We start from the raw sequence: 54,840 nt of genomic DNA, 5'->3' as shown, positions 1-54,840 counted from the left end.
GCGGTTTAACTGACGGGATCTAAGTCCCATGGGCAGGGACGTTCTACCCTGGCTACTGTTATAATAAGACCATATAAAAAAAGGTCAACCAGAAATATCTAGAATTCTGGTCAACCTTATAATACGAACGGGCAGGATATTATCAAAAATCCAATTATATTATCAAAACCGGTTTTTAGCCGTTATGGGGGCCACCGGCAGCGAGCTGGATCGATAAAATGGTAGAAGGGGAAAGTGGGTCAAGGTACCTGTCCCCCCGACCCGCCCCCGCAACTCGGCCGCACACCCCATCCCGATCCCGCAACCCGCTGCAACAATCACGCCCCAATCCCCCAAAACAACCCAAACAAAATTTTTTGAAAATTCTATTGCGCATCGATTTTTTCTGGGCTATAATAACATCAACGAAAGCGCTTTCGATGAAGAGGGGACAACGATGGTTACGATTTATGATTTGGCGAAGAAAACTGGGGTTTCCAGTACGACGGTATCCAAGGCTCTTAATAATTACGCGGATGTGAGTCCGAAGACGAAGCAGAAGATCCTCGATGCGGCGGCGGAGATGGGTTATCTCCCGAATGCGCATGCACAGTCGCTGTCGACGAAGAAGTCGTGGACGATCGGTGTGATGTTCGCCGAGGATAATGAGGTGGGGATGAAGCATCCTTTCTTCAATGCGATCATTGAGAGTTTCCGCAAGTACGTGGAGCGTGAAGGCTATGATTTGATCTTTGCCTCACGGAATCTGCGCAAGCGGGATACGAGTTATCTGGAACACTTCTTATACCGCGCCGTTGACGGGATTGTGGTCATTTGTTCAGACCCGAACGACCCTCAGGTGCAGGAGATGATCAACAGTCATGTACCGATCGTGGTGATCGACATGACGAAGCAGAATTGCAGTGTCGTCTACTCCGATAATATCGAGGGCGGCAGGCTTGCCGTGAATTATCTTCATTCACTGGGTCATACGAAGATCGCCCATATCTCAGGGGATCCGGGCATCGATGCCGGTGCACAGCGGATCAAAGGATTCAAGAAGGGCATGAAGGAAGCGGGCCTTCCGATACGGAAGGAATTCGTGGTGAACGGAGGATTTTTCTCCATCGAGGAAGGAAAGAAAGCAATGAATACGCTACTTTCGCTCCAGGACCTGCCGACGGCTGTATTCGTATCCGGTGACCATATGGCAATCGGGGCGATGGAAGCGATCAAGGAAAAAGGTCTCAGGATTCCCGAGGACATTTCGATCATCGGCTATGATGATATTGACATGGCATCCTACGTGACACCGAAACTGACGACCGTCAGGCAGGACACCGACAAGATCGGTGAACGGGCCGGCGGAATGCTGATCAAGCAGATGGATTTGAAGAAGAAGTTGAAGACGACGGACATCATCCCGGTGGAGCTCATCATCAGGGAGTCCTGTACATCAATTAAATAGTGCCTGGACTCCAGGCACGAAAAAATTTTTTAGGTGATTTCGAAACCGGTTTCGGAAAGAGTTTCCAGCTGTTGATTTCCGTGTAAGACCTTACCGTTTTACAGGGAAATCAACAGCGGCATCCATGAATTTTTTACAGGTTTTACCGAAACCGATTTCGACCACATAGATCCATAACGGACAAAGGGGGATAAACATGAAGAAGTTTCTAGCATTATTTTTGACAGCGGTCCTGCTTGCAGGGGTGCTTGCCGGCTGTTCGGGAAGCTCGGAGTCATCAGGAGGCAAGAAAGACAAAGATGTTGATTTGAAGATCTGGTCATTCACGGATGAGTTGAAGAAGCCGATCACGAAGTTTGAAGAGAAGAATGGGGTCAAAGTGGAACTGACAATCGTTCCGATCGCGGATTATCCGACGAAATTGAAGCCAGTTCTTGAAAGCGGTGTCGGTGCTCCTGACGTGTTCACAGGGGAGATTGCATTCCTTAAACAATGGGTGGATGCAGGATACTGGGAAAACCTTTCAGAGGATCCGTACAATGTTGAAGAAATCAAGGATAAATATGTACCGTATGTATTCGATTTAGGAAAAGACAAAGATGGAAATGTAAGAGCCCTTTCTTGGCAGACAACGCCTGGCGGGATCTTCTATAGAAGAAGCATTGCAAAAGAAGTGCTTGGGACCGACGATCCGACTGAAGTCGGCAATATGATGGCTTCTATGGACGGCGTGTTCGAAGTAGCTGAAAAGATGAAGGAAAAAGGTTACAGCATGTTCCCGGATGAAGGTGCGATGCGCTGGTTCTCACAAGGCGACAATCCACAGCCGTGGGTGAACGACAAAGGCGAATTGCAGCTGACAGACCAAAAGAAAGAGTTCATGGATCATGCGAAGACCCTTCGCGAGAACAGCTATACGGCTCTTGCTGCCGAGTGGTCTCCATCATGGTTCGAAGGCATGGATAAGCCGATCAAAGTGAAGCAGGACGGAAAAGAAAAAGAAACTCAGGTATTCTCATATGTCCTTCCGACATGGGGACTTCACAGCGTATTGAAGACAAACGTGAAAGAAACGAACGGCGACTGGGCCGTGACAAGCGGACCGAGCCCGTACTTCTGGGGCGGAACGTGGTTAGGTGTTTACAACAAATCAGAGAACAAAGAACTTGCGTATGATTTTGTGAAAATGATGACACAGGACGATGAATTCCTGACAGAGTGGGCGAAGGAAACAGGAGATGTCCTTGCTTACAATCCGGTAACGAACGCAATCAAGGATGACTTCAGCAGTGAATTCCTTGGCGGACAGAACAACTACCAGTTCTTCCTGGAGCAGGCGAAAGAAATCGAGCCTGGCATCGTCACGAAATATGACCAGCAGCTTGATACGTTCTACGGAAATGCTGTTCAGCAATATGTAGACGGCAAGAAGTCCAAAGAAGATGCAATCAAAGAATTCTATCAAAAAGCACAGAACGCGTATCCTGACTTGAAGGTACCGAAGAACTAAATTTAGTAGAAAGAATGCGTCGAGGGGAAATGCTGCGGGGGCGGCCGGTGAACATTCAGCGGCCGTATCCGGCACGTCCTCATGGCGCATGACCATACAAAAAAAGGCAGGCGGCCGAAGTCTTGGCCGCCTGCAAAATCCAAGATAACGAAGGGGGCTCGGGGAATGAAAAACGTCAATAAATACGGCTATTTCTTCATTGCGCCGTTCTGGATCATCTTTTTGATCTTCAGTATTTATCCCGTGGCACTTACATTCTATTACAGCTTCACAAACTATACAGGAAGCGGCGTCGCGGAAGTCGTCGGCCTCGCCAACTATAAACGGTTATTCACGGATACTTATTTTGTGGAAGCCTTTTTTAACACATGGAAGATCTGGGGAGTCAACTTCATCCTGCAGATCGGATTGGCTCTCATCCTGGCATTGATCTTTTCTGATATGAGAATGAAGTTGAGGGGACTCGCCTTCTTCAGATCGATTTTCTATCTGCCAAATTTGATCACCATCAGCTCGGTCGCCCTGCTGTTCGGTATTTTACTAGATTGGCAGCACGGCTCATTAAATATGATACTTCTAAAAATTGGTCTTATATCAGAACCGATAAACTGGCTTAACGAGCCTGCCACCGCCCAGCTTTCCGTCTCGCTCATCCTGACATGGATGTGGTTCGGCCACTCATTCATCGTCGTGATGGCGGGGGTGTCGGGCATTTCGAAAGATTACTATGAAGCGGCATTGATCGACGGGGCCAACCGCTGGCAGACGTTCACGAAGATCACGCTTCCGCTCTTGAAGCCGATCCTTCTCTACATTATGATCACGTCGCTGATCGGGGGTCTCCAATTGTTCGACCTGCCGATGCTCCTGACCGACGGAATCGGTTCGCCGGACGGCTCGCTGAACACGATGGTGCTGTATTTATACAACCAGGCATTCAAGTATAACAATTACGGCTATGCTTCTGCAGTCGCGTACGGATTGTTCGTCATCACCCTGATCTTCTCGGCGATGGTGTTCAAAGGGATGTACCGAAATGAACGCAAGCAGACAAGGCAGGTGTAGGAAAGATGTTAGGAAAAACAGCAGTCGAAAACGAAGTGCAGTTCGAAGAAGAGGTGAAGGACCCGAACCCGGGGACCCTCCCTCAGGAAACAAAGGAAAAAAAGAAGGGCCGCACCGTCAAAAGCATCATCTACATCGTGCTGTCCGTGATGGCGGTCGTCTGTTTCATCCCGTTCCTGATGATGCTCGTCAACGCGACGAGATCGAATGAGGCGATCCTGTCGGGATTCACGCTGATCCCGGGCACCGCCCTCATGGAAAACTACCGGACGATGATGGAATACGTCAACATCTGGGCCGGTTTCAAGAACAGCCTGATCATCTCCGTGCTCGTGACGGTCCTGTCGGGATACTTCTCGGCGCTGACCGCGTACGGATTCGCCTTTTACACATTCAAGGGGAAGAACTTCCTGTTCGTCTTCATGCTCGTCATGATGATGGTGCCAGGACAGCTCGGACTCATCGGATTCTACGAACTGAGTAAAAACCTGGGTATCCTGGATACTTACATCCCATTGATCGTGCCGACGATCGCCAGTCCGTTCGTCGTGTTCTTCCTGCGACAGTATATCCAGACGACGCTGCATCCCAGCCTGATCGAAGCGGCAAGGATCGACGGCGCAAGCGAGTTCAAGATTTTCCACACAGTGGCGATTCCGATCATGATGCCGGCGATTGCGACGATGTCGATCTTCACCTTCATCGGTTCATGGAACAACTACATCATGCCGCTCGTCATCCTGTTCTCGCCTGAGAAATACACACTGCCTGTATTGATGGGTTTCCTAAAAGGATCACAGGTGGCACAGAATCTCGGAAGCATGTACCTGGGAATCGCGATTTCAGTCGTACCAATCATGATCGCATTCCTGTTCCTATCAAAATATATCGTCAACAGCATCTCTGCTGGATCAGTCAAAGAATAAAGGGGACGGTTGCGGCCGGTCAAATATCCGATTCTTTTGGAAGCGTCCGGCCGGGCTCACTCGCTTCAATCTGGAAAAATGGGGACGGTGCATGTGTATTAGGCACCGCCCCTGTTTTTCCCTGCATACACAAACAGGAAGTGCGGAGACGGTTCTCATGCTTCGGAAGCAGCAGAACCGTCCCCTTGCTTCCATACACAAACATAAAGGGGAGAAGACATAATGAAATTCGATAAACAGTTTACGTTCGGAACGGCAACATCCTCCTATCAAATCGAAGGGGCGGCAGCGGAAGGCGGCAGGACACCGTCCATCTGGGATATGTTCTGCGACATCCCGGGCAGGGTCCACAAGCAGCATAACGGCGACGTTGCCTGCGACCATTATCACCGGTTCGAGGAAGACATCCAGCACATCAAGAGACTCGGTGTCGATACATACCGATTCTCAATTGCATGGCCGCGGATTTTTCCTGAGAAAGGCAAGTTTAATAGAGAAGGCATGGATTTTTATAAAAAATTGGCCTCGCGCCTCACGGAAGAAGGCATCAAGCCTGCAGTCACGCTTTATCACTGGGATCTGCCAATGTGGGCCCATGAAGAAGGCGGCTGGGTGAACCGCGAGTCTGTGGACTGGTTCCTTGAATATGCGCGCGCCTGCTTCACGGAGCTTGACGGTATCGTCGATTCCTGGATCACGCATAATGAACCGTGGTGTGCCGGGTTCCTCGGCTACCATCAGGGTGTGCACGCACCGGGGCACACAAATATGGACGAAGCGGTGAAAGCCGTCCACCATATGCTCGTGTCCCACGGGAAAGCCGTCGAAATGTTGAAAAAAGAATTTGCATCCGAGACGGAAATCGGTATCACGCTGAATCTGTCACCGGTTTATCCAAAGACGGATTCCGTCAACGATGCGCTGGCTGCCAATAATGCGGACGGCTACTCCAACCGCTGGTTCCTTGATCCTGTATTTAAAGGCGAGTATCCGAAGGACATGATGAATCTATTTTCAAAATACGTGCACTCCTATGATTTCATCAACGAAGGCGACATGGAGGCCATTTCGGTCGAGTGCGACTTCTTCGGCATCAACTACTACAGCCGCGGAATCGTCGAGTTCAGTGCAGCGACTGACTTTTTACACAGAGGAGCTTATTCCGATTATGAAAAAACCGGCATGGGCTGGGATATCGCGCCGAATGAATTCAAGGACCTCATCCGCCGCCTGAGAGCGGAATACACGCAGCTTCCGATCATCATCACGGAAAACGGCGCGGCATACGATGATGTTGTTGAAAACGGACGCGTCCATGATAAAGAGCGCACCGACTATGTCGAGAAGCATCTTCAAGCGGTTTCCGACCTGAACGGAGAAGGCATGAACATCTCAGGCTACTATCTGTGGTCATTGATGGATAACTTCGAATGGAGCTTTGGCTACGACAAGCGCTTCGGTATCCTTTACGTTGATTTCGACACGCAGGAGCGGATCTGGAAAGACAGCGCCTACCGCTACGCGGAAATCATCCGTGATCATAAGAAGAGCCATAATCTTCAAGCGGAGGTCGCGCAATGAGATTCAAGAGTGCAGAAGTGATCCTTACTGCCAAAGAAACAGGGGACCGGCTTTCTAAAAAGGAGCCGGTTTCCTTTTCGACTGGCCTGGATGCGGCAGGTACCCATATCGAACTTGATCCGGGGCTGAAATTTCAGGAGATGATCGGGTTCGGCGGAGCGTTCACGGAAGCGGCTGCGTACAGTTTGTCACTGGTGAGTCCTGAGAAAAGGGCCGAAGTGATCAAGCGTTACTTCGATCCGGTTGAGGGGCTTGGCTACCGTCTCGGACGCACCCATATCAACAGCTGTGACTTTTCGCTGGGGAATTATTCGTATGTGGAAGAAGGGGACGCGTCGCTCGAGTGCTTTACGATCGAACGTGAACGCAAGCTTGTCCTTCCTTTGATTCATGATGCGGTGAAGGCTGCGGGCAGGGAGCTGTCGATCGTGGCGTCCCCCTGGAGCCCTCCGCCGTGGATGAAATCTAACGGTGAAATGAACAACGGCGGCAAGTTGCTGCCGGAGTTTGAAGGAGTTTGGGCAGAGTACTATTCGAAGTATATCGATGCCATGGAAAAAGAAGGCGTCGCAATCTGGGGCATCACGATCCAGAATGAACCCGAAGCGAAGCAGGTCTGGGATTCATGCCTGTACACCGGGGAAGAAGAACGCGATTTTATCAAGAACCATCTCGGGCCGTCGTTGGAGCGGAACGGGCACGGCGATGTAAAGGTGATCATCTGGGATCACAACCGTGACATCATTTTTGAACGTGCAAGTGCGGTGCTGTCGGATCCGGAAGCAGCGAAGTATGTGTGGGGGACCGGCAACCACTGGTATGTGTCGGAGGAATTCGAGAATCTTTCGAAGGTTCACGATGCGTTCCCCGATAAGCATCTGATTTTCACAGAAGGATGCATTGAAGGCGGCGTCCAGGTCGGTGCCTGGCACACCGGCGAGCGGTATGCGAGGAATATCATTGGCGATCTGAACAACCATCTCGAAGCGTGGATCGACTGGAATCTCGTCCTGAACGAAGAAGGCGGACCGAACCACGTCGGCAACTACTGCGACGCGCCGGTCATCGTGGACACTGTGAAGGATGAGGTGCATTATAACAGTTCGTTCTATTATATTGGGCATTTCAGTAAGTTCATTGAGCCTGGTGCCCGCCGGATCTGGAGCGGAGTATCTTCCGACCGGGTTTCAGCCACGGCGTTTGAAAATCCGGACGGCCGGGTTGCAGTCATTGTGATGAATGCCGGTGATGATAAGGAAGACGTTTCGATGGCGGTCAGCGGCTCGGATGAAGCGGTTAGGTTGGAACTTCCGGGTCATTCGATCGGGACGTTTGTGTTGAGTTGATTTTTTGGTTTGGGTTGGGGCAGTCCTTTTTGCGGGGGCTGCTTTTTTTGTGTGGCGGGCAGGTGAACCGGGGCCGGGATGCCGGATGTGGCTGGGTCGCGGGGACAGGTACAGTGGCTCATTTTTGGGAGGGACAGGACCTCGAGCCATGGGACAGGTACCGCGGCTCTTTTTTAAAAGGAGAATGGGGGCGAAAGGGTGGCGCCAGTTTAGAATGATTATCATGAGATCATATATTTCGAATTAGGATCATAAATCCTGAAAACGGCGCGTATTTTTTGTCGAATGGATCATAAATTCCAGAAATGGATCGTATTCCGCTTCCGGCTCACGTTCAACTGAATTTGAGCCTGGAAAATGAACCTATTCTTGTCCTTTTCACTGTTTTTAGCTGGAAAACTCAGTCTAACTGAAGTGTTTTAGCTTAAAAAGAGCAAATTTATCTCTTATAGACTGAGTAAAAGGCTTATTCCCAGTTAACCAGGAACAAGCTGCCGGTGAATGACAGCCTAATCTTTTTTATAAGGGTTAACTTTCATTCAAATCAGACAGCAGCATTCCGTAAATAATGCTGTCTGTCCATTCTTCTTTGTTCCAATAATTCTTGATGAAATGAGCTTCTTTCCTCATCCCTATACGTTCACACAACTTTTGGGAGGATGTGTTTCTGGCATCAAGCTGGGCCTGGATCCGATGCACATGAAATTCGTCAAATAACTTCTTAACTAAATTACCCACCGCTTCTGATGCGTAGCCTCTTCCCGAGATTTCACTTGAAAAGCTGTAACCGACCTCCACCGTATCTTTCATATCTGTATACCAAACTGATAAATCGCCAATGACTTTGGTCTCGTGGACCACGGCCAAACTTAGCATCGTCTCTTTTGAGAGTGAACTATTTTTCACCTTTTTGTTGAATTTCTCCTGCCTATCTTCAGAAGTCCACCGATCATGCAGGAGATATCTGCACGTATCGTCATCCTTATAAATATCAAATACATCTTGTAAGTCCGTGCTCCTAAACGGCCGGATGAAGAGTCTATCGGTTCTGAATTCCATGAAACATCCCCCTTAATAGATTACGTTCATCAGTATATACGGTTTTTACGATGAAATTGTTTCAAAGTAAACGTTCCGGCTGTCAACGTAAATTACATATTTTAACAATACTGACACAATCTTATGTCTGTATTTCTAAAAAAAGTAAATCTTCCTATACTTTTAATTCCTAAAAACGTACATTTAAAATAGGTAAAAAGATACACGGAACCTACATATCAAAGGGGGAATCACATGGATACCCAAATGATCATATCCATCATCATTCTCATCACATTGGCGGAAGCCGGGGCCGTCATCCTGTTTGTAAAATACAGGAGAGGGGACATGGAAACGAATCCGTTCGTGACGATTTTGAAGAAAGAGTGGGTGGTTTTCTATCATGCTTTGTTCAAGTGGAAGATAAGGGATAGCAAAGAGGACCGGACTTACGCATATCATAAAGGCTCAAACTATTTCTGGCTGTTCATCGCCCTCATTCATGAACAGGTAATCGAAGCCTTCGCTTTTCATTACTACCTGAAAGAAGTGGACCCCCTCCGCGCAAACATCCTCGTTGTTCTCCACATTTACACGATTCTCTACATGCTGGGAGATTATAATCTTGTCCGCAACTCTCCCATCCGGATAAAAGGAAACCATATTTTGATGAAAATCGGGGAGAGAAGGTCGCTTCGCTTTCACATCGGGGACGTCGCTGCCATCCAGCCTGCCCGGACCCAGTACCGGAATAACGGAGGCATCATCCATGAAAAGAATGTCTTTCACGTCACGGCGCTGCCGAGGGTGCTGACCCGGATTTTCGGGATGATTGATGAATTGAGGTACGAAGTAATTTTTAAAGAACCAATATATGCCCGGGGCTATTTCGGGCAGAAGCAAGAAGTACATAAAGCCTTAATTTATATGGAACAACCTGAGACGCTCATAAAGGATTTACAAGAAAAAGCCGCGGGTTATGATGAAAATGAAGAAGCTGAAGAAGAGAGGCTGACAGCTGCGGCTACAGAAGGGAAAAGACCGGCGCTGATTAACTGGAAGGTGTATTTCACACTTCTTTTCCTTAATTTGTTGGGCGCGCTGGCCATCGCACCTTACGCGATGGCCCGGGAAAATCTCCATGAAGTCATGGGGCTGGGCAAGCTGTCCTTCACCCTGTTCTATGTGGTCCAGGTTCTTCTGGAAGCGGGCCTCCTTTTATTCATTGCCCTGTGGCTTGCTAAAAAAGTAAAGCTGGGAGCTCCTGTCATTGATGCAATTTTCAATAGAAGCAAGCCGCTTCATTCTTTTAAAAAGAAGGGGATTCAATCTGCAGTGTTTGGCGTCCTGGCGGGTGTGTCCATCAGCGTTTTCAGCCTCATTGTTTCAAAACCGCTCGGCGTGGACAATTCCTCTTTGAATGAGCCGTCCTGGTGGCTGGGCATGCTTGGTTCATTCGGAGCGGCAGTGAATGAAGAGTCGATATTCAGGTTGTTTCTCATCACGTTGATTCTTTGGCTGTTCCTGAAATTCACGAAAGGGACTGTCACGAAACCGAAGATATGGACAGCAATTGTCCTTTCATCCCTGGTCTTCGGGATAATGCATTTCAGCGTGGCGGCATCCAGCCTTGATATGACGTTGGGAGTTGTACTCAGCATGCTTGTCATAAACGGGATCGGCGGGCTGGTGTTTGGAGCGCTGTTTGTGTTTATGGGGATCGAGTTTGCGATGATTGCTCATTTTACGGCAGATCTTGTGATTCATGTGGCGGGGCCGCGGGTGGTGGAGTGAAGCTGAACAATGGCTGGGGTTATTTTATAAAAAAAGTCAGGGAATGATTTCCCTGACGCACCGTTTACCCTTTATTCGATTCAATCCATTTCTTAATATCTTTTAATTCAATTCCTTCTTTATATAGCTGATCCGGGTCTAAACCCAGCTCTCCCGGCCATGTGACGGTTTTCACTTTCTCATCGACAGATACTTGTTTGAAGAATGCAGGATCTCTGAGCTGTTCAAGAACTCCATCCATATGCGGCTTAATATCAACGAATTTTTTTGATCCGTTTGAAAAATCTACAAGCAGCCATCCGTCCATCTCTGGAATGACGGTGGCTTTTTTTATTTGAATCATGGAAACGCCTCCTATTATATCGATAAATTTCAAACACAGTCTGTATCATTATACGCGGATTGAGCGTCGGGTCAAGGAACCTGTCCCCCCGACCCGCCCCGCGCCGGAGATCCGCCGGAAAGAGGGTGCAACCGTGGAGCCGTTCACCCCGCCTTACCAAAGATGAAGTCAATCCTCCTTCAACACCCCGATCAGTTCCCGGATGACGCTGCCGGCCGGGGAGTCTGCCGGGCAGACGGCGAAGAATGGCCGGTGGATGACATATGGGTCGAGGGGGAGGAGCTTTCCGGCTGCTACTTCGTCTTTGACCATGGAGCTTGAAAGGAAGGCGATGCCGAGACCCCTCAGTGCAAGCTGTTTGATGAGGTGGTGGCTGCCGGCTTCGATGATTTCGGCCGGTGTGATTTGTTCGGATTTGATGAACTGGTCGGCGTAGTCGCGAGTCCCCGATCCTTTTTCCCGGAGGATGAGGGGGGAGGTGTGCAGGTTCATGCCCCTGTTCGCGAAGAAACGCAGTTCGTCGCGGCTGATGACTTCGGTCTGGAACGGCTCGATCCCTTTTGTTCCTTCCACGATAGCAAGGTCGAGTTCCTGATTTTCAAGGAGTTCGACGATGCGGTCATGGTTGTGGATCTCTATTTTCAGCCGGACATGCGGATGGAGCATTTTGATCTTTTTTATAAAATCAGGGAGCAGGGCCGCGCTCACGGTGTGGGTCGATCCGATCTTCAGCATCACCTCTTCGCGTTCTTCGCCTGCATGCTCCATCGATTTCCAGAGCTCGATCATCTTCTGGCCGTCGGCGAATACCTTCTCCCCGGCAGGTGTCAGGGTGAAGGGTACGCGGGTGGAGCTTCTGTCGATGAGTTTCACACCGAGTGACTCTTCCAGCTTCTTCACGTGAATGCTGACGGTCGGCTGCGACATATTCAGGAACTCGCTCGTTTTCGTGAAATGCTGAAAATGGGCAAGCGTGACAAACGTGCGGATCCAGGTCAGTTCCATAAAAAACACCTCCATTACAAAACGTAATCATACCTATTGTTATTATTTATTATTATTATAGCCAATCCCGCGATATAATAATAGTGAAGGAGTGACGAACGTTATGGAATGGATATTATTTATACTCGGGGGCGCGTCGATCGGGGTGATTTCCGGTTTCTTCGGGATCGGGGGAGGCATTGTGCTGACTCCGGCATTATTGATTCTCGGCTATGAACCGAGCCAGGCGATCATGCTGTCGCTGATGCTGACACTAGGTTCGACGATCACGGGAAGTTTGTCTCATTTCAGGCTGAACAATGTGAATGTAAAACTGGCCATGATTCTCGGCGGATTCGGTGTAATCGGTTCGGTGGTGACCGCGCCGTTTGTAAAATGGCTGGATTCCCTCAACGGGGCCGCGACCGTCATTTCGGTTGCCTATATCGCCATTTTAAGCTGGTTTTCGTACCAGTTTTTCAGTAAGCGGGATAACGACTCGAAAGCTAAGGGGAAAGGCGCAGTACCTGTGATCGGATTTTTTACAGGCGTGATTTCTTCCTTGATGGGGGTCAGCGGCGGTTTCGTCATGACACCTTTACTGACGAAATGGATCAAGCTCGATCTGAACAAGGCGATCGGAACGAGCATCTCGGCCGCGTCGATCATCGTGATATCAGGCATCGGATCGTATATGTTCACAGGCGAGACGCTGGATTTCAGGCACGGCATCGTCCTGATCATCGGGGCACTGCTCGGGACACCGCTCGGATCCGTGCAATTGGAGCGGTTCAAGGTGGCCAAAGTCAAGCAAATGCTGTCGTATATGTACATGATTGTCGCGGTGAGCGTACTCTTCAAAATGCTCTCGCTTTCAGCCGTATCATTCGGCCTCATCCTCCTGTCCGTGATTGTCTTCTTCGGAATCCTCATTCATTCCGTGCAGCAGGCCAAGCGTGAGGAGAAGATGGAGCAGATGATGTAGCTGGCCGGGGTGCCGGTTCCCGGCCCGTTTTCGGTTGAGACTCCGTCGCACCGTTCCAGATGAATAAACAATAAAAGAGGCAGGATCCGGCACACCGGAGACTGCCTCTTTTATTATTCCCCTAAAATGAGTCACCGTACCTGTCCCTCCGGCTCTCCCCGCCCTTTCAAAATGGGCCGCCGTACCTGTCCCCCCGGCTCACTCCAGATCCAAACTCTCTGACTTTTGTTTAACTCCTCCTTTTTGCGTGAAAACAAGAGGTGTGGATAAAACTATATCAGTAAAAAATTTTACTTAAACGGGAGGAATCATTAATGAGTTCAAATAAAACAGCAATTATTACAGGAGCGAGCAGCGGGATCGGACAGGCGACGGCGAAGGAGCTGGCTTCGAAGGGAATTACCGTAATGCTTGCGGCTAGACGCGAAGAGCGCCTGAAGGAACTGCAGCAGGAAATCCAAGACAGCGGGGGCAAGGCTTTTTATCAGGTGACGGATGTAACGAACGTCGAAGAGATGGAGCAGCTTGCGAAGAAGACGAAGGAGGAGTGCGGAAGCATCGATATCCTCGTCAATAACGCGGGTCTCATGCCGCTTTCGTATATGAATAAGCTGAAGATCAAGGAATGGGATCAGATGGTGGACGTAAACATCAAGGGCGTCCTTTACGGGATCGCGGCCGTGCTTCCGTATATGGAAGAACAGAAATCAGGGCACATCATCAATATTTCTTCCGTCGCTGGCCACAAGGTCATGCCGGGCAGCTCAGTATACAGCGGGACAAAATATGCAGTCCGTGCAATCACCGAGGGACTGCGTCAGGAAATGAACACATCCCATAACATCCGCACGACGATTATCTGTCCTGGTGCGGTGGCGACGGAACTGACGGAAACAATCACGGACGAAGATGTCATCGAAGGGTTCAAACAGCAGGAAATGAAGCCGCTCGACAGTGAAAACATCGCGAAATCCATCTCATATGCAGTCGAACAGCCTGAACATGTCGACGTGAACGAAATCATCGTGCGTCCGACACAGCAGGGAATGTAGGAGGGATCATCATGAAGACCGATTTTACAAAACTATTCATCAATGGTGAATGGACAGACGGAAACAGCGACAGTACCATCAACAACCGAAACCCATACGACGGGTCAGATTTAGGAACGATCAAGGCCGCCAGCAAGGAGGATCTGGACCACGCCTACCAATCTGCCCAGAAGGCACAGCAGGAATGGGCGAAGGAGCTTCCTCAGGTAAAGCGGGACGTAATGGAAAAAGCGGTCCGCATTGTGGAGGAAAATCAGGAGACGATCATCGACTGGCTCATCAAGGAATCCGGCAGCACCTACATGAAAGCGGCCGGCGAGGTGAAGGTGTCGATCCTCAGCATGAAGGAAGCGGCCACCTATCCATATCGTATGGAAGGAAAGATCCTGCCGTCGCAGGTCCCAGGAAAAGAAAACCGGGTCTACCGCGAGCCGCTCGGTGTCGTCGGCATCATCAGCCCTTGGAATTTCCCGTTACATCTTGCGGTGCGATCGATCGCGACGGCACTCGCGACCGGAAACGGCGTCGTGGTCAAGCCGGCCACTCATACACCGGTGACGGGCGGACTGTTGTTCGCGAGCATTTTTGAAGAAGCGGGTCTGCCGAAAGGGTTATTGAACGTCGTCGTCGGACGCGGTTCCGAAATCGGGGACGATATCGTCACCCACCCAATCCCGCGCCTGATTTCGTTCACCGGATCCACCGAGGTCGGCCGCAGGATCGGCGAACTGGCTGGTAAGAATCTAAAGAAAACAGCCCTCGAACTCGGCGGCAACAACGTTTTCATCGTACTTGACGATGCCGATATCGACCAGGCCGTGGAATCGGCCCTGTTCGGCAAATTCTATCATCAGGGTCAGATCTGCATGTCGATCAACCGCATCATGGTCCATAAGGATATCCACGACAAATTCGTCGATGCGTTCGTATCGCGGGTGAAGGAACTCAAAACCGGCAACCCGGCTGAAAAAGCAACCCACATCGGGCCGCTGATCGATGAAGATCAGGCCGAACGCATCCTGAAGGACATCGATGCCAGTAAGGAACAGGGTGCAGAAGTTATCCTCGGCGGAGACGCTAAAGACAATCTGCTGTCCCCGACCGTGATGACGGGCGTGACCAACAACATGCCGATTGCGAAAAATGAAATCTTCGGTCCGGTCGCAGCCATCATTGCCTTCGACGATGATGAAGAAGCGGTCCGCCTTGCCAATGAACACCCATACGGCCTAAGCGGAGCGGTTCATTCCTCATCGATTGAAAGAGGAACGAACATCGCCCACCGCATTCAGACCGGCATGATCCACGTCAACGACGAATCCGTCAATGACGAGCCGCATATGCCGTTCGGCGGGGAAAAAGACTCAGGACTCGGCCGCTTCAACGGCGAATGGGCACTTGAAGAATTCACAACCGTCAAATGGATCGGCGTACAGCACAAGCGCAGGGACTATGGTCCATTCATAGAGAAGAGATAAATAGAAGAGGGCTGATCCCGCGGCAATGGTTTTGCCGGGGATCAGCCCTTTTTATGTTTGATTTAATTATAATAGACAAATTGATCTTTTACAGGTGAAGGTTGGGTGGATACCGGCTGAATCGCAGCCGGGACCCGGTTTTAACCGTCATTCACTCTTTTTTGTCAAATAAATATGCAGGGAAGAGAGCAAAATGATGATTCCGTTCAAGATATAGAGGGCTGTGAAAAATACAGCCAATATACCGGCCCCCCAGCCGCCTTCGTCAAATATAAGGACGAAAAACAAGGTTCCAAAAAAGATGAGCGGGGTCAGCACCAGAAAGATGACACCTGCCGACAATCTTCTTTTAATACTGCCTGCCGATTTCTTGAATGCGTAGTAGTTAAACAGTACGAACACGAAAATCTCCAGTACAATGGTTAAAAACAAACCAAGGCCATCCGACATTCACGTTTCTCCTTTGTATGGAAATGAATTACAATTTCATTCTATCATATAAAAGAGTATGTGAATGGATCGTGATGTTGATAACCATTTTTCCATAGTGAATGACGCCATACCCCGCACAAAAGGAAATCTTGCGCTTTATCGCGGGTCCCCCGCATCCATAATTTCTTTCCACTCACTGCCGCCGTCCTTGGACTGATAAATGTCATTTTTATAGGTCACAAACGTCAACTCGGCTGAGTCATCAGGATTGACGGCGATATACATGATCGGGTTGTCTGTTTTCAAAGAAGGCAGCCGATACTCGGTTTCTTCCAATGTGTCCAGGTCGAATTCCACAAGCTTGATGCTTTCGCCGTCGATGACGGAATAGATACCCTTTTGTTCAGTAAAGGCGATACTGGTGGAGGGTTTTCCCTCGGTGACGGGAGTGAAGGTGTCTCCTCCGTCTTTAGAAAGGTAGACGCCTGCCTGGCTGCTGACGCCGACAAGGTTCTGATCGGTCGGGTGGGCGGCCATGCTGACAAGGATGTCTGGTTCAACGCCTTTCATGTCCAGCTTGTCCCAGGTTTCGCCTTCGTCACTTGACGAGTAGAAGCCGGCTTCAAGTTCTGAGTTCGGCGCTTCATTCAGGACGTAAAGCTTGCCGGATTCATAGCCTGCAGTGAGGTAGTGAAAGTCCGTTTCGCCGTAGAAAGCGAGCTTTTCCAGGGTTTTACCGAGATCTTTGCTCTTCACCAGTCCAAGCGGGTTCTTAAGGTCGGATCCGGGTTCGGGATGACCGCTTGAGTAGAAGCCGTTTTTGTATGGTGCAAAACCCATGTAATCGTGTTTATTGCTGTTCGATTCTGTCCATTCATTGTCTTCGTATTTAAAAAGGCCATTGTGTGTGGCGATGAAGAAGGACTCGCCGCTGCCGGGATATCCGGATCCATGCAAGTGTTCGACGTTTTCAGCTTCCGGACTGACAAACTTGTATTCATCTTCCCCGGAAGACGAACAGCCTGTCAAGAATAACCCTGCTGCGAGTATGATGCCTGCTGGTTTTTTGAAAATCATATGGTTTCTCCTTTACATTCGTTTATTACACCTTCCACTGATACCCGATCCCCCAGACAGTCGCCAGATGATCGTCGATAGGGAATGCAGCAGACCGCAGTTTATCCCGCAGGTTGCGGATGTGCGAATCGACGGTGCGGATTTCGGTTTCGAAACTGCTGTCCCAGACCATCACGAGGAGCTGCTGGCGTGTGAAGACCCGTTCCGGTCTTTTCATAAGGGCTTCGAGCAGTTTGAATTCCTTCATGGTCAGGGTGATCTGTTTTTCCCCGTGCTTCAGGGTATAGGACTGATAGTCCAGCGAAAATCCGCCTCTGGTGAGGAGGTGGGAATCAGCCGTTTGGAATTCATTCCTGTGCCTTCTCAGGACGGCTTTGATCTTGGCCAGCAGCACGTCTTCGTCGAAGGGTTTGGTGAGATAGTCATCGGCGCCGAGTTCGAGTCCTTTGATGAGGTCGGCTTTCGTGTCCCTGGCGGTGAGCATGATGATCGGGAGTGTCTGGAAACTCCTGATTTTTTCGCAGGTTTCCCAACCGGACATCTCCGGCATCATGATGTCGAGGAGCACGAGGTCGAATTCCTGCTTCTTAATGCGCTGGATCGCTTCGTGGCCGTTGTTCACCTTGACGCAGGAGTATCCGTGCGGTTTCAGAAAAAGTTCGATCAGGTTCAGCATCCTCGCTTCGTCGTCTACGATCAGTATGTTGGTCATGGGGTGTCCTCCTTCATCGGCATGGTAATGTGTACGGTAGTTCCTTTTCCTGGTGTGCTCTCGACAGAGATGTCCCCCTTGTGAGCTTCCACCAATTCTTTGACGATGGATAATCCGAGGCCCGATCCCCCGAGCTCCCTGGACCGTGATTTTTCCACCCGGTACAACCTTTTGAAGATGTTCGGGATCTCGGCCTGGTCGATGCCGATGCCTTCATCTTTCAGGGTGAAGATGACGCGGTCGCCATTGCGGGTGACGGTTAATGTAACGGTTGTATCCTCTTCAGAATATTTCCTTGCATTATCCAGGAGGTTCAGGAAAATCTGCTCAAGGCGGATCGGGTCGGCCGTGATGGTCAGGTTTGCTCTGCATTCAAATTCCAGCCGCATGTTTTTGGCCAGGAATGCGGGGTCCACTTTCGAATGGAGCCCCTTCAGGAAAGGGCACAGCTCAACTTCTTCTTTTAAAATAGTAAAAGCATTCTCATCGAGTTTTGCCAGCTCAAACAGATTCTCGACAAGCTTGACGATGGTTCCGGTTTCCTCGCCGATGATCTTCAGATATTCTCCTCTTTCCCGGTCACTGATTCCTTCCCTCAGGGCGACAGTTGTATAGCCCTGAACATACGTGAGCGGCGTCCTCAGTTCATGGGAACTGCTCGCTAAAAATTCGGCCCGTTCCGATTTCAATGTCTGCAGGTCCTGTGACAGCTTCCCGATGGCATTCGATAGCTGCCCAAGTTCGTCATTGCCTGCAGGCGGGAGACCGACATTGTAATTTCCCCTGCTGATCGTTTCGGTGGCGGTCTTCATTTTGACAAGCGGCCGGGTCAGTATTTTAGAAAGGATAAAGTGGAGGACGAGCATCAGGATGAGACTGAGGCCGCCCGCAATCAGAAAGTGGGAATTCAGCTTCTTGACCAGTGCCCTTAAAGGGCCGGTTTCTTTGAACATAAAGATGTACCCTGTCTGGCTGTCCGTATCGAAGGATGAGACAGAGGCGATATAATCGCTGTTCCGGTAATCGTCCTCGAGCAGCCTGCTGCCCGGGTAAGAAGCTCCCGCAGCTCTTTCTTTAATCCTTTGCATCTGAGGGGTGACCCTGTCCGATGCAATGATTGGATTCATCTCTTGATCCGTGACCACCACAACCGTATCCGTCTTCGATTCCATGAGCGCGATATGCTGCAGCGTTTGCGGGGAGTAGTTGTCCTGCAGCACATCGCGGTGGCTTTCGCCTCTGGACTGAATAGCCGCCATCTCTTCCTCGATCCGGCTGTTCACGATATTTTCATGAAGGAAAAATAAAATAAAGACGACAAGTGCAAACACGGCAGCCGTGAAATATAATGTCAGTTTCGTAGAAATTTTCATCTTCAACCCTCGATTCTGTCCTATCTTTTATCATAAACAACCTTTTTGAAAAAAGTTTGCAGACCCGCCTACATATATTTTGCAAAATTACGGGGTAGAATCTTTAGTGATACCACTAAAGGAGGAAACATCATGATAAAGAAACTTCTATTCGCCGCTATGATCATTCTCGTTTTGGGTGCTTGTTCTAATAATAACGAAGATGATATGGGAAACAAAGAATCAGGCAATGACGAGATGAAGATGGAAGAGAATGAAAAAATGGACGAGATGGACCACGGGGAGATGAATCACTCCGGTTCGGGTGAAGTGCCGGAAGGTCTTGAAACGGCAGCGGATCCAGTGCATCCGGTGGGAAGCAAAGCGATGATAAATGCGGATCATATGCCTGGGATGAAGGGTGCCGAGGCAACGATTTCAGGAGCATTTGACACCGTGGTATACACCGTTACATATACCCCGACAACGGGTGGAAAGGAAGTCAAAAATCATAAGTGGGTCATTCACGAAGAACTGAAGGATGCAGGTGAAGAGCCTTATAAAAAGGGCGATAAAGTCATACTGGAAGCCGATCATATGAAAGGCATGAAGGGTGCGGAAGCGGTGATCGAGTCTGCTCGGGAAACGACCGTCTATATGGTGGATTACATGCCGAAAGACGGCGGGGAAGAAGTGAAGAATCATAAATGGGTGACGGAGAGCGAATTGTCGACGGTGGAATAAAATTTTGGTGATGGGGGGCCGTTCCGGTTTTGTAGTGCCGGGGCGGCTTTTTGTTTGTTTGGGAAGGGTATGGCTTGGTTGGCGGATGAGGTCTGTCCCAGGTATGAGAGTGGAGTCCGCTCCTCGATACGTTAAAGCACTAACGCAATGAGGGACGGGCCTTGATCTGGGGCGGCATCTTGGCTGGTGGAAGGGCTGGGAATGTGGTTTTGATAATATATTTCTGTTTTTGATAATAAAAGGGCCGTTTTTGATAATATATTTGGATTTTTGATAATAAAGTAGTCGGTTTCGGTTTTGATAATATGTGTGTTGCTGCCTGTTAAAAAGTGACAACTAAAGCGGCATTATAAGGTCAAGTTACACGGCCCCTCCAGGAATATCAGGAGACGACCCTTCTTTTCAATGAAATCCATCGCTTTTCAGCTTAAAAATAGAAAAATTATCACTTTTTCAGTATGTTTCTGTCATGCTGAGAGACACACTGTTGAGAAAAAGATTTCTTTAGACAAAATCGCATGGTTTTTATGAAAATTTTACTTTGAAGGCCGATTTTCAGCACGTTTACTATGCTACTTTTAACCCGGTGTTTCCCAATACCGGATGGGCAGGGAAAAAGGGAATTTCTCCGAATTTAGTAAGTATATCAAATGAGGAGGTTTCCCTATGAAACTTAAAAAAATTCTAACTGCTACACTCGCATTATCGATCACGGTCGCTCCTGCTATTGGAATGGCGAAAGTTCCGGCCGATTTGAGTGCTCATGGTCATAGTCATGAGCATGCAGCACAGGCGTCAACTTATGTAGATTCACTGCCGAAAGCGAAGGAGTACGCTCCGGATAAGGGGCCGGCAAAGATCGAGAAGTCTACTAGTGTTGTAGAGTTGAATGAAAAAGGGAAAGTGGTCAACAAGACGGTAACGAAGAGTAATCTGCCGAAAGATACAAGCAAAAAAGCAAAAGCCCAGGCGACAAGAACCGTAACGGTGCTGGCGGTGGCCGATGAAGAATACCGCGCTGCATACGGCGATTGGCAAAGCCGCGTACAACAGATCGTCGAGAACGCGGATAACGCGTTCACCCGTGACCACGGCATCGACTTCCAGGTGAAGGCAGTCGGTAACTGGACCTCCCAAGGAGGAAACAGCTCACAGATTCTTTCAGATCTAAGCAGGGACTGGTCCGGCTACAATTATGACTTTGTTGTAGGATTCACCAGGGATGTGAATTTCGAAGCAGGCGGAATCGCATATGTTTACTCGTCAGATCCGGGAACGGCATTCAGCGTCAACCTCGACCAGGGCGTCACGAACACTTCCAAAGCGGCACAGCATGAGTTCTCCCATAACTATGGACTAGGGCATGACCCGCAGGGGAGCGGCATCCGATGCGTCATGAACTATGACTATTCATATTCAGTCGACTACTGGCATCCGGAACACAACACACAGATTCAGAACAATAAGTATTGGTATGGGATGTAATAATAATAGATTGGCAGAGGCGTACCTGTTCGAAGGGTGCGCCTCTTTTATTTGAGGCCTTTGATGAAATGGAGGTGCAGGACCGCCTCATGGGGTTAGGGACGCATGACTTTTGGGATTTGATAATATATTTCTGTTTTTGATAATAAAAGTCTCGTTTTTGATAATATAATTGGATTATTGATAATAAAGTGTCCGTTTTTGATAATATAGCAGGCTGGCAGCTCTGTTCAGGGGTGATGGCCCCCCGCAGTCTCCCTTTTTTTATAAAAAAAATCATCTTTCACACGTTTTGAGCCTGAATCCATTAAAAACGTTCTGATTTTATGCAAAAAAGTCCTCTCAGCAGCCAAAAAGGTGAGGGGGCCAGCGTCCCGGATTCACACCCTCCTTCTTACAAAAAAATGAAGCATCCACCTATTGACGATGGGTTTGTCCGCTTGCTATAGTGAGAGTAAGAAGTAAAGTAAATAGCGAAGACTCCAAAGGGGAGTAGCTTTCAAGTGTGTCGTCATTTCGTGACGGGTTTCCCGTCTCCGGTCCACTTGGCAACAGGGATGTTGCTTGCGAGACCTTTGCCTGAACGGTAAAGGACCCCTTGCGTATAGATTGCAGACATAAGGCCTTTACCAATCGGTAGAGGTCTTTTTCTATTGGAAGGGAAGTGGCCCGGAGCGAATAGGATAGTGATTGTGTTGTGTGTCGGGGGCTCGTCATTATGGAAAATATCATGAAAAGAGGGATGATCGGTGGAATGGTCGATGTTACTTGAGTATGGATGGGTGCTGCTGATTCTGATTGGTTTGGAAGGGATTCTGGCTGCGGATAATGCGCTGGTCATTGCCACGATGGTGCGGCACTTGCCGGAGGACCAACGGAAGAAGGCGTTGTTTTACGGTCTGGCGGGGGCGTTTCTGTTCCGGTTCGGTTCCTTGTTCCTGATTTCGTATCTGGTGGATATCTGGCAGGTGCAGGCGGTCGGGGCGCTGTATCTTCTTGGGATTGCCGGCTATCATCTGGTGAAAAAACATGTTATTAAGAAACAAATAGAAAAGCACCACGACAAGGAAGGGACCAAATCCGGTTTCTGGTGGACGGTCGTGAAGGTGGAGGCAGCGGATATAGCGTTTGCGGTCGATGCGATCCTGGCAGCTGTTGCGCTGGCGGTTACTTTGCCGGAAACAGATCTGCCGTCGATCGGCGGAATGGACGGCGGGCATTTCATCGTCATCCTGCTCGGCGGAATCATTGGGCTCGTAATCATGAGGTTTGCGGCATCTGCATTTGTCGGCCTGCTTGAGAAGCGCCCCGGACTTGAGTCCGCTGCCTTTGTCATCGTCGGCTGGGTCGGCGTCAAGCTTGCCGTCTATACTTTGGCCCACCCTGCAGTGGGATTCATCCCCTACGAATTTGCAAAAGGTCCCGTATGGAAGGGGATCTTCTGGGCCGTCTTGATCGGGATCGGTATTGTAGGATGGGTGAAGTCTAAGCCTGAGGGAGATAGATGATAAGAGATTTATCTGCGGAGATTCTATGCGGAAGATGGTTTTACGTTGATTAATGTCTTAGTTTGAGTTAGAAAAGTATAGTGTAAATAATCCCTATTGGTGTATAATTACACTAATGGGGATTTTGTTAATCCTGCAATAAACAGAAAACAGGAGGGGGCAATATGGAAAGAAAAAAATATTCCTGGTTAAGTTACGTATCATTCGGATTGGGGATCGGGCTGATTTTACACCCTTTGGTCACCAATGTGTTTCCAAAATATTTTATGAGTATCCAGTCCGTCGGTATACTTTTAACGATCCTGTTCAGCATTCTGGCTCTTCGAAAAAAGAACGAGAAGAAGCAGCTCCCTGTGATAGGGTTGGTGCTTGCGCTCATGATGCTGTGTTATGATGGTATCCTTCTTTATATAACTTTTCATAAATATAGTCCGGTTTAAGAGGTGGGCATCCATTGGAAAAAATGAAGGCATGGGCGAAAAAATTAAAACAGCAAATCCTGATCCTTTATTTAGCCTATAAGGACGAAAGAGTACCGGGGTATGCCAAGTTATTTACCGCATGCGTCGTGGCGTATGCGCTGAGTCCGATTGATCTGATTCCGGATTTCATCCCGGTGCTTGGGTATTTAGACGATGTCATTATCGTTCCGTTGGGAATTCTGATTGCGCTGAAGATGATCCCTCGTGAAGTGATCGCTCAATGTGAAATCAAAGCAAAAGAATTGATGAAAAAGGGCAAGCCGAAGAATTGGGTGGCGGGTTCACTCTTCATTTTGATTTGGGTGGTCGTATTGTTGGGGGTTATATTGAATTTTCCGTTCGGAATGGGGTTTGCTTGGCCGGTATAGCTGGAGGGGCTGTTTGACTGCGGCTTTTGACGTTTGATAATATATTTAATTTTTTGATAATAAAAGTGTCGTTTTTGATAATAAATTTGGATTTTTGATAATAAGTGGTCCGTTTTTGATAATAAGTCAGATTCACAGGCGAATATAAACAGTGAATCAGGCGATAAGAGGGGCAGGATACATAAATTCAGCAGTAGAATAGAAGGAAAAGACCCAAACCTGAATAAAAATGACTCTTTTTTAACTAAAAAAGACAAATTATCTATTAACTAGCCAAGGAGCAATCATTTCCCGTATCCGGCAGCGAATCTTAGCCAGGGGCCATTAATATTTTTCTCTACGAATCTAGAAAATTATGGTATACTAACAAAGCCTGAGCTGCTCAGGCCATTTTTGTTAAAGGAGGCGTTCATTATGAAAAATATCAATGCATTGAACATAGCATCATATAAGGGGAGTACGCCTCATTAACAAAGGTGATCCCCCATATCGAAAGGGGAAAATAAGATGAATGTAAGATTAGTAGGAATCAACTCGGAGAATTGGTATGAATGCTGCGGGCTGGAGTTAACAGAAGAACAAGCCGAATATATGGAGTCAAATGCGGTTTCGATCGCGCAAACGAAATTCGAACCGACGCTGAAAGCATTTGCGATTTACAGCGAGGAGAAAGTGGCCGGGTTCCTGATGTTCAATTCGGTCAAGGAAGAGCTTGGCGGGTACTGGGTGTACCGGATCATGGTGGACCTGAGCAGTCAGGGAAAAGGAATCGGAAAAGAAGCCACGAGACTGATGATCGAAGAAATGGCCAAGCTGACGGATGCGGATAAGATCGTGGTCGGCTATCATCCGGAAAATAGAGGGGCTCATCAATTGTATGCGAGCCTCGGGTTTGTTGATGAGGGTGACCGGTTTGGCAGGGAGATGGCTGTGGTTAAGTATTTATAGAGGGAGGACGGTTCTTCGGGGAAGAACCGTCTTTTCGCATGAACTTTTCGGAGGAGCAAAATGAAAAAATCACTCGGTTTGATATTCTTAGGAGTCTGGGTCACACTGTTTTATTACTTTTTCAATATGTGGATGCCAAAGGGTTTCCCATATTTGTTGATATCGGTTCCCATTGTATTTATTTCATCCTCATTTGTTCTGAAAAAATCAGGCTTCAAACTGTGAAAAAGTCCTTTCATATGGATGTGAGGGGTCTTTTTTATATATGAAGAATTGCTCCAGATGAAGCTGTGGATTAAGATTTACTAGTTTAAAAGGAAGTGTTTGGACAAAGGTGGCGGAATTGGAAGAGTCGATTTAAGAGGATAGTAGACCGCCTCGTTTTTGATAGAGTAATCCATTTGCCTGCTGGTTAGCGATGTGGTTTAATATGAGTAAAGTCTACAAATCGTAATAGTTACGATTTGAAATTGCGAGGATGACAGTTCTATCACCCGGTTACAGCGATTTGATAAAATACGGGTCCGGCGGGATGAATCGGACTGGTGCTAGGGCTTATTTCAGGGGTTACCTTCAGGGAAGAGGCTGGATCTTTAAGGAATAGACGAATTTTTAGTATGAAAAGTACTTTTTTAAACTAAAAAAAGCACTTTTCAAATCAATCCATAAAGGGGCAAAGGACATGACTGAATTCTGGGAGTCAAGTTTCATACAAAACCAAACGATGTGGGGGTTCGAGCCGGCAGATTCGGCCATCCATACGAATGATTTGTTTGAAGAAAAGAACGTGAAGGAGGTGCTGATTCCGGGTATTGGGTACGGACGGAATGCGAAGGTTTTTATTGAGAATGGAATGAATGTAACAGGTATCGAGATTTCTAAACGCGCGATTGAGCTGGCGAGGGAAAGCGGGCTTGAGATTCCGATTTTCCATGGACCTGTGTCCGATATGCCGTTTGACGACAGGCAATATGACGGGATTTTCAGCTATGCGCTTCTCCACCTGCTGAGTGAAGAGGAACGGGGGGAGTTTATCCGCGACTGCTACGCACATCTGAAGCCAGGCGGTCATATGGTGTTTACGACGATTTCAAAAGATGCCCCAATGTTCGGGAAAGGCACACAGATCGGAGAGGATTATTTCGAGATCATGGAAGGCGTGAAGATGTTCTTTTATGACCGAAAGTCAATCAAGCGGGACTTCGGGGATTATGGGCTTGTGGAAGTTACGAAGATTATGGAGCCCCATAAGAATGCGGAGGGGAAGCCACCGTTTCCATTCATGGTGATTACGTGCCGGAAACCTTTTTAAAAAGAGGTCTCCAAACGTCCATTTTCCTTCATTAAATGTGTTAACTCACTTGAAATTGGGGAACTAGTATAGAGGAAGGTTTACGAGAAGAACGAAAAAGGAGTGGAACACATGAACAAAAGTCAATTGGATCGAATGAAGAATGGTAAAGGGTTTATTGCAGCGCTGGATCAGAGCGGCGGCAGTACACCCAAAGCGCTGGCAGCTTATGGCGTGATGGAGGACTCCTATTCGAATGAGGATGAAATGTTTGACCAGGTACATGAGATGCGCACGAGAATCATGACGTCTCCAGCATTCAGTTCCGAGCACATCCTTGGGGTTATCTTGTTCGAGCAGACGATGGACAGTAAGGTGGAGGGGAAGTATACGGCGGATTATCTGGCTGACCATAAAATTGTCCCGTTCTTGAAAGTGGATAAAGGCCTTGCTGAACAAGAAAACGGCGTCCAGCTGATGAAGCCGAATCCGGACTTGGATGAGACGCTTCGACGTGCCAATGAACGGAATATTTTCGGCACAAAGATGCGTTCGGTCATCCATGAGCCGAATGAAGAGGGCATCAAGGCTGTGGTGGACCAGCAATTCGAAGTCGGCAAGAAAATCATAGCGGCCGATCTCGTTCCGATCATCGAGCCGGAAGTGAATATCCACAGCAAGGACAAGGGAGAATGCGAAGAAATACTGAGGAAAGAAATCCTCAAGCATCTTAATGACCTGTCTGAAGATGAGAATGTGATGCTGAAGCTCACGATTCCAACTAAGGCTAATGCGTACAAGGAATTGGTCGAGCATCCTCGCGTCGTCCGGGTGGTTGCCCTCTCCGGCGGCTACTCCCGTGATGAAGCGAACGAGAAGCTGAAAGAAAATGATGGAATGATTGCGAGCTTCTCCCGCGCACTGGCTGAGGAGTTGAGGGTCAATCAAACTGGTGAAGAATTCGACGAAGCAATGAAGAGTGCGATCGAGTCGATTTACGATGCCTCTGTTAATAAAAAATAATGGGTTACGGCCTTCTGCTTCCTTTGGGGAGCGGGAGGCTTTTTTTGTTTAGATTAAAGGATATCCCTCATCTGACTAGAAATTATATATAGGAAATAAATAGAAAAGGAGAATACTAGATGTGATTGATCAAATCATCCCGTCCCTCATTGCATTTATTTTAGTCGCAGTGTTATCCCCATTTTTCATTGCTCTATTAAGAAAATTAAAGCTCCTGCAGCCAATCAGGAAAGAGCTCCCGGCCAATCATCAGTTAAAAAAAGGGACGCCATTGATGTTTGGGATCATCCTTCTAACAGGCCTTATCGTGTCCATCCTCTTTTCGCCCACGCCAATCATGTATTTCCTGGCAGTAACGTACATATTATTCGGTTTTATCGGGTTTTTGGATGACTTTTGGAAGGCTTCACGTCAGGACCCTTTAGGGGTATCGAGCAGGACCAAGCTTATCCTGCAATTTCTGTTTACGGGTACGCTGCTTTTTTACGTGGTAAAAGAACTTGGTATCGACACTATGGTCCGGATTACTGGAAATGTCTCCTTTGATCTTCCGATGGCGGTCTATATCGTTGTGATCGCACTGTTTGTCGTTGGTTCAGCCAATGCCATCAATTTCACGGACGGCCTGGACGGGCTGTTAGGGGTGGTGGCCATTCCCACTTACTTTTTCTTTTTTGTGATTTCAGACACACCAGAAGTGAAGCTTTATAGTCTGGTCATGATCGGATGCCTGCTCGGATTCCTCATTTATAATCTATTCCCCGCTAAAGCGTTCATGGGGGATACGGGATCACTGGCGATAGGCGGATCGCTTTCGTTTCTTGCCGTAATTGAGAAGGTGGAGATCTTGATTCCACTGTTGTTCATCATCTATTTTGCCGAACAGCTTTCGGTGATCCTGCAGGTTGCCTCATTTAAAAAGACAGGGAAGCGAATCTTCAGGATGACGCCGATTCATTTTCACTACGGGCTGAAATACGGGTGGTCCGAGAATACGATTGTGACGGTGTTCGGGTTTGTATCCTGGGTTTGTACGTTTATTTGTTTGGCTTATTGGAAGTTTGTGCTGCATGGGTGATGGTTTTTGAGGAGGAATTTGACAGCCCCAAAAGAGGAGGGATTTATTGCATGCATTGTTTTTGCCAACAAAAAGAAATCTGGGAATTGAAACTTGAAGGAGATGTCGGGGCTGACCCAATATGGTGCAATCGATGTGGGTGTAACTTTGATTTGGAGGATCTCCCGATTACAAGTGAGTTGAAAAACGAAGTACGGGAATGGGCATCAGTGTACGGCGAATGGATCGATTGGGACAAAGATATATTAATTCCCAACGGTATCGAAATGGAAGAAAAACATAACATCCAAGGAGCTGTATTAACAGAAAAAATAAAGGTGGAACTTAGAGGCAAATACAAAGTAAAGTTCTCATTTTCAACTTTGGCACGCCATTATACAAATGAAAAATTTTAATAAGAACAGCAGGTTGATATAGGTCTTCAACTATCAGGAAAGTTGAGTTCAAGGAGAGGGGGAGTAAATCATGATTGAGCAAGTTCAATTTATAAAAAACCATATTGATTTAGAAGAGGGGTTCAAACTGGTTTACAAGAAGCCCAAAGAGTTCACCCGTTATTATTCCATTTATTATGGACAAAAATATGCAGATTACTTTTTCAGGAGGTCCCCGGCTTCAATGATCGAAGTCGCATCTATATTTGACTGCGGATATTTTATTATGAAGGATGAAACTGTTGTTGGCGGTGTTTTCCTGAAACCTAATTTCATGGCTGATTTATTTGTTGTGCCGCCATATGATGATTATGAAGAGTTGCTCTGCAAACTTCTAAACTACTTAAAAGAGGTATCGAAGACGGAAGATGAAATTTATTTCAGAGAAATTGTAGAAGAACATGTTCCCTCTTATGAACACCATGGCTGCCGGGTTCGTGAAGCGAACTACTGGATGATCCGTCCCACACAATCTATGAAGGCAATGCTTCCTGAAGGATATAGATCCAGAGCTGTTTCAAGTGAAGATCCAAATGATATCACCTGTCTCCTTATGAAATCGTATAAAGCAAATCCAGCTTATAATCAAATTGGATCCAAAGAGGATTATATGAATCACGTTAAGGAGTTCATAGAAAAATATCAAACCAATCCAATCATGGATGAGTGTTCAAGGGTGATTGTAGATACGGGCACGAACACTGTTGTTGGCGTCTGCCTGCACATGGAGTTTGAAAACTATCCTCTCATCATGAGTTTAGCCGTGGACCCTGACCATCAGCAGAGGGGGCTCGGACGATTTCTGTTAACCCATTCTATTAACCTATCGAGTAAAGAGTACCCGGCTACGCGTTTGTCTGTACTGAAAGATAATCCGGCGATCAAGCTGTATGAGGACTTGGGTTTCATTCGGAATAAGTTTGTGGTGGATATGTATTTGGGGTGATTGGTAACGATGGGCCTCCTAACAGATGATCAAGTGGAAAAATTTTTCTATCAACTTAGTATTCTAAAGAAAAGAGCTACAACTAACGGGCAGTTTTATGGAGGTGTTACAGGGGGGAAATATGAAGAAATTAATTATCACAACGATCATTCTACTGCTTTTGTCGGGATGTGCTGTTTCTTCTCCCGAACCCCATAGTTCTGTAGAATGGTCAGATGTAGTCGTCTGGAATGACAAGACGTATTCTTATAATGAAGAAAAAGATATAAAAGAAGAATATAGAGAGATAGATAAGGAATTAGGTGTAATTTCTTTCTGTGTGGTAGGCAGCAAGGAAGAAAGTAACCCGAGATACCAATTGAAAAACGGAGAATCCACATTCGCTGGTGAAGGAAGTAAGATCTACTCCTTGAAGGGTCTGCCGGTTGAAGACTATATTTTGGTGCAAAATAAAATCTATGCTGCCTGGGAATGATTCAATATGTATGTAACTTAGTTTGAACTGAGTTCAGTATTATTCGCTCTGATGTATTGCTAGGGTTGCTAGAAATATTTTTTGCGAAATTATGGGGTTACTTTAAGCTGCGATTAAACGCATAGGAGAACCCATGTTTATAAAAAAAGGCTGGGACAAAAGTGATTTAGTCTAAGAAAAACTCGAACTAATTTGCATGAGGTAAGGCAAATTAGTTCGGGTTTTTAATTTCTTCATTGTTCATTTAGGGTTTAGTTCATTCAGCGGTTGATTGGAGTGCAAGACGAAGACTCCTGCGGGAAGAGTAGCTTATGTGAGACTTGTCCAGCTCCAGGGCTTAGAGGCACATGTCATAAGTCAACTCGTCCAAGAAGGCAAAGAACGCCTTCGTGGACGATTCGCCTTATGCCACCAGCCTCTGAGCAAAGCCCTTCCCCTTTTCTTCCCGCAGGCTTGCCGAGGAGGCTCACGGGCTACCCGCGGAAAGCGTAGTCTTGCACGCAAATCATTAGCGTTGTTTAGAGTCTACTCTATAATTTCGTCTTTAAACATGGGGTTTTATGTTTTGCCCCAGCCTCTTTGTGTGTTTTCCCAATCAAACCTTAACCTTCACAAACTTCCTCTTCCCAACCTGCACAATCATCCCGTCGGTCACCTTAACCATCATTTCGGTATCCGGCACTTTCTCGCCGTCGATCCTGATGCCGCCGTTTTTGATCATTCTTCTGGCTTCACTCTTTGAGCTTTGCATGCCCAGTTCGACTAACAGTTCAATGATGGCGACTTCCGTGGCACCTTTCCACTCAACTGAAGGAATATCCTCGGGGAGGGATCCTTTTTGGAAGACGGTTTGGAAGTGCCCGACCGCGGCAGCGGCTGCTTCTTCTCCGTGGAACATGGAGACGATGGTGCGGGCCAGGCGGACTTTGGCATCCCTTGGATGCAGGGTTCCGTCTGTTAAGCCTGCTGAGATTTTTTGCTTTTCTTCTAGCGGCAGATCTGTGACCAGGTTGAAGTATTTTACGGTCAGTTCATCAGGGATCGACATCGTTTTTCCGAAGATTTCGTTTGGCGGTTCGTCGATTCCGATGTAGTTGTGCTTGGATTTGGACATTTTGTCGACGCCGTCGAGGCCTTCGAGCAGCGGAAGCAGCATCACGACCTGTTTTTCTTTCCCGTAATGTTCCTGCAGATGCCGGCCCATCAGGACGTTGAAGTGCTGGTCGGTGCCTCCGAGCTCGATGTCGCTTTCCAAGGCGACGGAATCGTAGCCCTGCATCAGCGGGTAGAAGAATTCATGCAGGGAGATCGGTTTCCCTGATGCAATCCTGTTAGAAAAATCGTTCCGCTCGATCAAACGTGCGACCGTGATGCTGGAAGACAAGCGAATGACGTCCTCAAGGTTCAGCGGTGTCAGCCACTCGGAGTTATAGAAAAGCTCCACTTTCTCCATATCAAGTACGCGGCCGAACTGTTCGAAATATGTCTGGGCATTCATCTTCACATCTTCATCGGTCAGCTGTTTACGCACGGTTGATTTTCCGGTCGGGTCACCGATCTTTCCGGTGAAATTGCCGATAATCAGCTGGATGATATGGCCGTTTTCCTGGAATTGCTTCAGCTTATTCAGGACCACCGTGTGACCCAGGTGGACGTCCGGTGCAGTCGGGTCGAGGCCAAGTTTGATTTTAAGCGGCTTCCCGGTCTGGATGGAACGCGACACTTTATCCCTTAATTCATTCTCGGGAATCGTCTCCACAACCCCGTTCTGATAAAGGCTGAGCTGCCTCTCCACTTCTGCATGCTGTTCTTTTGTCAGTTCCTTCATCCTTTTTTCCTCCTTATAAAAAAATAAAACCACGCCCCTAATAAAGGGACGTGGTTAACGCGGTACCACCCTTGCTTGAAGAATTTCTCTTCCACTCAATCGGATAACGGTCCGGCCGTCGCCTGCTGCTTCACAGGAAAAGTTCAAGGGGGTAATTCGCCATTATCTGTGTTCTGATTCGCACCGGCCATCAGATCTCTTCGACAGGGAGATAATTGACTACTGAGTCCTATCATCACTTGTTGGTATTGGAATTATTTTCATAATTGTACTTGAGGGAGGGGAGGATGGCAAGGATTATTTAAAAAAATCTCCTTTGTCCCTTCGTCTGGTTATAAAATAACCCAGCCCTGTATAGATAATTCCCATCACAACAATGATGCTATAAGGAATTTCTGCGGAGGTTAACTCGTTGATCAGATAAGTAAAAATGAATGCCGCTATAAATGCCAGGGGAAAGGAAACCCAAAAGTTCCTTACATAGAAAGATAAATAACCAATGGAATAAACGAGACAGAAGAAGAACAGCGAAAAATAAATCCATTCCCTGAATGGCAGGGACGGAAGCAGGATCAGGCAAATGGCGGAAGACAGGATAGTGAAGTAGATGAAGAGCAGTTTCAGGTGGCATTCCTCCCAAATGCTATTAATAACCTATACCCAATGGTGGGGTTTTTCATTCCACCCAATCCCATTTAAGACACTAATTGTGGTGCGGTTCGATAATAACTACATAGATTTGATCTTAAATTGATTAAGGCGCTTTTATAACCGGAAAATCGATAATAGAATAAAGCCAATTTAAACAATATGATAATAAAATCCTCGTTATCGATAATGAATCTTTGGATGTCGATAATAAAATGAAAGAAGTCGATAATAAGATTTGAGAGGGCAGCGGAATGCAGCTGATTTTTGCTTGGTTGGTTAAGGAATGGAGGTGATTTTTACTGTATGTTGATGAATTGGATAGGGGCAGGGGCATGACTTTTAAAAAATGGTCAATTTTTAAAATGAAAAAGGTCATTTTACAGAGAAACTGGAGTGATTTCGATGGTATGGGATGTATCCCCCCCTAAGAAAACAACAGCTCACCGGGGGACAAGTCCCTTTTATCTGTACCTTTATTTATGTCTTCGGAAACGTAAATCCTTCCCCAAAAACATCCCGCACATCATGGACAACCACAAAGGCTTTCTCATCTATCTTCTGAATCTTCTTTTTCAAAAGGAACAGCTCCTGCTTATTGATCACGACATACAGGATATCCTTGGCCTCTTGCGAATAATGACCTCTTGCGTTGATGACGGTCACTCCGCGGTCCATTTCGGCACTCACTTTTTCTGCGATGGCGTCCGTCTGGGCGGAAATGATCGTGACAGCCTTTCTTGTATCAAAGCCATCAATCAGGTAGTCCAAAATTTTCGTGCTGATATAGATGGATATACCGGTATACATCGTATTCTCGATCCCGATTACAAAAGAAGAACCGAGTACCACCAGGATATCGAATACGAACATCGTTGTGCTGACCGCCCAGCCGAAATGCTGGTTGAGCATGCGGGCAATGATGGTCGAGCCGCCCGTCGTTCCTCCCGAGCGCAGGACAAGACCGAGCCCGAGGCCGATGAACACACCGGCAAAGACAGTCCCGAGCATGATGTCGACCGATTCTCCCATGCCTTCCGTCAATTTGATGAAGAGGGACGTAAAGAAGATGGCGAGCATCGTATACCAGGTCACCCGTTTATTGAGCACCTTGTACCCTATGGCGAGCAGAGCGCCGTTCATGACGAAGTTCGTGATACCCGGGGACCAGCCAAGAAGATAATAAAGGGTCATCGAGATCCCCGTCACGCCGCCTTCCCCAAGTTCGTTCGGGATTGCAAACAGATTCACCCCAAGGGCAAAGAAGAGTGACCCGACGATGATCAAGGTGATTTCTTTCACAGTTGTTTTATTCATATCATCACTCCGTTCAAATGGAATACTAGGATACTATAGCATAAGGGATGTATGATGTCTTTAACGAATATAAGGAAGATTGTGACCTGGTTGAATATGAAGGTGCAGCCTTAAATTCGAGCATGAACCCCGGCGAACTAAAAAATTGGGGAACCGGGAGTGAGGCCCTTTATTGGGGAGTTTTGCGTTTTGATAATATAATTGGATTTCTGATAATAAAAGGGCTGTTTTTGATAATATATCCGGATTTTTGATAATATCATGTCCGGTTTTGATAATAAACGGAGGCAGGCGCCTTGAATGGGGATGCTGACGGCCTGGATTCAGGGGGATATGCTGCTTAATGGACTGAAACCATTCAAAATGAGCAATTTTGGATGGTTTTAGAAGCGTTTTTTAATGAAAATCAGCAGTTTTACGTGATTTAAAAGGGAGTACCATAACGCAAGGGTATGAGCTTTACCACCATTTCATTGTCAGTACTTTTAACACAACTGCGCCAACCAAATCACAAAAGCAGAACGGAAACAAGAACCGATCCCTCCTTGCCACACCGAAAAACCAACAAAATAACAAAACAAAAAAGCCCCGCACCCCCTAAAAAGGGGAATCACGGGACTCCATCAAATCAAGAATCAAGCAGCTTCTGTTCCATTCTTATCCTCACCGGCTTTAGATCTAAACCCGATAAAGAACAACACTGCCAAAATCACGAGGATTGCTGCAAACAGGACACCGGCAGAATCAAATAGTTTTACAAGGTTGCCAAGCACGATTCCGACAACTCCGAAATCGGCATCACCGAATGTGGTTCCCTGGAATCCTAGTGAGCCCAGGACCGGCAGTAACAGCGCAGGGAGGAAGCTGATCATCACGCCGTTTGCCATTGAACCGATGATCGCACCGCGGCGGCCGCCGGTTGAATTTCCGAAGACTCCGGCCGCTGCACCTGTGAAGAAGTGAGGGACAAGTCCCGGGACGATTACCTTCAAGCCAAGCAATGGAAGGAACAGCATGCTTACAAGACCTGCGATGAAGCTGAACAGGAAGCCGATGATGACGGCGTTACCCGCGAACGGGAAGATGGCCGGGCAATCAAGGGCAGGTTTGGCATTCGGGACGATTTTATCCGCGATCCCTTTGAAGGCAGGGACGATTTCACCAAGGAGCATGCGCACACCTGCGAGGATGATGTACACACCCGCAGCAAATGTGATCCCCTGCATGAAAGCGAACACCAGGAAATTCTGTCCGTCGCTCAGCTGACCTTCAACGAAAGCAGGCCCAGCCGCACCGGCGACGATGAAGAACAGGATGACCATGGTCAAGGATACTGAAACGGATGTATCTCTGAGGAATCCTAGAGATTTAGGCACCTTGATTTCCTCTGTTGATTTGGAGCCTTTTCCTACGACTTTCCCTACTGCGGCGGAAGCCAGATATCCGACCGAACCGAAGTGGCCGATGGCAAAGTCGTCAGAACCGGTGACTTTGCGAGTGAACGGCTGAAGCATTGCAGGGGAAAGGACCATCAGTGAGCCAAGGATGATCGAACCGAGGATGATCAATGGCACACCGGAGAGTCCTCCAGTCGTCAGGATGACCGCGATCAAGCAGGCCATGAACATTGTATGGTGACCGGTTAAGAAGATATATTTAAAAGGACTGAAACGTGCAATCAGAATGTTCACGACCATACCGAACAGCATGATCATCGCTGTCTCTGTACCAAAGCTTTCCTGGGCCAGTGCTACGATCGCTTCATTGTTGGGGATGACCCCGTCGACCGCGAACGCTTCGTTAAACATACTGCTGAATTGGCCGAGTGACTGGACGAGCACATTCGCGCCTGCCCCGAGGATGACGAAGCCCATCACGGTCTTCAATGTGCCGGACACGACATCCCCGGAATTCTTCCGCTGGGCAAGGAGTCCGACGAGGGCGAAGAGCCCGACGAGGATTGCAGGTGTGCCAAGGATGTCATTCATAATGATATCAACCATTTATATCGCTCCTTTGTTTGGAAAATAGGACTAGATATATTGTTCCAACGCAGACTTAAGCTCATTTTTATCCATCAGGTTCTTCAGTTTCACGACATTTTTGCGGCCGTCTTCAAGACTTCCGACAATATCTTCGGAACCGATGAACAAGTCTGCCTGTTCCGTCTTCGCCGTTGTCAAATCCGTATGTGAAACCTCTGCTTCTTTGCCCATATCCTTAAGCGCTGCTTTAATGTTCATCTCCACGATCATGCTGCTTCCTAATCCATTTCCGCATACCACTAATACTTTTTTCATGTTGTTTTCCTCCTCTAATTTATACTTCGATTGTTTGGTTAATTAAGTCGATTACGGTTTTTGAATTTTTTGCTGAAATCAGTTTCTCTACATTTTCTTCATTGGACAGCAGTTCAGTGAGCTGTGCCAATGCTTTTAAGTGGGTTTGATTATCGATTGCCGCCAGCACGATGATAAGCTGGGCACGATGCTTTTCTTTTTCGGAAAAATAAACAGGTTCTTTCAGCCTGAGAAAACTCATCCCCAGTTCTTCAACCCCTGTTTCGGGGCGTGCATGGGGGATGGCGATCCCCGGAGCGATCACGATGTAAGGGCCTAAGTCCTTTACGTTATCGATCATCGCATTCACGTATGACGGGGTGATCGAATGCTGGTCGATCAGCGGCTGTGAAGCCGTTTCAATGGCTTCCTCCCAGTCCTTTACACGGTCTTTCAGCTGTATCGTTTCTTCTGTCAGTAATTCATTGAGCATAGGCTTTCTTAGCTCCTTTATCTGTGGAGTTTTTTGTTCCAGGAAACGGACCAGTTCATGCTTTAACTCATCTTCTTGATGGACGTCGGCATGGCGTTTGATGAGATCCATTAGGTGATCGGTCATCGCTTTCCCGGGTGCGTTCGGATCGAACAGCTCATTCATCCGCTGCATGACCCGTTCCTTTTCCACGTTCGTCAGGATAGCGGGGACATGGATGACGGGAATATCCTTTGCTTTTATATAATTGGTTGAAAAAATGACGTCTGCCGCATGGTGCTGTGTCTGGTATTCCCTCATGGAAATCGTGGCGGTCACATTCAGTCCTGCAATCAGATTCTCCAGCTGGGTCCTGAGCATATTGGACGTCCCGATTCCGTTCTCACAGACGATAATGGCCCTGAACTTCGTTTCCACTGACTTTTTCTCTTTAGACAGCCAGCCGCCGAAATGAAGAGTGATATAGGCGGCTTCCTCTTCAGGCACTCGTTTCCCGACATACAGTTCCAAATGTCTGATCACCCGTTTGGTCAGGTGAAAAATGTCGGGGTAGGTCTCCTGGATGCTGCCGGCCAAATCATTGACGATATGGAGCCCGTACTTCAGCCGGTAATAGGTCGGCTTGATATGGGAGATCAGGTTTTCTTCCAGTCCGCGCCGGTCGTCGAACACGACGCAGGAATACAATTGGAAATCATCGATCATATTGCGGACCACTTTTCTGAGGCCAGACAGTTCCTGTTCGGTGTAATGATCAAAATTATCATGCTGGACCTTCGAACCGAGCAGGTTCATGGTGATAAAACAGGTTTCATCTTCAGGGAAGGTGACTCCCTTGTACGCTTCAAGTTTATGGGTGATGAGCGCGGCTGCCTTAAAGGCGTCCGTTTGCTTGAGCACCTCTTTTTCAGCCTCGGGCACCTGGATGAATTCATCGAGCTCGATCCGCTTTATGATCATTAGGATCTGCAGCGATAGGATCTCGACCATTTCATCCGTCAGCGTCAATCCCATGTCAGTTTCCGCTTCAAAAAGGATTTCCCTCACCACTTGTCTTTGATCGGTTTCACTTGACCAGGTGGCTGCTTCGGGATGAATCATCTTGTAGACCTCATTCCGGACATTCTGCCAATCTTCATGAGAGAAGACGGCTGCAAGAATGGTGGAGAGCATCGTTCTTTTTGCCTCCTCGGAACCACGCAGACGGTATCCCGAACCTTTCTGATAATACAGTTCCAAACCTGAGCGCTTGAACTCCTGCCTGATCTCTTTGATCTCCTTCGCAATCGTCCCGCGGCTCATGCTCGTCAAGTCCATGAAGCTTTTCATCGTCGCATCCTGTTCTTCAAGTAAAATCTTCGCCTTGATCAGAACTCCGCGTTCCTGCTTTGATAATTGATACTGCCAATCTTCAAAACTCTCATCCTGCTTCAGCATCAGCTTCGATTTCGATTCAGGGGGCAGGAACAAACCCTGACCATGTTTACTGTCAATAGGTTCTAACTTCTGAGTCCTCAGCCAGCTGTTGATCTGATCGAGGTCATAATAAATGGTCCGCTGGGACAAATTCATTCTTTCGACCAAAACCTTCGTCGGGACAGGTTCGGCAGATTGCTGAATGATGGATAATAAGTGTGCACGTCTCTTATCCAATACCATGAGGATCCTCCTTACAGCTGTATCTGGCATTAATTTTGCATTTTTATATTCTTGAATTATTTGATGATCATCTTATAAATCTAGTATAAAGGCTATTTCAAGGGAATGAAAGGGGTTTCAGTGTGCAGAATTTGTTTGTTTAATTTTGCAAAATTGAACAGTTGGGAGTTTTAGGAGCATGTCCTTCCATGAAAAAGGATGGTGCGGAATATAAATGAGTACGCGTCACCTCTTGAAAAACGGGGGAGGACTCGGAAATCCAGTTCTCAGAAGATTCTGCCTGTGATAAACTGGTATTATCATATTTTACCAATTGAGAGGATCTCATTAATATTAAATAGGAGAGATAAACCATGCAGAACTCGATAAGATTCAAACCTGAATATATCACCATCCCGCTGATCGGCATCGCAGGCATCGTTTTATTCTTGACACTGTTTGCCGGCCTGGCTTCAGTACAAAGTTCCATTACATTTAGTCTAATCATTGTTTTGCTTTCCTTTTTAACAGCCGATTTAAAGAAGGAATTCTGGAAATACAAGCCTCAGAAAGCAGCCAGTAAGTATGTAGTATTGATATTTTTGTTCTCTTTTTTAACACTCATGTGAATACCCAGTTCAACTAATCAGCTGTTTAATTGAACAAGGGAGTTCGAAAATGGCGGAGTTCACTTTCTTTTGCCAGATCAAAGGAGGAAATGAAATGACCGAAGACTTTTATTGTGATGAAGTATTAAGCGGAAAAACCGAAGTGAAGAAAGTGCTGGAAACAGATCATGTGCTAGCTTATCATCATACCCGGCCATTTTATCCGGTACATATTGTGGCAATACCGAAGAGACATATTTCGTCTTTAATCACGCTGGAGGACAGCGATAATGGACTGCTGCTCGACCTGATGGGAGTGATCAGGAAGGTTGCAGCCCACGTAACCGGGGAGCACGGGGCATGCCGGGTGATTACCAATCTGGGGAATTATCAGGACTCAAAGCATTTACATTGGCATATTGTCTCCGGGAAGCCGGTGGGATGATGAATGAAATTAATTAAGAGAAGGTAATGAAAAGAGAATGGAGTTAACGGACCAATGACAATAAAAATGATACCAAGCCAATGGGAAACCAACCGCCTCACTATTAAAGATATGACTCAGCAAGAAATTACCACCGTCCAGGAACTATACGAACAAGGAAGCTACATACACCAATGGGACGGCGGGAGCTTAGATAAAAAGTATGCTTCCCGCTGTTTTACCGAGGGTGACCTTCCGCCTGGAGGGACGAGAGCTCAATTTAATATTCAAGTGATCCGGTTGAAGGATAAAGGGAATCTTGCGGGATTGCTGACCACGTATCACGGCTACCCGACACCTGAATCCTTTTATATTAACTATCTGTATATGGACAAGGAGTTACATAAAAAAGGTCTGGGGCGGGAAGTGGTCAGTGAGCTCTTATCTATTGTGGAGCAGGCTGAATATCGGGAAGTGCGGGCAAATGTAGCAATCAAAAATTGGCCTGCACTTAGGTTTTGGACAGGGCAGGGGCTTAATACCATTCAGGGGATTTATGGTGATAAAGAATACGGTGCTGATAAATATGCTGACATAGAGCTGGTGAAGGTTTTCTAGATCGAAGATACCCGGCGTAATCGGCTAATTTGAAATAAAAGGATGGGAATCATGAAAACCTTCATCTACATGATCAGACACGGTGACTCACCGAAAGAAGGAAATGAAAGAACACGAGTTTTAACTGAAAAAGGAATACGAGACGCTCAACAAGTTACCCGGATGCTAAAAAATGAAGGAATTAACACGGTTGTTTCAAGTCCTTATATTCGATCGGTTTTAACGGTTGAACCGCTGGCGAAAGAGTTGGGGCAGGAAGTAGTAGTGATTGAAAACTTGAAAGAGAAGGTTTCCTCAGCAGATGACATTAGGGTATCAGACAAAGAGCTGATGCCGTTACTGATTAAATCGTTCTCTGAACCTCACTTTGCCTTAGAGGGGGCAGAATCCAATGCTGCATGCCAGCAACGGGCTGCAGGAGCCCTTAATGAATTGTTAAAAACGTATGCAGGTCAAAAAATAGCACTGGGTACACACGGAATCGTTATGACACTGATGATGAATTATTATGATGAAAAGTATGACTTGGACTTTTTACACAGCACCTCCAAACCGGATATTTATAAGATGGTGTTTGATGGAGAAGAATTAGTTGAAGTTCACAGGTTATGGGATAAAGCTGAGGTTTGCTTCTAAAGCAGAAAGAGGAGGAGATCATCATGATTGTTGAGGGAAGGGAATACACTGTACCAGGTTTGCGTTACGTAATAAGGTCCGCCAAACCGGAGGATGCGGAGGCGCTGTCTGATGTAAGGCTGCAAATCGATGGAGAGACGGAGAACTTGGATCGGGAAAAAGGAGAAGCCTATGTAGATGGGGAAGGCTTTAAAAAAATCATTAAAGCGGATTCGGACAGCCCCGTAAATCTATTTCTTGTAGCAGAAACAAACGGCAGGATTGCAGGCTTTTCCAGATGTGAGGGTAATAATTTGAAAAGAACGTCTCACAGAGTGGAATTCGGAGTCGGGGTGCTGAAGGAGTTCTGGGGACATGGAATAGGAAAGAATCTCTTACAGAAGTCCATTCATTGGGCTGACGATCATCACATTAGAAAAATCACGTTGAGTGTACTCCAAACAAATGAAAATGCGATAAAGCTGTATAAAAAACTCGGTTTTGAAGTCGAAGGTGTTTTAAAAGACGATAAGCGGTTATCTGACGGAAACTACTATCATACCATTGTGATGGGAAGGATTCATCAGGGGGATGGACCTGCACGTTAACCTTTCGGGAGGAATCAATGGAAATCTATCAATTCAGCAAAGAAGCAGGAAAGTAAATCACGCAATTTGATTCGGACTTTAGTATGTCCCGGATTACACTTACTCAGAAACCCTCATATAGGCTGCATGTATCTTGATGAAAATGGGGTGATTGGCAATCACCAGGCAGTGGTGCCTCCGCTTCTGTTGATCGTAAACGGAGAAGGTTTAGTCAGAGGTGAAACAGACGAATTCATCAAGGTGCATGGCGGTGATGCAGTTTACTGGGAAAAGGACGAATGGCATGAAACGAAAACGGAACTGACTGCGATTGTAATTCGAAAGTGAAGAACTGGATACTTCGTTTTTAAAAAGTTTATAGAAAACTTGTTTCGAAGGGGAGGGGCAGCAGTGGAGAAGATTTTAGTGAAAACAGGGGTTTATACACTTATTGTTTCTTTTTTCTTGTTTGTCATCTTTTTTAAAAGAGAAAAGGAAATGGAAATTGATGAAGAGGCGACCATGTATGAAATCACACCATTTCCTGAGTTCTTCTTTCAAATCTTCAGATATTCCGTCATCATTTCAATTATAGGAGTCGTTGTTGCCTTTTTATATATCCGTTATCTAAAGGATGAATTTTACGAAAAGGAGTGACATGATGGTAAAAGCAGTGGATTCGGCCTCCTAAGGGTAAAATTGAAAAACTTAGGAGGCGTGTAATATGACATTTACTCTCATTGATCAGAAACATTGGCACAGGAAAGAATACTTTGAGCACTATCTGCAGCAGCAGACAACATTCAGCATGACAAATAATATAACGATAACAAGCCTTATTGAGAATCTGAAGGATAAGAAATATAAATTCTATCCCGCGTTTATTTATATGGTGACAAAAGTCGTTAATTCGCATAAAGAGTTCAGAACGAATTTCAATGCTGAAGGGGAGCTTGGTTATTGGTCGGAGATCTGCCCGGCTTACACAATCTTTGACGGGCGGTCACACACCTTTTCATGCATCTGGACGCCGGTTTCAGATGATTTTGCTTCCTTTCAAGCCCGCTATCTGAAGGACATTGAAATCTATAATGGCACAGGACGTTTATTTCCAAAAAAACCTATGCCGGAAAATCATATTCCGATTTCGATGGTACCGTGGAGTTCCTTCACGGCATTCAATTTGAATATTGGGACCGGCCGTGATTATTTACTGCCAATCATTACTGCGGGCAAGTATTCATACGAAGATGATGAAGTTTTGCTGCCGGTTTCATTACAGATTCATCATGCCGTTTGCGACGGGTATCATGCCGGTGTGTTTATGAATGAACTGCAGGCCCTTGCGGATAACAGCGGGGATTGGGTCTGAAGGATTTATTTAGAATAATAATTAACAAAACACAGGGACGTCTCGTACGAAACGTCCCTGTGTTTTTTACCTCATTGGTAATTAATAACCGCCGGACTAGGGTCCATCTTCAACACTTCTTCAGGCGTCAGGACCGGTACATCCTTGTCATAAAAAATTTTGAAGCCGCCGTATTGGTTCGGTTCTTCACGTATGTACTTCCCGTACAGGGCCTGTTTATCCGCAGCTGGTCCCCAGCCGTCGAAGTTGACGGCGACTTGGACGTTTTCCGTGCCCTGGATCGCCTCTTTATGGGTCAAAACGTGTCCGGTGAACTGGTGGACCATTACGAGTTTATCGGGCAGATTGTTCTTTTCCGTCAGATCCGAAATATACTTGACTGCCTCCTGGATCTTCCTTCCGTCCACCTGGCCGAGATCCTCGCCGGGCTTCTCGCCTTCAGCGACGTGGAATTCGGTATCGATCGCAAGGTGGACCTGAGGGTGCTTCAGCCATTTTTCCACCATCTTCACCTGGTTCATGACGGTGTCTGTCCCGAGCTGGATATCAAGGATCACAAGTGCATCATGTTTTTCAGCAAGGTTGACATATGTCTCGATGTTTTTATCTGACGTCAAACTTACATAATCCCCGTCTTTGCCCGGTGCACTCTGGGCCATCGTCGTGATCAACTCGATCGTCGGCACCGCAGGGCGTTCGGGGTCAAGATCAGAGTAGGCCTGTGTTTGTTCCTTCAATTTTTTCATGAACGCTTCAGGTTCCATCGTGCCCAGTATCCCCATGTTTTTGGACTGGGGTGTCCCGTAGTAGGTAACCAGCCGGTGATCCTTCAATGGCCCATCGGAGAGATCTTCCTTTCCGTTTGCGAGCGTTTCACCGACCGGAACCTTTCGTTCGGTATCCTTATCCTGTTTATTTTCAGTAGGATCCGTTTTTTCTTCATCAAGATTTTCTTTGGATTCTTCCTCAGGGATTTCCTTCTCTTCCTCTTTAGAAAGGCGTTCTTTCAAAGACACAGCATCTTCAGAAGGTTCGAGCGCTTTAAATGGCTGTTCCGGTTCTTTCGGTTCTTCTTTTTCCTTTTTCTCCGCTGCGCTGTCCTTTCCTTGGTTCTTGTCTGCCTCTTGGGTTTCCTTCGCATTTTCTTTTACTGCTGGATTACTGGAACATGCTCCAAGAATAAGTGTCCCAGCTGCAAGCATCATTAATAGTTTCTTCATAGCCATACATCCTTTCTACAAAGAAGATTATGGAGGAATATGAAACCTATGTAAAACAATTTGGTAATTTTCTTGATTGGAAGTTTTTGATAATTATGCTGATCAGCGGCAGAGTGCAATGATTTCCATAAAAGGGATATTGGAGAAGTTTGTCGAATGTTTCTTCTAGCACATAAATATTGGAGTGAACACATAATGGAATTCAGCATAAATAGCGAATGCTTTCATAAAGCTATATCCGACGTCAGTAAAGCGGTATCCCTGAAAACGCCTTTCCCGATATTAACTGGGATTAAGATGACGGCAGAAGAAGATGCCCTGGTATTGATCGGAAGCAACTCAGATCTAATTATAGAAAAAAAGATCCCGATGACAATCGGCGGCGTGAGGGTGTTGGAGGTTAAGCAAACAGGCAGCCTCGTCGTAACTGCTAAGTATATAAATGAAATCGTGAAGAAATTGCCCGGAGAGATTCATGTGAAAGCAGACGGGAAGCAGCTCATCACCCTGCAATCCGGCGAAATCATCACCAGTCTGAAAGGATTTCCTGCAGAAGAATATCCAAGCCTGCCTGTGATTGACGAAAGCAGTTCTATCAGAATCCCTGGGTCTGTATTGATCGAAATGATCAAACAGACTGCCTTCGCTGTTGCCAGGAGTGAAACCCGACCGGTCCTGACGGGGGTTAACCTGACTTTCAAAGACAATCATCTAACATGTGCAGCGACGAATTCACACCGCCTTGCACTAAGGGAACTCAAGATCGATTCAAGTATAAAAGGATCATTCATTATTCCAAGCACAAGCCTGAATGATCTAGTGAAGTTAATTCCAGGCGAAACTGAATACATACATATCTTTGTGAGTGATAGTTACATCGTATTTAAAACCGCTGATGCATCCCTTTTTTCAAGACTGATTGAAGGAAACTACCCAAATGTTTCAGCACTGATCCCCAAAGATTCCAAGACAGTCATCACCCTCGACACGAAACAATTTTTAAAAGGGATTGACCGTGCCTGTCTTTTCGCAAGTGAATGGAAGAACAACAATATACATCTGGAAGTAAAAAACGGAATTCGGCTGAAGATATCCTCAACCTCCTCCGAAATAGGAAAAATTGAAGAAACCCAAATGCTTAAAGACATAGAAGGGGAAAGCGAATTAAACATTTCACTGGATGCAAACTTCATGATCGATGCCTTGAAGGCAATCAAAGAAGAAGAGATAAAAATAAGTTTCGGCGGCTCCATGAAGCCTGTCCTGATTCAGCCATCCGGAAACCCTTCCTGCCTGCATCTGATCTCTCCGGTGCGGTCATATTAATGCAGTCTGGGATGAGGTTGGGAAGTGGGACGGGGGGACAGGTACCTTGTCCCACTGAGTTATGGGCGTTGGGACTTTGCAGATTAGAATGATTATCAAAAGATCATATAATTCGAAAATGGATCATATTTTTCTGGAATGGATCATATATCCTGAAACAGGCGCGTATTTTTTGTCGAACGGATCATAAATTCTTGAAATGGATCATAAATGGTTCCCGGCATCACGTTCAATCGATAAAAGCCTGGCAGCCCCGTTGAAAAATAGGCCTTAAGATAAGAAATGAACTAAAACAGACAAATTTTGTCCGTAAACGGGATAAAAACATTTGAAAGGGCAGGTTCCGGTGAGTGGATCTGTCTTTAACTATGTACTCTTTTCCAAATGGGTCACAGGACCTGTCCCTATGGGTCCTTATGGATCAAACCACGGGTTGGAATAATATGTTAATATTGATTGTGTACATAAGAGGGGGAGATGACAATAGAAAGAGTCTATTTTTTACACGGGTTTATGGGGACAGGGGAGTCACATTTTTTAAACCAGATTTCCAATATGAAGAATGATTACGAATGTATTCTTATTGATTTACCGGGTCACGGTGATGCAGCAGTTGAAGCAACGGATGATTATTTTGAAGATACTTTAAAGTATGTGGTCACTCAAATCAAGAATAAGGGGAAAGGATTCATCATTGGCTTGTCATTGGGAGCTTCTTTAGCTATTCATATCGCCCTAAGGGAGCCGGAACTAGTCAGTGGGATTGTCCTTACGGGTTATTCACCGTATATCCCCGAAGAGTTAAAAGGCGTAATGGAGAAGCAAAACGAGTACTTCCTGAATATTGAGGAGAATGATAGGGATATAGCAACTCAATTCATGTCCCTGCACGGAGAAAAATGGAAGGCTACACTCGAAAAGGTTCTTCATATCATGACTTTCCATTATCCTGTTGTAACTCAAGCAGAAATTGAACAGATAAAGGTACCGGTACTAGTACTGAATGGGAGCAGCGAATTGCATGAAGTCGAAGCGGTCACTTATCTAAAGCAAGCCAACCTTAAATTTAATGCAGGATTAGTTCCTTATGCGGGTCACACAGCAAACATAGAGCAGCCCGAAATATACAATTTACTCGTAAGAAGATTTCTGGAAGAAAAACAAGGATGAATCCAAGAAAAATAAGCAGGTGAACACAATTGGATAGAATAATAGACAAACTAAAAGAAATTGACACCGGACAAGCCGGAATCATAATCTACTCCACAAAAGACCAAAAGATGAAAGCATCCTGGAATGCCGAACTCCCAGTCCCTCTGGCCTCCGCAGCAAAAGTGGCAATAGGGTTTTGCATGGCTAAATGGGCAGAAGAAGGAAAGCTGAAATGGGATGACATGGTAGAAGGCATTTCTTTTAACCCGAAAGAAGACAGCAGCGAGCTTTATCCTCATCTGCAAAAAAGAACCTTCCTGCCTTTAAGGGAAGCGGTCGAAGTCATGATTGCCTGCCATGACAGCTTTGCGGCAAAGAGTATAGTGGGTTCATTCGGCGGATGGGAGAAGGTAAATGAGGAAATTCAAGCAGACTTTCCATCTATTAAGGTGACAGAAGATCCGAGACATCCTGATAACAATGGGATGCTTTCAGAATTGGCTGCGTTAATGATAGGGATCTATCAAGGATACAATGAGCGCCCCATGCTATGGGCGCCGATCATAAACGGATTGGTCAGGCAAAGGGGAGACATAGGCTCTATTCCGGGTCATCATCTTAATCATATGACAGGCGGGTTGGAGACTGCTGCTGTTGATGTTGGTATAATGGGAGACTTTAACAAGAATCCTTATATTTTTGTGGTGGGAGCCAGCCACTTACCTGACCGATTAAATAATATGGAAGCTGATGAAAAAATTATTGAAGTAATGAATTTGGTTTATGGTGAGTATTTAAAGCAAAGGTTTTAAAGATGGAAAAGACATTTGGGAGGCTATTCATGACCTACAAAATCGTATTCCTCGACGTTGACCGAACAATCACACACCACGAAGACGGCACCATCCCGGTGTCCACAATCGAGGCAGTAAAAATGTTGAAAAACAAAGGATTGAAAGTGGTGGCTGCGACGGGAAGGCCGTTATCCATGTGCCGTGAACTGGAGGAATTGGGCATTGATACCTTTATCACGGCAAATGGGGGCTACGCCAAGCACCAGCGAGAAGTCATTCACAGCGTGCCAATGGCGAAAGCGGTCGTGAAAGAAGTGATGGAGTTTGCCGAACAGGAAAAGACCGGTTTGTCGTTCTATACCGAAGGGTTTACCATGAATGGGGTAACGGAGGAGGCAATCTCTACTGCCCTCCAGGAAACGCTGTCGCTTAATGAGTACCCAGAGACGAATCCCGATATTCATGAGGAAGACGTATATTTATTGTGCCTGTTTGCGGATGATGATACGGTTGGAAAATACATAAAAAAATTCCCGCATCTCACATTCAGGAGATGGCATCCATATGTGTTGAATGTCCTGCAGGAGGATGTGTCAAAGTCGCGGGCAATCTTGAAGACCCTGGAGTTTTTCGGGTTCCATCAATCGGAAGCTATTGCATTTGGCGATGGGGAAAATGATATTGATATGCTCGAATTGGCAGGGCTTGGCATCGCAATGGGCAACGGGAGTGATAAGTTGAAGGCAGCGGCAGATTTCGTAACGAAGCCGTCGGGAGAAGACGGGATTGAGTTTGCGTTGAGGAAGTTTGGTGTGATTTAAGTTATGACTGGTTACAGCGGCCAATTTTATTAAAAGCGGGGGGTAAAACAATGAATAGTCCAGATCTGAAAGCAAGGTCACCTTGGTCCAATTTAAATGATGTTAAGGCTGTAAAACTGTCACCACAAATAGATAAGGTTGACCACGGCATCACGATACCCGGGAGCAAAAGTTTTACAAACCGGGCATTGATCATGGCTGCTTTAGCAGATGGAACGTCCACGTTGACGGGCATTCTGAGAAGCGATGATTCTTATTGGTGCATCGAAGCTCTCCGAAAGCTCGGCATTCTCGTCGAAGTCGAAGGGGAAAAGGTCACCGTCCATGGCTGCGGCGGAAAATGGCCGGTAAAAAACGGTGGAGTGTACATAGGTGCTGCGGGAACGATTGCCCGCTTCCTGCCCGGTGCGCTGGCAGCCGACACAGAAGGCGACTGGATCATCGAGGCAAGCAGCCGCATGAGTGAACGGCCGATTGAACCGTTGCTGAATGCCCTCGGGCATCTCGGTGCCAATATTGAATACCTGGAGAAAAAAGGGTACCTGCCGATCCGCATAAAAGCATGCGGCATCAAAGGAGGCCGGGTGAGCATCTCCGGCAAGGTCTCCAGCCAATTCACAAGCGGGGTCCTCTTGGCATCTCCATATGCTGAAAAAGAAGTAACCGTGACGATACCCGATTCCATCGTTCAGAAGGAGTATGTAAGAATCACGTTGAACTTGATGGAGCAATTCGGTGTGAAAGCAACTTGCAACGAGGACCTCACTGAAATGAAGGTCCCGGTGTCTCGCTATGCCGGCAGGGAACTTGAGCTCGAAGCCGACGCATCTACGGCAAGCTACTTCATGGCGCTCGCAGCCATTACCAATGGCCGGATCAGAATCAATAATCTTTCTTTCAAAACGAATCAGCCTGACATCGAAATGGTGGATGTATATGAACGGATGGGCTGCACCGTTGTCAGGGGCGAAGATTATATCGAACTAACAGGGACACCGGACCTCCAAGGCGGATTCGACATCAGCATGAAGGAAATGTCCGATCAGGCCCTGACCCTTGCTTCAATCGCGCCTTTCGCATCAGCTCCGATTACCATCAGGGACGTGGAACATATCCGTCACCACGAATCGGACCGGATCAGTGCAATCTGTACAGAGTTAGGGAAGCTTGGAATCAGGGTCGAGGAATTTTCCGATGGATTGACCGTCCATCCGGGCATTCCGGAAGCTGCCTCACTGGAATCCTACGACGATCACCGCGTCGCGATGTCGCTTGCGTTGATCGGAACGAAGGTTCCCGGCGTGGTCATCCAGGACCCTGGCTGTGTGTCGAAGACCTGCCCGGGTTACTTTGAGATGTTGTCGGGATTGGGTGTTGGAGTGGAGTATGTGAAGTGATTGATTGGTTGGGGGAAGTGGCCCGGCCGGTACATAAGGGCTTTTCTGGCATTTCGGGAGATTTGTCGGGAAGTCTTTTTTTATTGAATATCCTTCTAAACACTATTTACAAGTGATAATGATAATTGTTATCATTTAATACAATCAGTAGACGTTGGAGGAATGTACAATGGAACAATCAAAGTCAAACCTGGCCAAAACAATCCGTGAGCGCCGCTCGATTAAAAGCGGCTATCTTGATAAAGAAGTAAAGGAGGAAACCGTACTTGAGATTTTGGATGACGCCGTTTGGGCGCCGAACCATGGGCTTCGCGAGCCTTGGCGATTTATTTTCGTTTCTGCAGAAGAAAAGGACGACTTTGTTGAGGACCTTGTGAAGACATTCCCGCCGGATATGCAGGAAAACAGGAGAAACTACTTCAGCCAGCCTGCTGCATTCCTGATCGTGATCATGAAAGAGGATCCAAGACAAAAGCAGTGGGAAGAAAATTTCGGTGCGGTCGGCGCTCTGATCCAAAACTTTCAGCTGCTCGCCTGGGAACGTAAACTTGGCGTTGTCTGGAAAACGAACCCTCATATCTATGATCCCAAGGTACGTGACCTGCTCGGCGTTGAGCCTGGCGAAAAAATCGCCGGCTTCCTCCATATGGGTTATTTTGACAAAATGCCACCGGGGCGCGGGCGGACTTCAGCTGCGGAGAAGTTTACGGTTTATAAGAAGTGAGGTCTGGTTTGAAAAGGTCTTTTTTTGGTTTGCTGCAGTCCCTCCTCGGTTTCCCGACAAGTTGCGCCGGGAGGACAAATTGGAGCACGGTTATTTAGAATTATTCTCATAAGATCATATATTTTAATTTAGGATTGTAAATTCTGAATTAGGATCATAAATCTTGAATCAGGATCGTATTTTTCGGATTAGGATCATAAATCCTAAAATAGGATCGTATATCCTCCAGTCCCCTGAATCGGGGACTCAAAAGCCGCACTTTTCACGGGGAAATGAGTCAAATTAAGCAATAGAATCCAGATTTAATGACAATACAAAGAGGCAGTATCCAAGTTTGGGTGCTGCCTCTTTGTTTTACCGGTTCTTCCTTATACCCCTATTATACCAAACACCACCAAAAATTTTCAGTCTATTAATTGGATTTTTTATCCATTATATTGAATGAGAACTAAAAAGGAGGGTGTTAGGATGATTTCTGGTTATGCGACGTTGAAGGGAACAAGTGAATTTCTAAGTAAGTCCGGGATGCCTTATCGAAATTCGCCGATGTTCTGTGCTTCGCCTATTGCACTGGGGACCCACCTGGGCGAGATGAATGAGGAAGTTTCGGTACTTTACCGAGAAGGAATCGAGTACGGACTGCTGAATGGATTGAACTTCATCGATACGGCGATCAATTACCGGGGGATGCGATCTGAACGCGATGTCGGCCATGTGCTAAAGTCGTTGATTGAGAGAGGATTAATCAAGAGGGAAGAGGTAATCGTCTCCACAAAAGCGGGCATCATACCAGGAGATATCGAAGCAAACCTGGTCCCAGTTGATTACCTGCAAAAAGTCCTGCTGGATGGCGGCATCATCAAGGAATCGGACCTGAATATTGTAGACACCCACCGCCATGTACTGGCACCCGGTTATTACCGGTTTGCCATTGAAAATAGCAGGAAGCATCTCCATTTTAACACGATTGATCTTTATTACATCCACAACCCTGAAATCTCCATGATGACACTTGGTGCCGACCTATTTTATCAACACCTGGAAAAGCTATTCTCGTTTTTTGAAGACCAGGTTCAAATCGGAAATATCAACAATTACGGATTTGCTGCTTGGACCGGACTGCTGAACGCTCCGAAAGAAGACGGCTATATCTCAATCGAAGAAACCGTGAACACCGCAAAAAGAGTCGCAGGTGAGGGGCATCACTTTAAATTCATCCAATTCCCTTTGAATAAACAAATGAATCAGGCAGTCAAAATTCAGAACCAGCGTGTAAACGGGAAGTGGCTGACAATCATCGAAGCTGCACAAGAGCTTGGGATCCATTCAACAACCAGCGCCCCGTTCAATTTGGGTAAAGCTTTCGGCAGAGGGAGAGACCCTCAAAACCAATTAAAAACTGTGACCGGAACGAATGGTATTTTTTCAACAATGGTCGGAATGAAGAAGGTTGCACATATAAAAGAAAATATAGAAATCTTCCAGAATCATCCTAAGCTTTAATCATAAAAAAGCTCAGATCTACTGAGCTTTTTGCTTATTCCTGAGAGTCCAGCATTACAGCCGCATCCAAAATCTCCTGATAAACCCCGTTCCACCCCTGATAGTAATCAGCGACGTCACCCGGCCTGATAAACATTCTCTCACCCGACTCATACTGCCCCTTAAACTCATGCAGCTGGTCAATATCAATTCGGTAAAAAACTAGATACCCAACTTTAGGATATGCCCATTTTCATCCCAGACGGGGTTTTCATGGTGGTCGACAGTGATATGCCCCAGAAGGGTGAGTCTTCCCGACACATAACCTTCTTCATAAGCCTCACGCTTCATGCATTCCTCAGGGGTTTCGCCTTCCTCGATGTGACCGCCGGGAAAGTCCCATCCCCGGTGATTTAAATTGACCAGCATCAAACGGTCATCCTTGAAACAAAATCCGTGAACACTTGTGATCCGCTCTATTGATGGAAGCTGCGCGACATCACACCAGGTCAATTTCACCCTGGCTTCTCCCCATTTGACGTATGTACCCGTCATAAAGTCTTCTCCTTTTAATCGATTAATTTTTTCTCAAGAACGATTTTGTGCCGGCCCTTTTTATCGGTATACGTCTCCATGACGTCAAATCCATGTTTGATATTTAAAATAAGCATGGCCCGCCACTTGTTCATGGTCTTGGTTTGGACGATGTGATACCCGTTTTTTATTAAAAACTGATGCTGCAGAACGAGCAGCCGGGAAGCGATCCCGTGCTTTCGGTGATCCGCGCTCACGCCGCCAAGCCAGCTGTAAAACGTGCGGCGGTCAAGCTCATATCCTATTTTATATCCGATCACGTTCCCATCCTGCTTCGCAATCGTGACCAACAGTTGGGGCTTTTCCTTCATTTTATCAATCAAATCATCCCCGCTGCCGAAAACTTCCCTATGCACTTCCAAAATTCCATGGAGAGTATCTCCATCCGGCATTGATTGAATCACCGAATAATCGATCTCCAAGAAATTCACCTCCCGTTCTTCTGCTTTGAAAATACGTATCTCGTATTAATGAAAAACAATGTGCCGAAGAAAAACAACGCCACCGTGATCCAGCTTGCAATGGCTGAATAGTTGCTTTTAAAAATATATTCACTGATTAAATTCACAGTTATCATCAATGCCATCACGGCATACATGCCCTTTACATATTTCATCTTGTCCCCACCTTGTAAGAAATTATAAAACTCATAAACTCGTATGAAACGACCAGACAACAAGAAAGATGTTTACCATCCCCCAGGCAGTGGCGGCCGTAATCCACCATAGGATAGAGTGGACGGTTTCTATCTTTTTTTTAATAAAAACAAGACCTGTAAGACCGATGAAAAAGAGACCTAATGTAAATAAAAGAAAGAAATTCATGCGATACCCTTCTTCCTTCCTTCAACATTATTTATCCAGCAGCAGAATCAGATAACTCCCTGCACCAGAAAGATTGCCACTTGGGTAATGATATAAATGGAGAGTTCAAATGGAGTCAGGTTTCGTTGTTTTTTCGTCTTTTTGAAATGACGATAGTAAAAAAGTGAGCAGAGGAGAAGGAGGGCAGCGGAAAGTTGGAATATGTTTTCTAAGAAAACAGTCAGAGGATCTTCTCCTTTCATACCTTTATCTTACCATAAGATTCCAATGTTTTGGTTTGATACCCTTTATAAATAATCATCATGGTTCCTTTGGCGGGATATAAAAAACGAACGTATGTGCTATAATGAAAGTACACAACATAAAGAGCTGCGGGGCAGCGGCTCACACTCCCAGGAGAAGGGAGGTGATTCGCTAAATGATTGCTGTCGGAGAGGCGCTGCAAATCATGATAGGATTTGGAACACTGATCGTAGCAATTATCGCGGTTACACAAAAAAAGAAGTAACCACCTGCCCCCATGCTCATGAGGTAAATTGATGATTACTTCGATTCCGTTGACTCATTGTGAGCCGCTGCACACCTGGTGCAGTTTATGTTGTGGAGGAGTCCTGATGGCAGTCAGGGCTCCTTTTTACGTTTACTTTGTTATCTTTATTATATACATAGTCCGGAGAGTGAGTAAAGAATAGAGATAGTTGTTGAAATTAGCGCCGGGACGGCCATGACCCCTGCATTTTTCTCAGGTGGATGATTTGGCCGGTATGGTACGCATCGTGCATCATGATGTCCAGTAATTTTCTTTCAAGGGATTCAATTTCGTTTTCAGTCAGCGTACTTACGGCCTGTCTTAATTGTTGCTGTGCACTTTCAGCGTGTTCCACGACCTTTGCCCATTCTTGATCTGACTCCTTTTGATCGGTGAGAGCAAACGTTTCATCGCCATCCAGATGATGGCTCCATTCGCGACCTTCAAGCGTTGCTGCCATTCTTTCCTTGTAATACATGAGATGATTTACATTCTCCCAAATGCTTTTCACTGCTTCCCCTGAAGGTTTCCACATCGCCTGCTCGGCAGTCAGCCCTTCTACAGCATCCTTGAGCGGCGCGTACCAGCTTTCTTTATCGTAGGTAGAATCCAGTACATATAAAAGTAAATCACGTTGTTTCAAACCCATCTCCTCCTTGAACAAATTCTCTTAAACTAATTCAAGATTGATGGGAGAAACCCTTTTCTTTTTTATTGAGTTAATGATCCCGGTTTGAAATAATTGGGATAAGAATGAGGAGGAGGAGAACGATATGGCAGGGGATAATCTACCCTACCCTGGGAACGAAGTCAGGGAATCGATCAGCGATAAGGTTTTTCGCCAATCATTCGTGCTATGATGTGCAATCAAATACAGTAAAGAGGAGAGGGTTTTATTGAAAAGTCCAATTGTTAATCAAATCAATACAGTGTTTGTCCATGTCAGCAATCTAAAGGAATCGGTGCGTTGGTACTCGGAATTATTGGGCCAGGAGTATGATTTAGATGAGGTGGCAGACCCGGTTTATAACATGGAGATCAATCATTACACGGGACTGACCCTGGATGCGGGACCGGCGGGGGAGACAAAACAGGTAAAGCCGTCGGATCATCCGCTGTTTAATTTCCACACGGAAGATATTGAAGAGGCTTTCTCGTTTGTGAAGGAAATGGGGATAGAGGTGGCTGAAAGCATCGTCCGGTTTGATGACTTTTCGTTTTTTAAAGTGAAGGATCCGGATGGGAATGTGGTGATGATTTGTACGGGGTGATGTTACGTGGTGAAAGTGAACTTCTAGGTGGGACTCGGAATCTTATTGGTCTTACATGGGAGGGGCTTGGGCAGACTCGGACTCGGCAGCCTATAGGCCCTACAATGGAGGGCATTGGTTAGACTCAGGGGGTCATTGGTCAAACTTGTAAGATTATTGTCCGTTTTGGACTTCTGTCAAGAAAATGGACACCTAAAAATGAGAATGTTTTAGCTGAAATCCCTACCGCACTTTCGTTTGGTGGGGCATTAGAAACAATCAATCTAAAACCAAGATTGATTGCCTCTAACGCCTAAGATGAATTTATGAGATTGAGTCCAGGTTTGAACGCTGATAATTTCTCTCAAAATTGTTTGGGGAAAGATACCCCAGCTT

Annotated in this window: 55 protein-coding genes, 2 pseudogenes and 1 other annotated feature; of the genes and pseudogenes, 39 read left to right on the top strand and 18 right to left on the bottom strand. The window is 46.6% G+C overall.

The genetic code is table 11. From position 1 onward, the window contains the following. Window positions 1-436 precede the first annotated feature (436 nt). The 6 genes from BHE18_RS03090 (at window position 437) to BHE18_RS03065 (ending at window position 7,875) form a co-directional block, all read left to right on the top strand. A complete protein-coding gene (locus tag BHE18_RS03090) occupies window positions 437-1,447 on the top strand; it encodes a LacI family DNA-binding transcriptional regulator (protein WP_032085774.1) in 1,011 nt (336 codons plus the stop codon). Between the two features lie 196 nt (window positions 1,448-1,643). Further along, the gene (locus tag BHE18_RS03085; protein WP_071617181.1) at window positions 1,644-2,957 is read left to right on the top strand and encodes an ABC transporter substrate-binding protein; all 1,314 of its coding nucleotides are present in this window, start codon (window positions 1,644-1,646) and stop codon (window positions 2,955-2,957) included. A gap of 165 nt (window positions 2,958-3,122) precedes the next feature. Beyond that, complete coding sequence (locus BHE18_RS03080) at window positions 3,123-4,022, top strand: carbohydrate ABC transporter permease (RefSeq protein WP_058298810.1); 900 nt, start codon at window positions 3,123-3,125, stop codon at window positions 4,020-4,022. 149 nt (window positions 4,023-4,171) lie between these two features. Further along, window positions 4,172-4,948, top strand: coding sequence for a carbohydrate ABC transporter permease (locus BHE18_RS03075; RefSeq protein WP_058299134.1), 777 nt, complete (start codon window positions 4,172-4,174; stop codon window positions 4,946-4,948). A 222-nt stretch (window positions 4,949-5,170) separates the two neighbouring features. Then, complete coding sequence (locus tag BHE18_RS03070; RefSeq protein WP_083573589.1) at window positions 5,171-6,529, top strand: GH1 family beta-glucosidase; 1,359 nt, start codon at window positions 5,171-5,173, stop codon at window positions 6,527-6,529. Further along, window positions 6,526-7,875 carry a glycoside hydrolase family 30 protein gene (locus BHE18_RS03065; RefSeq protein ID WP_071617179.1) on the top strand — a complete coding sequence of 450 codons (1,350 nt, stop codon included), beginning with the start codon at window positions 6,526-6,528 and terminating at the stop codon, window positions 7,873-7,875. The genes BHE18_RS03070 and BHE18_RS03065 overlap by 4 nt, the downstream gene beginning before the upstream one ends. 528 nt (window positions 7,876-8,403) lie before the next feature. Here BHE18_RS03065 and BHE18_RS03055 read toward each other — a convergent pair. Beyond that, entirely contained in the window at window positions 8,404-8,934 is a 531-nt protein-coding gene (locus tag BHE18_RS03055) for a GNAT family N-acetyltransferase (RefSeq protein ID WP_071617177.1), read from the bottom strand. Between the two features lie 234 nt (window positions 8,935-9,168). Here BHE18_RS03055 and BHE18_RS03050 point away from each other — a divergent pair, with 234 nt between their 5' ends. Continuing rightward, entirely contained in the window at window positions 9,169-10,707 is a 1,539-nt protein-coding gene (locus tag BHE18_RS03050; protein WP_071617176.1) for a CPBP family intramembrane glutamic endopeptidase, read from the top strand. A gap of 64 nt (window positions 10,708-10,771) precedes the next feature. On the opposite strand, the gene BHE18_RS03045 is transcribed toward BHE18_RS03050, so the two are convergent. Then, window positions 10,772-11,050 (bottom strand): DUF2442 domain-containing protein, encoded by a 279-nt coding sequence (locus BHE18_RS03045; RefSeq protein WP_052011261.1) that lies wholly within the window; start codon window positions 11,048-11,050, stop codon window positions 10,772-10,774. 168 nt (window positions 11,051-11,218) lie between these two features. Further along, window positions 11,219-12,055 carry a LysR family transcriptional regulator gene (locus BHE18_RS03040; protein WP_071617175.1) on the bottom strand — a complete coding sequence of 279 codons (837 nt, stop codon included), beginning with the start codon at window positions 12,053-12,055 and terminating at the stop codon, window positions 11,219-11,221. A gap of 103 nt (window positions 12,056-12,158) precedes the next feature. On the opposite strand from BHE18_RS03040, the gene BHE18_RS03035 reads away from it, so the two are divergent. From BHE18_RS03035 to BHE18_RS03025, 3 genes are all read left to right on the top strand, one after another. Continuing rightward, window positions 12,159-13,019 (top strand): sulfite exporter TauE/SafE family protein, encoded by an 861-nt coding sequence (locus BHE18_RS03035; RefSeq protein ID WP_071617174.1) that lies wholly within the window; start codon window positions 12,159-12,161, stop codon window positions 13,017-13,019. 314 nt (window positions 13,020-13,333) lie between these two features. Further along, entirely contained in the window at window positions 13,334-14,071 is a 738-nt protein-coding gene (locus BHE18_RS03030) for an SDR family oxidoreductase (RefSeq protein ID WP_032085783.1), read from the top strand. Window positions 14,072-14,082: 11 nt separating this feature from the next. Further along, on the top strand, window positions 14,083-15,549 hold the full coding sequence (locus BHE18_RS03025) for an aldehyde dehydrogenase family protein (protein ID WP_071617173.1): 1,467 nt from the start codon (window positions 14,083-14,085) through the stop codon (window positions 15,547-15,549). A 147-nt stretch (window positions 15,550-15,696) separates the two neighbouring features. Here BHE18_RS03025 and BHE18_RS03020 read toward each other — a convergent pair whose 3' ends face one another. From BHE18_RS03020 to BHE18_RS03005, 4 genes are all read right to left on the bottom strand, one after another. Beyond that, on the bottom strand, window positions 15,697-15,999 hold the full coding sequence (locus tag BHE18_RS03020; protein ID WP_071617172.1) for a hypothetical protein: 303 nt from the start codon (window positions 15,997-15,999) through the stop codon (window positions 15,697-15,699). A 138-nt stretch (window positions 16,000-16,137) separates the two neighbouring features. Then, on the bottom strand, window positions 16,138-17,058 hold the full coding sequence (locus tag BHE18_RS03015; protein ID WP_071617171.1) for a F510_1955 family glycosylhydrolase: 921 nt from the start codon (window positions 17,056-17,058) through the stop codon (window positions 16,138-16,140). A gap of 25 nt (window positions 17,059-17,083) precedes the next feature. Beyond that, window positions 17,084-17,770 (bottom strand): response regulator transcription factor, encoded by a 687-nt coding sequence (locus BHE18_RS03010; protein ID WP_171910643.1) that lies wholly within the window; start codon window positions 17,768-17,770, stop codon window positions 17,084-17,086. Further along, window positions 17,767-19,143: a sensor histidine kinase gene (locus BHE18_RS03005; RefSeq protein ID WP_071617170.1), complete on the bottom strand. Its 1,377-nt coding sequence runs from the start codon at window positions 19,141-19,143 to the stop codon at window positions 17,767-17,769. Before BHE18_RS03005 ends, BHE18_RS03010 begins: the two co-directional genes overlap by 4 nt. A 132-nt stretch (window positions 19,144-19,275) precedes the next feature. Between BHE18_RS03005 and BHE18_RS03000 the strand changes: the two genes are divergently transcribed. From BHE18_RS03000 to BHE18_RS02945, 12 genes are all read left to right on the top strand, one after another. Then, window positions 19,276-19,866 (top strand): YdhK family protein, encoded by a 591-nt coding sequence (locus tag BHE18_RS03000; RefSeq protein ID WP_071617169.1) that lies wholly within the window; start codon window positions 19,276-19,278, stop codon window positions 19,864-19,866. Between the two features lie 666 nt (window positions 19,867-20,532). Next, window positions 20,533-21,351, top strand: a complete 819-nt coding sequence (locus BHE18_RS02995; RefSeq protein WP_071617168.1) for a zinc-dependent metalloprotease — start codon at window positions 20,533-20,535, stop codon at window positions 21,349-21,351. A 749-nt stretch (window positions 21,352-22,100) separates the two neighbouring features. Further along, the gene (locus tag BHE18_RS02990) at window positions 22,101-22,859 is read left to right on the top strand and encodes a TerC family protein (RefSeq protein WP_071617167.1); all 759 of its coding nucleotides are present in this window, start codon (window positions 22,101-22,103) and stop codon (window positions 22,857-22,859) included. 164 nt (window positions 22,860-23,023) lie between these two features. After that, a complete protein-coding gene (locus BHE18_RS02985) occupies window positions 23,024-23,299 on the top strand; it encodes a hypothetical protein (protein ID WP_071617166.1) in 276 nt (91 codons plus the stop codon). Between the two features lie 23 nt (window positions 23,300-23,322). Further along, window positions 23,323-23,709: a YkvA family protein gene (locus BHE18_RS02980; RefSeq protein WP_071617185.1), complete on the top strand. Its 387-nt coding sequence runs from the start codon at window positions 23,323-23,325 to the stop codon at window positions 23,707-23,709. A 507-nt stretch (window positions 23,710-24,216) separates the two neighbouring features. After that, window positions 24,217-24,657, top strand: coding sequence for a GNAT family N-acetyltransferase (locus BHE18_RS02975; RefSeq protein ID WP_071617165.1), 441 nt, complete (start codon window positions 24,217-24,219; stop codon window positions 24,655-24,657). A gap of 682 nt (window positions 24,658-25,339) precedes the next feature. Continuing rightward, window positions 25,340-25,969, top strand: a complete 630-nt coding sequence (locus tag BHE18_RS02970; RefSeq protein ID WP_071617164.1) for a class I SAM-dependent methyltransferase — start codon at window positions 25,340-25,342, stop codon at window positions 25,967-25,969. Between the two features lie 111 nt (window positions 25,970-26,080). Next, complete coding sequence (locus BHE18_RS02965) at window positions 26,081-26,971, top strand: fructose bisphosphate aldolase (protein WP_071617163.1); 891 nt, start codon at window positions 26,081-26,083, stop codon at window positions 26,969-26,971. 121 nt (window positions 26,972-27,092) lie between these two features. Then, window positions 27,093-28,049, top strand: coding sequence for a phospho-N-acetylmuramoyl-pentapeptide-transferase (mraY, locus tag BHE18_RS02960; protein WP_141771802.1), 957 nt, complete (start codon window positions 27,093-27,095; stop codon window positions 28,047-28,049). Next, window positions 28,013-28,444 carry a hypothetical protein gene (locus BHE18_RS02955; RefSeq protein ID WP_235860238.1) on the top strand — a complete coding sequence of 144 codons (432 nt, stop codon included), beginning with the start codon at window positions 28,013-28,015 and terminating at the stop codon, window positions 28,442-28,444. The genes mraY and BHE18_RS02955 overlap by 37 nt, the downstream gene beginning before the upstream one ends. A 70-nt stretch (window positions 28,445-28,514) precedes the next feature. Next, a complete protein-coding gene (locus tag BHE18_RS02950; protein WP_071617160.1) occupies window positions 28,515-29,429 on the top strand; it encodes a GNAT family N-acetyltransferase in 915 nt (304 codons plus the stop codon). A 121-nt stretch (window positions 29,430-29,550) separates the two neighbouring features. Then, complete coding sequence (locus BHE18_RS02945) at window positions 29,551-29,904, top strand: hypothetical protein (RefSeq protein WP_071617159.1); 354 nt, start codon at window positions 29,551-29,553, stop codon at window positions 29,902-29,904. Window positions 29,905-30,499: 595 nt separating this feature from the next. Here BHE18_RS02945 and tyrS read toward each other — a convergent pair. From tyrS to BHE18_RS02915, 5 genes are all read right to left on the bottom strand, one after another. After that, window positions 30,500-31,732 carry a tyrosine--tRNA ligase gene (tyrS, locus tag BHE18_RS02940; RefSeq protein WP_071617158.1) on the bottom strand — a complete coding sequence of 411 codons (1,233 nt, stop codon included), beginning with the start codon at window positions 31,730-31,732 and terminating at the stop codon, window positions 30,500-30,502. A 41-nt stretch (window positions 31,733-31,773) separates the two neighbouring features. Beyond that, window positions 31,774-31,977 (bottom strand) — a binding site (T-box leader). Window positions 31,978-32,860: 883 nt separating this feature from the next. Next, window positions 32,861-33,697: a YitT family protein gene (locus BHE18_RS02935; RefSeq protein ID WP_071617157.1), complete on the bottom strand. Its 837-nt coding sequence runs from the start codon at window positions 33,695-33,697 to the stop codon at window positions 32,861-32,863. 635 nt (window positions 33,698-34,332) lie between these two features. Continuing rightward, entirely contained in the window at window positions 34,333-35,700 is a 1,368-nt protein-coding gene (locus tag BHE18_RS02925) for a PTS ascorbate transporter subunit IIC (protein ID WP_071617155.1), read from the bottom strand. A gap of 30 nt (window positions 35,701-35,730) precedes the next feature. After that, on the bottom strand, window positions 35,731-35,997 hold the full coding sequence (locus BHE18_RS02920; protein WP_071617154.1) for a PTS sugar transporter subunit IIB: 267 nt from the start codon (window positions 35,995-35,997) through the stop codon (window positions 35,731-35,733). Window positions 35,998-36,016: 19 nt separating this feature from the next. After that, the gene (locus BHE18_RS02915; RefSeq protein ID WP_071617153.1) at window positions 36,017-38,128 is read right to left on the bottom strand and encodes a BglG family transcription antiterminator; all 2,112 of its coding nucleotides are present in this window, start codon (window positions 38,126-38,128) and stop codon (window positions 36,017-36,019) included. 353 nt (window positions 38,129-38,481) lie between these two features. Here BHE18_RS02915 and BHE18_RS02910 point away from each other — a divergent pair, with 353 nt between their 5' ends. From BHE18_RS02910 to catA, 8 genes and pseudogenes are all read left to right on the top strand, one after another. After that, window positions 38,482-38,736 carry a hypothetical protein gene (locus BHE18_RS02910; protein ID WP_071617152.1) on the top strand — a complete coding sequence of 85 codons (255 nt, stop codon included), beginning with the start codon at window positions 38,482-38,484 and terminating at the stop codon, window positions 38,734-38,736. Between the two features lie 94 nt (window positions 38,737-38,830). After that, window positions 38,831-39,160, top strand: coding sequence for an HIT domain-containing protein (locus tag BHE18_RS02905; RefSeq protein ID WP_071617184.1), 330 nt, complete (start codon window positions 38,831-38,833; stop codon window positions 39,158-39,160). A 54-nt stretch (window positions 39,161-39,214) separates the two neighbouring features. Beyond that, window positions 39,215-39,757, top strand: coding sequence for a GNAT family N-acetyltransferase (locus tag BHE18_RS02900; RefSeq protein WP_083573585.1), 543 nt, complete (start codon window positions 39,215-39,217; stop codon window positions 39,755-39,757). 51 nt (window positions 39,758-39,808) lie between these two features. Beyond that, window positions 39,809-40,393 (top strand): histidine phosphatase family protein, encoded by a 585-nt coding sequence (locus BHE18_RS02895; RefSeq protein WP_071617151.1) that lies wholly within the window; start codon window positions 39,809-39,811, stop codon window positions 40,391-40,393. Window positions 40,394-40,416: 23 nt separating this feature from the next. After that, the gene (locus tag BHE18_RS02890; RefSeq protein WP_071617150.1) at window positions 40,417-40,980 is read left to right on the top strand and encodes a GNAT family N-acetyltransferase; all 564 of its coding nucleotides are present in this window, start codon (window positions 40,417-40,419) and stop codon (window positions 40,978-40,980) included. A 56-nt stretch (window positions 40,981-41,036) separates the two neighbouring features. Then, window positions 41,037-41,341: pseudogene (locus tag BHE18_RS02885) on the top strand (cupin). Between the two features lie 29 nt (window positions 41,342-41,370). Beyond that, complete coding sequence (locus BHE18_RS02880) at window positions 41,371-41,616, top strand: hypothetical protein (protein ID WP_071617149.1); 246 nt, start codon at window positions 41,371-41,373, stop codon at window positions 41,614-41,616. Window positions 41,617-41,683: 67 nt separating this feature from the next. Beyond that, the gene (gene catA, locus BHE18_RS02875) at window positions 41,684-42,331 is read left to right on the top strand and encodes a type A chloramphenicol O-acetyltransferase (protein ID WP_071617148.1); all 648 of its coding nucleotides are present in this window, start codon (window positions 41,684-41,686) and stop codon (window positions 42,329-42,331) included. A 71-nt stretch (window positions 42,332-42,402) separates the two neighbouring features. Here catA and BHE18_RS02870 read toward each other — a convergent pair whose 3' ends face one another. After that, window positions 42,403-43,551, bottom strand: a complete 1,149-nt coding sequence (locus BHE18_RS02870) for a hypothetical protein (protein ID WP_071617147.1) — start codon at window positions 43,549-43,551, stop codon at window positions 42,403-42,405. A 195-nt stretch (window positions 43,552-43,746) separates the two neighbouring features. On the opposite strand from BHE18_RS02870, the gene dnaN reads away from it, so the two are divergent. The 7 genes from dnaN (at window position 43,747) to BHE18_RS02835 (ending at window position 51,268) form a co-directional block, all read left to right on the top strand. Then, a complete protein-coding gene (gene dnaN / locus BHE18_RS02865; protein WP_071617146.1) occupies window positions 43,747-44,877 on the top strand; it encodes a DNA polymerase III subunit beta in 1,131 nt (376 codons plus the stop codon). Between the two features lie 477 nt (window positions 44,878-45,354). Beyond that, window positions 45,355-46,047, top strand: coding sequence for an alpha/beta fold hydrolase (locus BHE18_RS02860; RefSeq protein WP_071617145.1), 693 nt, complete (start codon window positions 45,355-45,357; stop codon window positions 46,045-46,047). Between the two features lie 29 nt (window positions 46,048-46,076). Next, entirely contained in the window at window positions 46,077-46,841 is a 765-nt protein-coding gene (locus tag BHE18_RS02855) for a serine hydrolase (RefSeq protein WP_071617144.1), read from the top strand. Between the two features lie 29 nt (window positions 46,842-46,870). Beyond that, window positions 46,871-47,644 (top strand): Cof-type HAD-IIB family hydrolase, encoded by a 774-nt coding sequence (locus BHE18_RS02850; protein ID WP_071617143.1) that lies wholly within the window; start codon window positions 46,871-46,873, stop codon window positions 47,642-47,644. 50 nt (window positions 47,645-47,694) lie between these two features. Continuing rightward, on the top strand, window positions 47,695-49,041 hold the full coding sequence (aroA, locus tag BHE18_RS02845) for a 3-phosphoshikimate 1-carboxyvinyltransferase (protein WP_071617142.1): 1,347 nt from the start codon (window positions 47,695-47,697) through the stop codon (window positions 49,039-49,041). A 169-nt stretch (window positions 49,042-49,210) separates the two neighbouring features. Further along, entirely contained in the window at window positions 49,211-49,765 is a 555-nt protein-coding gene (locus BHE18_RS02840) for a nitroreductase family protein (RefSeq protein ID WP_071617141.1), read from the top strand. A gap of 468 nt (window positions 49,766-50,233) precedes the next feature. Continuing rightward, window positions 50,234-51,268 carry an aldo/keto reductase gene (locus BHE18_RS02835; RefSeq protein WP_071617140.1) on the top strand — a complete coding sequence of 345 codons (1,035 nt, stop codon included), beginning with the start codon at window positions 50,234-50,236 and terminating at the stop codon, window positions 51,266-51,268. A gap of 34 nt (window positions 51,269-51,302) precedes the next feature. Here the strand turns inward: BHE18_RS02835 and BHE18_RS02830 are convergent. The 4 genes and pseudogenes from BHE18_RS02830 to BHE18_RS23110 form a co-directional block, all read right to left on the bottom strand. Further along, window positions 51,303-51,802 (bottom strand): annotated as a pseudogene (locus tag BHE18_RS02830) (NUDIX hydrolase). Window positions 51,803-51,816: 14 nt separating this feature from the next. Further along, window positions 51,817-52,272: a GNAT family N-acetyltransferase gene (locus BHE18_RS02825; RefSeq protein ID WP_328585867.1), complete on the bottom strand. Its 456-nt coding sequence runs from the start codon at window positions 52,270-52,272 to the stop codon at window positions 51,817-51,819. Continuing rightward, on the bottom strand, window positions 52,269-52,457 hold the full coding sequence (locus BHE18_RS02820) for a hypothetical protein (protein ID WP_071617139.1): 189 nt from the start codon (window positions 52,455-52,457) through the stop codon (window positions 52,269-52,271). The genes BHE18_RS02825 and BHE18_RS02820 overlap by 4 nt, the downstream gene beginning before the upstream one ends. 31 nt (window positions 52,458-52,488) lie before the next feature. After that, complete coding sequence (locus tag BHE18_RS23110) at window positions 52,489-52,665, bottom strand: hypothetical protein (RefSeq protein ID WP_171910642.1); 177 nt, start codon at window positions 52,663-52,665, stop codon at window positions 52,489-52,491. A 418-nt stretch (window positions 52,666-53,083) separates the two neighbouring features. On the opposite strand from BHE18_RS23110, the gene BHE18_RS23105 reads away from it, so the two are divergent. Continuing rightward, window positions 53,084-53,173: a putative holin-like toxin gene (locus BHE18_RS23105; protein WP_171910641.1), complete on the top strand. Its 90-nt coding sequence runs from the start codon at window positions 53,084-53,086 to the stop codon at window positions 53,171-53,173. A 199-nt stretch (window positions 53,174-53,372) separates the two neighbouring features. On the opposite strand, the gene BHE18_RS02810 is transcribed toward BHE18_RS23105, so the two are convergent. Then, complete coding sequence (locus BHE18_RS02810; protein WP_071617137.1) at window positions 53,373-53,837, bottom strand: DinB family protein; 465 nt, start codon at window positions 53,835-53,837, stop codon at window positions 53,373-53,375. A 253-nt stretch (window positions 53,838-54,090) separates the two neighbouring features. On the opposite strand from BHE18_RS02810, the gene BHE18_RS02805 reads away from it, so the two are divergent. After that, on the top strand, window positions 54,091-54,465 hold the full coding sequence (locus tag BHE18_RS02805) for a VOC family protein (protein ID WP_071617136.1): 375 nt from the start codon (window positions 54,091-54,093) through the stop codon (window positions 54,463-54,465). The last annotated feature ends 375 nt before the right edge of the window (window positions 54,466-54,840 follow it).

This window comes from Rossellomorea aquimaris (assembly GCF_001877785.1).
GTDB lineage: Bacteria > Bacillota > Bacilli > Bacillales > Bacillaceae_B > Rossellomorea > Rossellomorea aquimaris_A.
Note: the sequence above shows the minus strand (reverse complement) of the source record. Positions and strands in the feature narration are given on the sequence as shown.

Excerpts from the sequence above, each read along its gene's own strand:
- BHE18_RS02985 (WP_071617166.1), top strand. The coding sequence starts at position 23,024 with ATGGAAAGAAAAAAATATTCCTGGTTAAGTTACGTATCATTCGGATTG.
- BHE18_RS02860 (WP_071617145.1), top strand. The coding sequence starts at position 45,355 with ATGACAATAGAAAGAGTCTATTTTTTACACGGGTTTATGGGGACAGGG.
- BHE18_RS03035 (WP_071617174.1), top strand. The coding sequence starts at position 12,159 with ATGGAATGGATATTATTTATACTCGGGGGCGCGTCGATCGGGGTGATT.
- BHE18_RS03050 (WP_071617176.1), top strand. The coding sequence starts at position 9,169 with ATGGATACCCAAATGATCATATCCATCATCATTCTCATCACATTGGCG.
- BHE18_RS02905 (WP_071617184.1), top strand. The coding sequence starts at position 38,831 with ATGACCGAAGACTTTTATTGTGATGAAGTATTAAGCGGAAAAACCGAA.
- BHE18_RS02870 (WP_071617147.1), bottom strand. The coding sequence starts at position 43,551 with ATGAAGAAACTATTAATGATGCTTGCAGCTGGGACACTTATTCTTGGA.
- BHE18_RS03065 (WP_071617179.1), top strand. The coding sequence starts at position 6,526 with ATGAGATTCAAGAGTGCAGAAGTGATCCTTACTGCCAAAGAAACAGGG.
- BHE18_RS02975 (WP_071617165.1), top strand. The coding sequence starts at position 24,217 with ATGAATGTAAGATTAGTAGGAATCAACTCGGAGAATTGGTATGAATGC.
- BHE18_RS02950 (WP_071617160.1), top strand. The coding sequence starts at position 28,515 with ATGATTGAGCAAGTTCAATTTATAAAAAACCATATTGATTTAGAAGAG.
- BHE18_RS02980 (WP_071617185.1), top strand. The coding sequence starts at position 23,323 with ATGAAGGCATGGGCGAAAAAATTAAAACAGCAAATCCTGATCCTTTAT.
- BHE18_RS03030 (WP_032085783.1), top strand. The coding sequence starts at position 13,334 with ATGAGTTCAAATAAAACAGCAATTATTACAGGAGCGAGCAGCGGGATC.
- BHE18_RS03055 (WP_071617177.1), bottom strand. The coding sequence starts at position 8,934 with ATGGAATTCAGAACCGATAGACTCTTCATCCGGCCGTTTAGGAGCACG.
- BHE18_RS02935 (WP_071617157.1), bottom strand. The coding sequence starts at position 33,697 with ATGAATAAAACAACTGTGAAAGAAATCACCTTGATCATCGTCGGGTCA.
- BHE18_RS03015 (WP_071617171.1), bottom strand. The coding sequence starts at position 17,058 with ATGATTTTCAAAAAACCAGCAGGCATCATACTCGCAGCAGGGTTATTC.
- BHE18_RS02915 (WP_071617153.1), bottom strand. The coding sequence starts at position 38,128 with ATGGTATTGGATAAGAGACGTGCACACTTATTATCCATCATTCAGCAA.
- tyrS (WP_071617158.1), bottom strand. The coding sequence starts at position 31,732 with ATGAAGGAACTGACAAAAGAACAGCATGCAGAAGTGGAGAGGCAGCTC.
- BHE18_RS03000 (WP_071617169.1), top strand. The coding sequence starts at position 19,276 with ATGATAAAGAAACTTCTATTCGCCGCTATGATCATTCTCGTTTTGGGT.
- aroA (WP_071617142.1), top strand. The coding sequence starts at position 47,695 with ATGAATAGTCCAGATCTGAAAGCAAGGTCACCTTGGTCCAATTTAAAT.
- BHE18_RS03010 (WP_171910643.1), bottom strand. The coding sequence starts at position 17,770 with ATGACCAACATACTGATCGTAGACGACGAAGCGAGGATGCTGAACCTG.
- BHE18_RS02945 (WP_071617159.1), top strand. The coding sequence starts at position 29,551 with ATGAAGAAATTAATTATCACAACGATCATTCTACTGCTTTTGTCGGGA.
- BHE18_RS02840 (WP_071617141.1), top strand. The coding sequence starts at position 49,211 with ATGGAACAATCAAAGTCAAACCTGGCCAAAACAATCCGTGAGCGCCGC.
- dnaN (WP_071617146.1), top strand. The coding sequence starts at position 43,747 with ATGGAATTCAGCATAAATAGCGAATGCTTTCATAAAGCTATATCCGAC.
- BHE18_RS03075 (WP_058299134.1), top strand. The coding sequence starts at position 4,172 with ATGGCGGTCGTCTGTTTCATCCCGTTCCTGATGATGCTCGTCAACGCG.
- BHE18_RS02900 (WP_083573585.1), top strand. The coding sequence starts at position 39,215 with ATGACAATAAAAATGATACCAAGCCAATGGGAAACCAACCGCCTCACT.
- BHE18_RS23105 (WP_171910641.1), top strand. The coding sequence starts at position 53,084 with ATGATTGCTGTCGGAGAGGCGCTGCAAATCATGATAGGATTTGGAACA.
- BHE18_RS02895 (WP_071617151.1), top strand. The coding sequence starts at position 39,809 with ATGAAAACCTTCATCTACATGATCAGACACGGTGACTCACCGAAAGAA.
- BHE18_RS02970 (WP_071617164.1), top strand. The coding sequence starts at position 25,340 with ATGACTGAATTCTGGGAGTCAAGTTTCATACAAAACCAAACGATGTGG.
- BHE18_RS02910 (WP_071617152.1), top strand. The coding sequence starts at position 38,482 with ATGCAGAACTCGATAAGATTCAAACCTGAATATATCACCATCCCGCTG.
- BHE18_RS03085 (WP_071617181.1), top strand. The coding sequence starts at position 1,644 with ATGAAGAAGTTTCTAGCATTATTTTTGACAGCGGTCCTGCTTGCAGGG.
- BHE18_RS02995 (WP_071617168.1), top strand. The coding sequence starts at position 20,533 with ATGAAACTTAAAAAAATTCTAACTGCTACACTCGCATTATCGATCACG.
- BHE18_RS23110 (WP_171910642.1), bottom strand. The coding sequence starts at position 52,665 with ATGAATTTCTTTCTTTTATTTACATTAGGTCTCTTTTTCATCGGTCTT.
- BHE18_RS03040 (WP_071617175.1), bottom strand. The coding sequence starts at position 12,055 with ATGGAACTGACCTGGATCCGCACGTTTGTCACGCTTGCCCATTTTCAG.
- BHE18_RS03020 (WP_071617172.1), bottom strand. The coding sequence starts at position 15,999 with ATGTCGGATGGCCTTGGTTTGTTTTTAACCATTGTACTGGAGATTTTC.
- BHE18_RS02965 (WP_071617163.1), top strand. The coding sequence starts at position 26,081 with ATGAACAAAAGTCAATTGGATCGAATGAAGAATGGTAAAGGGTTTATT.
- BHE18_RS03025 (WP_071617173.1), top strand. The coding sequence starts at position 14,083 with ATGAAGACCGATTTTACAAAACTATTCATCAATGGTGAATGGACAGAC.
- BHE18_RS02925 (WP_071617155.1), bottom strand. The coding sequence starts at position 35,700 with ATGGTTGATATCATTATGAATGACATCCTTGGCACACCTGCAATCCTC.
- BHE18_RS03090 (WP_032085774.1), top strand. The coding sequence starts at position 437 with ATGGTTACGATTTATGATTTGGCGAAGAAAACTGGGGTTTCCAGTACG.
- BHE18_RS02835 (WP_071617140.1), top strand. The coding sequence starts at position 50,234 with ATGATTTCTGGTTATGCGACGTTGAAGGGAACAAGTGAATTTCTAAGT.
- BHE18_RS03070 (WP_083573589.1), top strand. The coding sequence starts at position 5,171 with ATGAAATTCGATAAACAGTTTACGTTCGGAACGGCAACATCCTCCTAT.
- catA (WP_071617148.1), top strand. The coding sequence starts at position 41,684 with ATGACATTTACTCTCATTGATCAGAAACATTGGCACAGGAAAGAATAC.
- BHE18_RS02820 (WP_071617139.1), bottom strand. The coding sequence starts at position 52,457 with ATGAAATATGTAAAGGGCATGTATGCCGTGATGGCATTGATGATAACT.
- BHE18_RS02850 (WP_071617143.1), top strand. The coding sequence starts at position 46,871 with ATGACCTACAAAATCGTATTCCTCGACGTTGACCGAACAATCACACAC.
- BHE18_RS03005 (WP_071617170.1), bottom strand. The coding sequence starts at position 19,143 with ATGAAAATTTCTACGAAACTGACATTATATTTCACGGCTGCCGTGTTT.
- BHE18_RS03045 (WP_052011261.1), bottom strand. The coding sequence starts at position 11,050 with ATGATTCAAATAAAAAAAGCCACCGTCATTCCAGAGATGGACGGATGG.
- BHE18_RS03080 (WP_058298810.1), top strand. The coding sequence starts at position 3,123 with ATGAAAAACGTCAATAAATACGGCTATTTCTTCATTGCGCCGTTCTGG.
- BHE18_RS02920 (WP_071617154.1), bottom strand. The coding sequence starts at position 35,997 with ATGAAAAAAGTATTAGTGGTATGCGGAAATGGATTAGGAAGCAGCATG.
- BHE18_RS02890 (WP_071617150.1), top strand. The coding sequence starts at position 40,417 with ATGATTGTTGAGGGAAGGGAATACACTGTACCAGGTTTGCGTTACGTA.